This is a genomic window from Pseudomonas sp. KSR10, from assembly GCF_022355455.1.
Lineage (GTDB): Bacteria > Pseudomonadota > Gammaproteobacteria > Pseudomonadales > Pseudomonadaceae > Stutzerimonas > Stutzerimonas stutzeri_E.
This window is the reverse complement of the sequence record NZ_JAKOEN010000009.1, coordinates 1-57,671: the sequence shown is the minus strand read 5'-3', so window position 1 is coordinate 57,671 and position 57,671 is coordinate 1. Positions and strand designations below refer to the sequence as shown.

The 57,671-nt window shown below is 62.7% G+C and carries 45 protein-coding genes and 2 tRNA genes (1 of these 47 running past the window's edge); 32 read left to right on the top strand and 15 right to left on the bottom strand.

What is annotated here, in order from left to right:
* A protein-coding gene (locus tag MCB86_RS03280) for a GGDEF domain-containing protein (protein ID WP_239609764.1) crosses the window boundary here: on the bottom strand, window positions 1-211 show its 5' end (the start). 704 nt of this gene lie to the left of the window's left edge; the window shows 211 of its 915 coding nt (coding positions 1-211); its start codon is at window positions 209-211; the stop codon falls past the left edge of the window.
* Window positions 212-1,176: 965 nt separating this feature from the next.
* Here MCB86_RS03280 and MCB86_RS03275 point away from each other — a divergent pair.
* The 7 genes from MCB86_RS03275 to MCB86_RS03245 all read left to right on the top strand — a co-directional run bounded on the left by MCB86_RS03275 (window position 1,177) and on the right by MCB86_RS03245 (window position 10,925).
* Window positions 1,177-3,657, top strand: a complete 2,481-nt coding sequence (locus MCB86_RS03275; RefSeq protein WP_239609762.1) for a TonB-dependent receptor — start codon at window positions 1,177-1,179, stop codon at window positions 3,655-3,657.
* Between the two features lie 85 nt (window positions 3,658-3,742).
* Entirely contained in the window at window positions 3,743-5,674 is a 1,932-nt protein-coding gene (locus tag MCB86_RS03270) for a phytase (RefSeq protein ID WP_239609759.1), read from the top strand.
* A 93-nt stretch (window positions 5,675-5,767) separates the two neighbouring features.
* A complete protein-coding gene (gene tolQ / locus MCB86_RS03265; RefSeq protein WP_239609757.1) occupies window positions 5,768-6,475 on the top strand; it encodes a protein TolQ in 708 nt (235 codons plus the stop codon).
* A gap of 12 nt (window positions 6,476-6,487) precedes the next feature.
* Complete coding sequence (gene tolR, locus MCB86_RS03260; protein ID WP_045163696.1) at window positions 6,488-6,949, top strand: protein TolR; 462 nt, start codon at window positions 6,488-6,490, stop codon at window positions 6,947-6,949.
* Between the two features lie 11 nt (window positions 6,950-6,960).
* Window positions 6,961-7,794 (top strand): TonB family protein, encoded by an 834-nt coding sequence (locus tag MCB86_RS03255; RefSeq protein WP_239609755.1) that lies wholly within the window; start codon window positions 6,961-6,963, stop codon window positions 7,792-7,794.
* 34 nt (window positions 7,795-7,828) lie between these two features.
* Window positions 7,829-9,790 (top strand): PhoX family phosphatase, encoded by a 1,962-nt coding sequence (locus MCB86_RS03250; protein ID WP_239609753.1) that lies wholly within the window; start codon window positions 7,829-7,831, stop codon window positions 9,788-9,790.
* Window positions 9,791-9,938: 148 nt separating this feature from the next.
* On the top strand, window positions 9,939-10,925 hold the full coding sequence (locus MCB86_RS03245; protein ID WP_155397671.1) for a lipid A deacylase LpxR family protein: 987 nt from the start codon (window positions 9,939-9,941) through the stop codon (window positions 10,923-10,925).
* Between the two features lie 107 nt (window positions 10,926-11,032).
* Here the strand turns inward: MCB86_RS03245 and MCB86_RS03240 are convergent, their stop codons facing one another.
* Genes MCB86_RS03240 through MCB86_RS03230 form a run of 3 tightly spaced genes read right to left on the bottom strand, consistent with a single transcriptional unit; the run spans window position 11,033 to window position 14,176 of the window.
* A complete protein-coding gene (locus MCB86_RS03240) occupies window positions 11,033-11,377 on the bottom strand; it encodes a YdbL family protein (protein ID WP_239609751.1) in 345 nt (114 codons plus the stop codon).
* Window positions 11,378-11,385: 8 nt separating this feature from the next.
* Entirely contained in the window at window positions 11,386-11,577 is a 192-nt protein-coding gene (locus MCB86_RS03235) for a YnbE family lipoprotein (protein ID WP_239609749.1), read from the bottom strand.
* A 37-nt stretch (window positions 11,578-11,614) separates the two neighbouring features.
* Entirely contained in the window at window positions 11,615-14,176 is a 2,562-nt protein-coding gene (locus MCB86_RS03230; RefSeq protein WP_239609747.1) for a YdbH domain-containing protein, read from the bottom strand.
* 547 nt (window positions 14,177-14,723) lie between these two features.
* Between MCB86_RS03230 and MCB86_RS03225 the strand changes: the two genes are divergently transcribed.
* Together MCB86_RS03225 and rmuC are read left to right on the top strand one after the other, a co-directional pair.
* The gene (locus MCB86_RS03225) at window positions 14,724-15,077 is read left to right on the top strand and encodes an SEL1-like repeat protein (RefSeq protein ID WP_045163690.1); all 354 of its coding nucleotides are present in this window, start codon (window positions 14,724-14,726) and stop codon (window positions 15,075-15,077) included.
* Between the two features lie 79 nt (window positions 15,078-15,156).
* Window positions 15,157-16,629 (top strand): DNA recombination protein RmuC, encoded by a 1,473-nt coding sequence (gene rmuC, locus MCB86_RS03220; RefSeq protein ID WP_239609744.1) that lies wholly within the window; start codon window positions 15,157-15,159, stop codon window positions 16,627-16,629.
* Between the two features lie 15 nt (window positions 16,630-16,644).
* On the opposite strand, the gene MCB86_RS03215 is transcribed toward rmuC, so the two are convergent.
* Both MCB86_RS03215 and MCB86_RS03210 read right to left on the bottom strand, forming a co-directional pair.
* Window positions 16,645-17,895, bottom strand: a complete 1,251-nt coding sequence (locus tag MCB86_RS03215) for an MgtC/SapB family protein (RefSeq protein WP_045163688.1) — start codon at window positions 17,893-17,895, stop codon at window positions 16,645-16,647.
* 82 nt (window positions 17,896-17,977) lie between these two features.
* A complete protein-coding gene (locus MCB86_RS03210; protein WP_239609742.1) occupies window positions 17,978-21,460 on the bottom strand; it encodes a PAS domain-containing hybrid sensor histidine kinase/response regulator in 3,483 nt (1,160 codons plus the stop codon).
* 516 nt (window positions 21,461-21,976) lie between these two features.
* On the opposite strand from MCB86_RS03210, the gene MCB86_RS03205 reads away from it, so the two are divergent.
* The 4 genes from MCB86_RS03205 to MCB86_RS03190 all read left to right on the top strand — a co-directional run bounded on the left by MCB86_RS03205 (window position 21,977) and on the right by MCB86_RS03190 (window position 25,818).
* Window positions 21,977-22,546, top strand: coding sequence for a GNAT family protein (locus tag MCB86_RS03205; protein ID WP_045163686.1), 570 nt, complete (start codon window positions 21,977-21,979; stop codon window positions 22,544-22,546).
* 260 nt (window positions 22,547-22,806) lie between these two features.
* A complete protein-coding gene (locus MCB86_RS03200) occupies window positions 22,807-23,535 on the top strand; it encodes an AzlC family ABC transporter permease (protein WP_045163685.1) in 729 nt (242 codons plus the stop codon).
* Entirely contained in the window at window positions 23,517-23,843 is a 327-nt protein-coding gene (locus MCB86_RS03195; protein ID WP_045163684.1) for an AzlD domain-containing protein, read from the top strand. Before MCB86_RS03200 ends, MCB86_RS03195 begins: the two co-directional genes overlap by 19 nt.
* Window positions 23,844-23,940: 97 nt before the next feature.
* Window positions 23,941-25,818 carry an MFS transporter gene (locus tag MCB86_RS03190; protein ID WP_045163683.1) on the top strand — a complete coding sequence of 626 codons (1,878 nt, stop codon included), beginning with the start codon at window positions 23,941-23,943 and terminating at the stop codon, window positions 25,816-25,818.
* A 21-nt stretch (window positions 25,819-25,839) separates the two neighbouring features.
* Here the strand turns inward: MCB86_RS03190 and MCB86_RS03185 are convergent, their stop codons facing one another.
* Both MCB86_RS03185 and MCB86_RS03180 read right to left on the bottom strand, forming a co-directional pair.
* A complete protein-coding gene (locus tag MCB86_RS03185) occupies window positions 25,840-26,763 on the bottom strand; it encodes a MalM family protein (protein ID WP_239609740.1) in 924 nt (307 codons plus the stop codon).
* Between the two features lie 144 nt (window positions 26,764-26,907).
* Window positions 26,908-28,197 carry a maltoporin gene (locus MCB86_RS03180; protein WP_045163681.1) on the bottom strand — a complete coding sequence of 430 codons (1,290 nt, stop codon included), beginning with the start codon at window positions 28,195-28,197 and terminating at the stop codon, window positions 26,908-26,910.
* A 394-nt stretch (window positions 28,198-28,591) separates the two neighbouring features.
* Between MCB86_RS03180 and MCB86_RS03175 the strand changes: the two genes are divergently transcribed.
* The 8 genes from MCB86_RS03175 to pcaC all read left to right on the top strand — a co-directional run bounded on the left by MCB86_RS03175 (window position 28,592) and on the right by pcaC (window position 36,827).
* A complete protein-coding gene (locus MCB86_RS03175; RefSeq protein WP_045163680.1) occupies window positions 28,592-30,274 on the top strand; it encodes a glucan 1,4-alpha-maltotetraohydrolase domain-containing protein in 1,683 nt (560 codons plus the stop codon).
* 197 nt (window positions 30,275-30,471) lie between these two features.
* Window positions 30,472-31,389, top strand: coding sequence for a pca operon transcription factor PcaQ (gene pcaQ / locus MCB86_RS03170; protein ID WP_045163679.1), 918 nt, complete (start codon window positions 30,472-30,474; stop codon window positions 31,387-31,389).
* 112 nt (window positions 31,390-31,501) lie between these two features.
* Complete coding sequence (gene pcaH, locus MCB86_RS03165) at window positions 31,502-32,221, top strand: protocatechuate 3,4-dioxygenase subunit beta (protein ID WP_045163678.1); 720 nt, start codon at window positions 31,502-31,504, stop codon at window positions 32,219-32,221.
* A gap of 13 nt (window positions 32,222-32,234) precedes the next feature.
* Complete coding sequence (gene pcaG / locus MCB86_RS03160) at window positions 32,235-32,840, top strand: protocatechuate 3,4-dioxygenase subunit alpha (protein ID WP_239609738.1); 606 nt, start codon at window positions 32,235-32,237, stop codon at window positions 32,838-32,840.
* Window positions 32,830-33,936: a cell division protein ZapE gene (zapE, locus tag MCB86_RS03155; RefSeq protein WP_239609736.1), complete on the top strand. Its 1,107-nt coding sequence runs from the start codon at window positions 32,830-32,832 to the stop codon at window positions 33,934-33,936. The genes pcaG and zapE overlap by 11 nt, the downstream gene beginning before the upstream one ends.
* A complete protein-coding gene (locus MCB86_RS03150) occupies window positions 33,937-34,866 on the top strand; it encodes an AEC family transporter (RefSeq protein WP_045163675.1) in 930 nt (309 codons plus the stop codon).
* Window positions 34,867-35,010: 144 nt separating this feature from the next.
* The gene (locus MCB86_RS03145) at window positions 35,011-36,366 is read left to right on the top strand and encodes a 3-carboxy-cis,cis-muconate cycloisomerase (protein WP_275589401.1); all 1,356 of its coding nucleotides are present in this window, start codon (window positions 35,011-35,013) and stop codon (window positions 36,364-36,366) included.
* Between the two features lie 62 nt (window positions 36,367-36,428).
* Window positions 36,429-36,827 carry a 4-carboxymuconolactone decarboxylase gene (gene pcaC, locus MCB86_RS03140; protein WP_239609734.1) on the top strand — a complete coding sequence of 133 codons (399 nt, stop codon included), beginning with the start codon at window positions 36,429-36,431 and terminating at the stop codon, window positions 36,825-36,827.
* Window positions 36,828-37,026: 199 nt separating this feature from the next.
* Here the strand turns inward: pcaC and MCB86_RS03135 are convergent, their stop codons facing one another.
* Both MCB86_RS03135 and MCB86_RS03130 read right to left on the bottom strand, forming a co-directional pair.
* The gene (locus MCB86_RS03135; RefSeq protein WP_239609733.1) at window positions 37,027-38,094 is read right to left on the bottom strand and encodes a hypothetical protein; all 1,068 of its coding nucleotides are present in this window, start codon (window positions 38,092-38,094) and stop codon (window positions 37,027-37,029) included.
* Window positions 38,095-38,119: 25 nt separating this feature from the next.
* Window positions 38,120-40,186, bottom strand: coding sequence for an alpha-amylase (locus MCB86_RS03130; RefSeq protein ID WP_239609731.1), 2,067 nt, complete (start codon window positions 40,184-40,186; stop codon window positions 38,120-38,122).
* A gap of 258 nt (window positions 40,187-40,444) precedes the next feature.
* Here MCB86_RS03130 and malE point away from each other — a divergent pair, with 258 nt between their 5' ends.
* The 5 genes from malE to MCB86_RS03105 all read left to right on the top strand — a co-directional run bounded on the left by malE (window position 40,445) and on the right by MCB86_RS03105 (window position 47,575).
* On the top strand, window positions 40,445-41,632 hold the full coding sequence (malE, locus tag MCB86_RS03125; protein WP_239609729.1) for a maltose/maltodextrin ABC transporter substrate-binding protein MalE: 1,188 nt from the start codon (window positions 40,445-40,447) through the stop codon (window positions 41,630-41,632).
* Between the two features lie 67 nt (window positions 41,633-41,699).
* Window positions 41,700-43,265 carry a maltose ABC transporter permease MalF gene (gene malF, locus MCB86_RS03120; protein WP_239609727.1) on the top strand — a complete coding sequence of 522 codons (1,566 nt, stop codon included), beginning with the start codon at window positions 41,700-41,702 and terminating at the stop codon, window positions 43,263-43,265.
* 11 nt (window positions 43,266-43,276) lie between these two features.
* Window positions 43,277-44,167 (top strand): maltose ABC transporter permease MalG, encoded by an 891-nt coding sequence (gene malG, locus MCB86_RS03115; protein WP_239609725.1) that lies wholly within the window; start codon window positions 43,277-43,279, stop codon window positions 44,165-44,167.
* A 36-nt stretch (window positions 44,168-44,203) separates the two neighbouring features.
* Complete coding sequence (gene malT, locus MCB86_RS03110) at window positions 44,204-46,948, top strand: HTH-type transcriptional regulator MalT (RefSeq protein ID WP_239609723.1); 2,745 nt, start codon at window positions 44,204-44,206, stop codon at window positions 46,946-46,948.
* Window positions 46,949-47,026: 78 nt separating this feature from the next.
* Window positions 47,027-47,575, top strand: a complete 549-nt coding sequence (locus tag MCB86_RS03105) for a sugar O-acetyltransferase (protein WP_239609721.1) — start codon at window positions 47,027-47,029, stop codon at window positions 47,573-47,575.
* Between the two features lie 46 nt (window positions 47,576-47,621).
* Here MCB86_RS03105 and MCB86_RS03100 read toward each other — a convergent pair whose 3' ends face one another.
* Window positions 47,622-48,902 (bottom strand): hypothetical protein, encoded by a 1,281-nt coding sequence (locus MCB86_RS03100; RefSeq protein WP_239609719.1) that lies wholly within the window; start codon window positions 48,900-48,902, stop codon window positions 47,622-47,624.
* Between the two features lie 362 nt (window positions 48,903-49,264).
* On the opposite strand from MCB86_RS03100, the gene MCB86_RS03095 reads away from it, so the two are divergent.
* The gene (locus MCB86_RS03095) at window positions 49,265-50,884 is read left to right on the top strand and encodes an alpha-glucosidase (RefSeq protein WP_239609717.1); all 1,620 of its coding nucleotides are present in this window, start codon (window positions 49,265-49,267) and stop codon (window positions 50,882-50,884) included.
* Window positions 50,885-50,988: 104 nt separating this feature from the next.
* Entirely contained in the window at window positions 50,989-52,104 is a 1,116-nt protein-coding gene (gene malK, locus MCB86_RS03090; RefSeq protein WP_045163654.1) for a maltose/maltodextrin ABC transporter ATP-binding protein MalK, read from the top strand.
* Between the two features lie 43 nt (window positions 52,105-52,147).
* Here malK and sugE read toward each other — a convergent pair whose 3' ends face one another.
* The 3 genes from sugE to rdgC all read right to left on the bottom strand — a co-directional run bounded on the left by sugE (window position 52,148) and on the right by rdgC (window position 54,521).
* A complete protein-coding gene (gene sugE / locus MCB86_RS03085; protein ID WP_045163653.1) occupies window positions 52,148-52,462 on the bottom strand; it encodes a quaternary ammonium compound efflux SMR transporter SugE in 315 nt (104 codons plus the stop codon).
* A gap of 133 nt (window positions 52,463-52,595) precedes the next feature.
* On the bottom strand, window positions 52,596-53,540 hold the full coding sequence (locus tag MCB86_RS03080; protein WP_239609715.1) for a bile acid:sodium symporter family protein: 945 nt from the start codon (window positions 53,538-53,540) through the stop codon (window positions 52,596-52,598).
* 60 nt (window positions 53,541-53,600) lie between these two features.
* Entirely contained in the window at window positions 53,601-54,521 is a 921-nt protein-coding gene (gene rdgC / locus MCB86_RS03075; RefSeq protein WP_239609713.1) for a recombination-associated protein RdgC, read from the bottom strand.
* Between the two features lie 215 nt (window positions 54,522-54,736).
* On the opposite strand from rdgC, the gene MCB86_RS03070 reads away from it, so the two are divergent.
* From MCB86_RS03070 to MCB86_RS03060, 3 genes are all read left to right on the top strand, one after another.
* Window positions 54,737-54,812: transfer RNA gene (locus MCB86_RS03070), tRNA-Val, on the top strand.
* A 13-nt stretch (window positions 54,813-54,825) separates the two neighbouring features.
* Window positions 54,826-54,902 (top strand) — tRNA-Asp (locus tag MCB86_RS03065).
* 237 nt (window positions 54,903-55,139) lie between these two features.
* Window positions 55,140-55,907, top strand: coding sequence for an FKBP-type peptidyl-prolyl cis-trans isomerase (locus MCB86_RS03060; RefSeq protein ID WP_080890657.1), 768 nt, complete (start codon window positions 55,140-55,142; stop codon window positions 55,905-55,907).
* A gap of 101 nt (window positions 55,908-56,008) precedes the next feature.
* Here MCB86_RS03060 and MCB86_RS03055 read toward each other — a convergent pair whose 3' ends face one another.
* Window positions 56,009-56,626 (bottom strand): LysE family transporter, encoded by a 618-nt coding sequence (locus tag MCB86_RS03055; protein WP_239609712.1) that lies wholly within the window; start codon window positions 56,624-56,626, stop codon window positions 56,009-56,011.
* 62 nt (window positions 56,627-56,688) lie between these two features.
* On the opposite strand from MCB86_RS03055, the gene MCB86_RS03050 reads away from it, so the two are divergent.
* On the top strand, window positions 56,689-57,612 hold the full coding sequence (locus tag MCB86_RS03050) for a LysR family transcriptional regulator (RefSeq protein WP_239609709.1): 924 nt from the start codon (window positions 56,689-56,691) through the stop codon (window positions 57,610-57,612).
* The last annotated feature ends 59 nt before the right edge of the window (window positions 57,613-57,671 follow it).

The window sequence follows — 57,671 nt, the reverse complement described above, 5'->3', positions numbered from 1 at the left end:
GAGTCACGCGCCCGGCCGGGCGGCTGTGCAGCAGCATCATCAGCCAGGCGAGGGCCAGCACGGCCGAGCCGCCTTCGCCGGCGACGTCCATCCAGTTGATCTCGGCCCAGGTTTTGATTTCACCTGTGGCGAGGTAGATCTGCAGACCGACGTTGGCCGCGAAGGCGAGGCCGATCAAGGTGAAGGTGTGGAGTTTCAGCAGGGATTTCATCGGGTCTCCGTGGCGAGGACGCGCCGGTGCGTGAGGGCACGGAAACAGATGAATGTGACGGTTGGATGAATGGGGTGGGGGTTGAATTGGCTCAGGGCTTTTTAGGGATAGGTTTAAAGGCGGCGCTGCTTAGGTTCAGCGTTAGGCTTATTGGCGAGTTGGTTGAGAGCTTGGTTTCGCCCTGCTGGGCGAGTCACTTTTTCTTGTGTGGCCAAGAAAAAGTAACCAAAAAGAAGGCCACCCCTGCATCCGGACTGGGCGTCCCCGGTTTGCTTCGCAAAACTTCCCTCCCTCCGGCGCTGCTCCGGGGGTCGTCGCGAAGGGACATCCATGTCCCATCACTCCTCGCTCGGCATCCATGCCTCGCGTCCCCCTGCGCAGCACCTACGTTCTGCCTCCTGAAGGGGAATCGAGTCCGAGTTGTCTGAAAGTTTGGGCACAGCGAAACAAGAACGCTTTGCTTGTTTCTTAACAAATGATCTACCTGACGACGCCGAACGCCCCTTTCAGGAGGCCGAATGGAGTCCGCGCAGAGGGGAGCGAGCGGCATGGATGCCGCGAGAGGCGTAAAGGGCCATGGATGGCCCTTGTACGCCGGCCCCCGGAGCGCGGGTGGAATGAGGGCAGTCGAGCGAAGCGAGACCCGGATGCAGGGCAAGACCTTTTGGTTCCTTTGGGCGGGGCCGGCCATCCGGCAACTGCCAAAAGGGACTCGCTCAGCAGGGCGAAACCAGCATTTCAGATCACGCTGTAACGGGCAGCGGCACGAACCGCCCCTCCACACATGCCTCCCCCCGCGCCCCACCAAAACAGGTCATATCAGCTCAATTCCCACCCAAAACCACCCCAATCAGCGCCCGCTGGCGCTCCAGCACCACCCTCTGTCACAGAACCGCCATATCCCAACCCTACCGTCCGCTGCAGTTCCGGGATGGACCCGGTAATCAGCGTTCGGGGGATTATTCATGAGCACATACCGCAGCGGCATCCGCCATGCAGGATTCCGCATCAGCCTGCTGGCCCTGGCCGTGAGTGCCGGTTCGGCCTGGGCCGAGGAGCCGCTTGTCATGGAGCACGTCGAGGTGATCGGCCAGGCCGTCAGCATCGACGAGGCATTGAGGGAACAGCGCAGCTCCGACAGCGTGAAAAGCGTGGTCCATGCCGATGGCATCGGCCAGCTGCCGGACGACAACGCCGCTGAAGCCTTGCAGCGCATCCCTGGCCTGTCTGTGGAGCGCGATCAGGGTGAAGGCCGCTTCGTCAGCGTGCGCGGCATCGCGCCGGACCTCAACAGCGTCACCATCAACGGCACCCTGGTGCCCTCACCGGAAAGTGGCCGGCGCGCGGTGGCGCTGGATGTGCTGCCGTCCGAACTGGTGCAGTCGCTTTCGGTGGTCAAGACCCTCACACCAGACATGGACGCCAACTCCCTGGGCGGCACCATCGAGGTGGAAAGCCTGTCCGCCTTCGACCACGACGGCCTGTTTTACAGCCTCAGCACCGAAGCCAGCTACGACGAGAACGTCGGCAAGACCAGCCCGAAATTCTCCGGTGCCATCAGCAACCGCTTCAGCCTGGGCGATGGCGTAGATAACTTCGGCGTGGCCGCGGCACTGAGCTGGCAGGACCGCGACTTCGGTTCGGACAACGTGGAAACCGGTGGCGCCTGGGATTTCGAAGACGGCGCCCGGCTGGGAGAATTCGAGCAGCGTGACTACGAGATCACCCGCGAGCGCACCGGATTTGGCCTGAACTTCGATTACCAGCCGGACGACCTCAGCAGCTACTACCTGCGCACGTTGTACAGCCGCTTCAAGGACACCGAGACTCGCAACGCAGCCGGCGTCGAATTCGAAGATGCGCAACTGGCCGGTGAACTGGGCGATGCCGAGGGTTGGCGTGAGCTGAAGTCACGCGAGGAAACCCAGACCATTCAGTCCTACGTATTCGGAGGCGAACGCATGATGGGCCTCTGGACCCTCAGCGGTCAGGTCGGCTACAGCGAGGCCCGCGAGCGCAACCCGGGCGGCATTTCCAGCGCGACCTTCGAAGGTGACTTCACCGACGTCGGTTTCTCGAGCACGGGCAAGCCACGGCTGACCGTCGATCCGTCCTTCTATGATCCAGCCAGCTTCGAACTCGACGAAGTGGAGTGGGAGAAGACCGACGCCCGCGACAAAGAGAAGAACGTCCGCCTGGATCTGGCCCGCGATTACGACATCCAGGGCTACGCCTCCCAGCTCAAGTTCGGTGGCAAGCTCAGCCGACGCGACAAGACCAATGACGCCGAGATCTGGGCCTACGACGATTTCGACGACCTGACCCTGGCCGACTTTCAGAGCGGTAAGGTCGACTATGCCCTAGGCCGCTTCGGCCCGGGAATCAGTGCCGGCGGGCTGGAAGGCTTGATCGGCGGGCTGGACGCGAGCGAGTTCTACGATGACGAGGAGTCGCGCATCGGCGACTTCGACATGAGCGAAGACATCAACGCTGCGTATTTCATGAACACCGTGGACCTGGAAAAGTGGCGCATCATCGCCGGGCTGCGCTATGAGGGCACCGAGTTCAGCGCCAAGGGCACCGGCCTGCGCGACGGTGAGTTCGAAGCCGTATCCAGCGACAACCGTTACGACCACTGGCTGCCGGGTTTGCATGCGCGCTATGAGCTGACGCCCGATACCTTTGTCCGGGCGGCCTGGACCAATACCGTGGTGCGTCCGACGTTCGAGCAGCTGGCGCCTGGCTTCGTCATCGATGGCGAAGATGCGGAGTTCGGCAACCCGGACCTCAAGCCGCTGGAATCGATGAACTACGACCTGGGCATCGAGCACTACATGGGCCGCGCGGGCGCCGTGTCGGCTTACCTCTTCTACAAGGACATCGACAACTTCATCTACAACACCGATCTGGCCGGCACGGGCCAATGGACCGGATTCGACGAAGCGCTGAGCTTCGAGAACGGCAGCAGCGCCAAGCTCTACGGTGTCGAGTTGGCTTATTCGCAGAAGCTCGATTGGCTACCGGCACCCTGGAATGGCGTGCTGCTGGGCGCCAACGCCACCTTCAGCAAATCCGACGCGGACATCGAAGGGCAGGGCAGTCGTCGCAGCATCGACCTGCCGAACCACTCCGATACCGTCGGCAATTTGATGGTCGGCTGGGAAAACGACGTGTTCAACATGCGTCTGGCCGCCAACTACAAATCCGAGTACCTGGCCGAAGTGGCCGGCATCGACGACGAAGCCCACGACCTCTACGCCGACGATCAGCTGTTCCTGGACTTCAAGGCCGGCTATTTCATCACGCCGAACCTGCAGGTGACGCTCGAGGCGTTGAACCTCACGGACGAGTCCTACTTCGTCTACACCGGGCGCAGCAACTTCAACGCCCAGTACGAGGAATACGGTCCGACCTACAAGCTCGGCCTGACCCTGACGCACTTCTGACCCTTTTCGACTTATTCGCCGCCCCGTCTCCGCTCTGTTCCCCTTTCAGAACGGTGGCGGCCAGCGGCTGCTGATTGGAAAAACCATGTACATGACTTTGCATAAACCCATGTTGCTGAGCCTCTGCATTGCGCTCGCGGCCTGTCAGTCCGGAGCGGGCGTCGAGTCTGGCAAGCAGACGGCGCCGAGCCTGAGCATCGCGGCTTCAACTCCGCTGGAAGCGCAGAGCGCGCAGCTGATTTCAGAAACAGGCGCCTGGCAGGACGCTTCTCGACTGGTGGTTCGGCCGGACTCGCGCGGCCTGCAGATACTCGACGCCAAGGGCGCGGTAATCAGCGATTTCAAAGGCCGCTTCGAAGGCCTGGATCATCGTGTCGGTGCGCAGGGCATGTTGATCGCAACCCTCGATCGCAAGCGGCAACAGGCCGTGTTGCTAGGGCTTGACCGTCAGCATCGCTGGAGCCTGCCGCTGTACATTCCGCGAACGGACTTCGCCATCGAGGGGCTGTGCTTGTTCCGCGACGCGGCGCGTAACAGCTTCCTCTTTCTGGTCGGTGAAGAAGGTATCGGCGAGCAATGGCTGGTCGCCGCCGACATGCGCCCACTCTCGACGCCGCAGCGCGTACGCGGCCTGAGCCTGCCGCCGGAAAGCGGCTACTGCCAGGTGGATGATCAAACCGGCGAGCTGATCGTCAACGAAGAAGGCGTGGGACTCTGGCGTTACGCGGCGGATGCTGAAGCACCGCTCGTACGCCAACCCGTGGATATGGTTCAGCCGTTCGGTGGGATCGCTGAGGCCGCTGCCGGCATGGCACTGGTGCCGGGCGGATTGCTTGCGCTGGATCCCGAAGCCAGCGCGCTGCACCTCTATGGGCGAGACGCCGACAGCTGGCGCAGCCATTCGGTACTGCCGCTCGAAGGCTTCGACGAGCCCGAGCAGATCAGCGCCCGATTGACCAAGCGTGGCATCGAGCTGCTGCTGAGCGATGAGCGTGGCGCCCATGTGGCTATGTTGGATTGGCAGCCTCCAGTGCCTACCGCGACGCCTGTCATTCCGATGTTGCCGGCTCAGGTCCAGACCGACCCGGTGCCGCACCTGGGGGATGCAGCCGATGACCCGGCGATCTGGGTCAACGCCAAGGACCGGACCAGAAGCCGTGTGCTGGGTACCGACAAGAAGGGCGGGCTCGGCGTGTACGACCTGAACGGCAAGCAGCTCCAGTACCTGCCCGTCGGGCGGTTGAACAACGTGGACGTGCGCACTGGCTTTGTTCTTGGCGGCAAGCAGGTTGACCTCGCAGTAGCCAGCAACCGCGATCAAAACAGCCTGCACCTGTTCGCCATCGATCCCATGAGCGGGCAGGTGAGCGACATCGGCCAGATCGCCACGCCGATCACCGATATCTACGGCCTGTGCATGTTCAAGGACCGCCAGAGCGCCATCCACGCGATCGCCAACGACAAGGACGGCACCTTTCTGCAGTACCGCCTGGATGGTTCCAGCGGCTCGCCGCGCGGGGAGCTGGTGCGGCAGTTCAAGGTTGCCAGTCAACCCGAGGGATGCGTGGCCGATGACCGCACCCAGCGGCTCTTCGTCGGTGAGGAGGACGAGGCAGTCTGGACACTGGATGCCCGTGGCGATGCCCCGGCGAAGCTGGAAAAGGTCATCGGAGTCGGCGGCCCGCTGCATGACGACGTAGAGGGGCTGGCGCTCTACCAGGGTGCGAAGGCCGATTACCTGGTGATCTCGAGCCAGGGTAACGACAGCTATCTGGTACTGGATGCCGCCGCGCCTTACGCCGTTCGTGGCGCGTTCCGCGTCGGTTTGAATGCCGAGCGCGGTATCGATGGCGCGTCGGAAACCGATGGGCTGGAAGTCACCTCCGCCAACCTTGGCGGTATCTGGAGCCGCGGCATGCTGGTGGTGCAGGACGGTCGCAAGCGCATGCCCGAAGGTGCACAGAACTACAAATACCTGCCATGGGCAGCGGTTGCCGACGCGCTAGGGCTGGACTGACCTCGGTCGCATGAATGCATCAGGCGACGCCCGCAACGTTGCCTGAAAGTAATAAACGAGTGCCGTCCCCCGGGGCGGCCGGAGGAAATATAGATGCAAAGTGAACACATGTCGGTCTGGGGTCTGGTCAGCGAGGCCAGCCTGGTGGTGCAACTGGTGATGGTGATTCTGGTGCTGGCCTCGATTGCCAGTTGGTACCTCATCATCCAGCGAGGCGCGGCCTTGCGCCGCAGCGAACGCCTTTTGAAAACCTTTCTGCAGCGCTTTCGTAGCGGCGCGGAACTGACGCAGTTGTATCGCGAGGGCAATGATCAGCCGCTGCCCCGGGAGGCGGCCCTGCAGCACATCTTTCTCGCCGGCTATCAGGAATTCAGCCAGCTGCAACGCCAGCCGGGCATTGCGCCGGATGCGGTGATCGAGGGGGTCGAGCGCAGCCTGTATGTCGCGATTTCCGAGCAAGAAGAGCGTTTGGAAGGTGGCTTGCAGTTCCTCGCCACGGTCGGCTCGGTCAGCCCTTATATCGGCCTGTTCGGCACTGTGTGGGGGATCATGAACTCCTTCCTGGGCCTGTCCATGGTGCAGCAGGCGACGCTCTCCACGGTTGCTCCGGGCATTGCCGAAGCGCTGATCGCCACGGCCATCGGCCTGTTCGCGGCAATTCCGGCGGTGATGGCCTACAACCGTTTCTCTGCCCGCGGCCAGACCTTGAGCGCCCGCTATTACAGCTTTGCCAATGAGCTACAGGCACGCCTGCATCGTCGCTTGCATGCCGGTTCGCCCAGCGTCGCCGCTGCCGCCTGAAGGAGCTTCGCCATGCTGGTCAAACCGCAGCGTAAACACGGCCCCAAAGCCGAAATGAATGTGGTGCCTTACATCGACGTGATGCTGGTGCTGCTGGTGATCTTCATGGTGACCGCGCCGATGTTGGTGCAGGGCGTGAAGATCGAGCTGCCCAAGGTGGCGGCCGAGGCGATGCCCACCGAGAACGAGCGGCAGATCCTGACCCTCTCGGTTAAGGCCGACGGAGGCTTCTACTGGCACCTTGGCACCGAACTGAATGCTGAAGATCAGACCGACAGCGCTATCGACCTTGAGGATATGCGCGAGAAAGTCGCAGCAATCATCGCCGAGCGCGGCGACACCCAGGTCTACGTGCGTGCCGATGATGCTGCTGACTATGGCCGCGTAGTGGCCGGAATCGCCGAGCTGCAGCGCGGCGGGGTGATGAATCTCGGTCTGATTACCGAGGCGCCGTCCGGGCAGCTGGCGCCATGAGCAGTTTGAGCATGCCCCTGCCCAGCTTTCCGCTAGCCCGGCCGCAATGGCGCAGCCATGTCGGCGCCGCCGTGGCGACCGTCGCGCTACACGCAGCGGTGTTCGGTCTGTTGCTGCACGGCTGGACGCCGGAGCTGAACGCGCCGAGTCAGACGCAGGTGCTCAAGACCCAGCTGATCAGCTTGCCAACCCCCACGCCGGTTACTGAAGCCGTGGTCGAGCCCGAACCGACACCAGCCCCGGAACCGCTGGTGGAAAAATCCATCGAAGAACCGCAGGTCGACCCGCAGATCGAACAGCAGCGCCTGGAACAGGCCGAGCTGGCGTACAAGCGCGCCGAACGGGAACGGCTGGCGGAAGAGGCGCGCATCACAGAGCAGCAACGCGTTAAAGAGCAGCAGCGCAAAGAGCAGCTGGCGCGCGAACGGCAGGAACGGATCGAGGTCGAGCGGCAGCAGCGCGAAGCCGAGCGTCGCGAGCAACTGGCCCGAGAGGAACAACAGCGCCAACAGGCGGCACGTGCCGAAGCGTCGGCCGCAGCCGAGCGGGCGCGACAGGAGGCCGCTGCAGCGGCGAGCCGCCAGTATTTGCCCATTGCCAAAGACGCACCTGACTACCCATCGCGAGCGTTGGACAAAGGCATCGAAGGCACCTGCACCGTCAGTTACTCGGTCAACCCGCAGGGACGGATCGAGAACCCAAAAGCGCTGGACGACTGTCACCCACTGTTTATCCGGGCGTCGATTACGGCTGCCAAAAGCTTTCGCTACCAACCTCGGATCGTCGACGGTCGCGCCGTGACCGTTCCCGAGGTCAAGAACACCTTTCACTACCGCATCCAGTGATGTGGCTGGACCCACTTTGCAGAATGAGCCATCAATGAACCAGGATTTCCAGAGTTTCCACGCCAATCTTTCTGCCCTGGACGACCAGACGATCAACCCGAGCGCCAACGTCTCGTTGGATCAGCTTGTCGATCGTAGCCGGCGTAACCTGCTCAAGGGCGGGATGGGCCTTGCCGCGTTGGGCTTTCTCGGCGGCAGCCTGGGCGCCTGTCGCAGCGCCGTGCAATCTGAGTCGCTGATCGGTTTCAAGGGCATCCCGACGCAGCTCGACCCGGCCTTCGACAGCGTGCAGGTAGCGCCGGGCTACAGTGCTCGGACGTTCTTTTCCTGGGGTGATGCCGTCATGGCCGACGCCCCGGAGTGGAACCCGGACGCCAACGACGATTGGCAGGCTCAGCTCAAGCAGGCCGGCGACAACCATGACGGCATGCATTTCTTTCCGTTCCCGGAGAACCCCGACAGCCACGGCCTGTTGGTAATGAACCACGAATACGTCAACCCGCCGCTGCACCCCAACGGCATGACATTCGTCGACGGCAAGCGCCCGCTGGATGAGGTGCGCAAGGAGCAGGCGGCCCACGGCGTCAGCGTTATCGAAGTGAAAAAAGACACGCAGGGTCAATGGCAGCGGGTCATGCCATCGCGCTACAACCGCCGCATCTCGGCAATGACGCCCATGGCCGTAAGCGGCCCCCTGGCCGGCAACGACGCGCTGAAAACCGCTTCCGACCCCAGCGGGCGCGAAATCATCGGCACACTGAATAACTGTTCCAGCGGCTTCACGCCTTGGGGCACCTATCTGGTGTGCGAGGAGAACTGGCACAACTACTTCGTCAACCATGACGCCGAGGACATGGCCAGGCGCGTATCACACAAGCGCTATGGCATCGAGGGCAAGGGCCTGAGCAAACTCTACGGCTGGGAAACCGCCGACCTGCGTTTCAATGCCACACCGGACCCGTCGCAACCCCACGGTGGCCATGTGAATGAGCCGAACCGCTTTGGTTGGGTGGTCGAGGTCGATCCGTTCGATCCGCAGAGCAAGCCGGTCAAGCGCACCGCGTTCGGCCGTTATTGCCGCGAGTGCTCGGTGCTTTCCCTGGGCGAGGACGGGCGTATGGCCTTCTATTCAGGCGACGACACCAAGGGCGAGTACGTCTACAAATTCGTCCCCGCCGGGCGTTACGTACCCGGCGCCGATCAGGCCAACCGCAGGCTGCTCGACAGCGGCACGCTTTACGTGGCGAGGTTCAATGCTGACGGCAGCGGTGACTGGCTGGCGCTGGTTCACGGTCAGAACGGGCTCACGGCGGAGAATGGCTTCGCCGATCAGGCCGAGGTGCTGCTCAACGCGCGCGCCGCTGGCGACCAGGCGGGGGCGACGCCCATGGACCGCCCCGAATGGGTGGCGGTGCATCCTCGCAGTCGTGAGGTCTATGTAACTCTCACCAACAATGACGGGCGCGGCGTGACGCAGCCCACCGACAGGGCCAATCCACGACCGCACAACCTGCATGGTCAGATTCTGCGCTGGAGCGAGGAGGGCGCCAACCCCACCGCGACCACGTTCACCTGGGAAGTCTTTCTGCTGGCCGGCGAACAACCTGGAGCCAGGAGCTCAGATGGCCAGCCAGTGCCGGCCAACCTCACAGGGACCATAAATGGGGATATCTTTTCCTCGCCGGATGGGCTGGCGTTCGACGATGCCGGCCGGTTGTGGATCGAAACCGACTACGGTGATGAAGAAGCCGCGATGCAGGCCATGGGTACCAACCAGTTGCTCTGCGCCGACCCGAGGACGCGCGAGGTGCGGCGGTTTCTCGTTGGCCCGCGCGGGTGCGAGATCACCGGCATCACCTGGAGCCCGGACTACCGCGCCATGTGGATCAACGTGCAGCACCCCGAGCTGAGTTTCCCGGCCAGTGACGGCAAGACGCGCCCGCGCGCTTCCACGATCCTGATCACCAAGGACGATGGTGGTGTGATAGGCAGTTGACCGGCAGCGGTCGATTCGGTGGGCTAGGCTCTGTGCAAGGGCCAGCCTACTGATACTTGGTCTATGGCGCATCTGTGAACGTTTGGCGGCACGCTGTGCTCTAAAACATGCATACATTCCCTATTGCATGTAACCAAGGAGCTGGGCCATGGCAATCCCGCGCTTGCACGCTCGCGTTTCCCTCGCCGTACTCGTCGCTTGTGTTCCGGTAGTCAGTCAGGCTGACCTGTATTCCCTGAAAATCGAAAACGATGTGATTGCTACCGGCAGTGATGGGCACTACACCAACGGCTTCGAACTGATGCGCTCGTTCGAACCCGATGCCGATCACTGGTCGCGCCAGTTTGCCGATGTGCTGCCGGGCTGGCGTGCCGCCGAGGTGGACAGCGTCGCTTACCGGCTGGGGCATCAGATCTACACACCGAACGATATCGAGCGGACTGAACTGATCGAGGACGACCGTCCCTATGCCGGGCTGCTGTTCGCCGGGATGTCGATCTTTTCTGGTCATCAGTATGAAGGCTGGCGCAGTGCCAGCGGTTTGCATCTGGACGTGGGAATCGTCGGGCCTGCCGCCGGCGGCAAGAAGATCCAGCGCCGGGTCCATGAAGTCACCGACAGCGACGAGCCCAAGGGCTGGGACAACCAGCTGCGTAACGAGCCCTTCGTCAATCTGGCCTACCAGCACCGTTGGTGGTTGCAGCAACGCTTTGCCGGACTGGAATTCGAATACGGGCCGAGCGCGGGCTTCTCGTTGGGCAATTTGTATACCTACGGCTCTGCCGGGCTGGGGCTGCGCATCGGCCAGGGATTGGCGCGTAGTTTCAGCATCCCGGCAGTGGCGCCAGCGCAGAGCGGCAGCATGTTCTTCACGCGCGGTGGCGGGTTCGCCTGGAACATCTTCGCTAACGTCGAAGGCCGATACATGGCGCAGAACATGTTGCTCGAAGGCAACACCTTCAAGAGCAGCCATTCGGTGGACCCGAACGAATGGGTGGGCGATGCCAAGGCCGGCATCGCGCTGACCTGGAACACCTGGCAGTTGGCGTTTGCCAGCGTCTGGCGCACCCGTGAATTCCATGGCCAAGACGAACACGATCAGTTCGGTTCGTTGACGGTTTCGACCTGGTTCTGACTGTCGTTCAGAGGTGGATCACGCTTCGGCGGTCCACCGAGCCAAGGGCGGATGATGCAAGAAGCGACATCCACCCTTCGGCTGATATCTGCGTGCTGCTGAGCGCTCTACTTCTTCACCCAGGTGCCGTTGAGCTGGATCACTTGCCCCGATGGGGTTTTTTCGATGGCTTTCTTGCCGGCGATGGCTTCGACGTCGCTGACGCTGATGCCGTTCTTCTGCGCCAGGCGATGGTACTCGGCACGCCGGGCCTGGTTGATCTGGCTGGCGATCTCTTCGGCCTGACCGCCGCCCTGTACCACACCCAGATAGCCGTCGGGCTTCTCGCCGAGCTGGCCGCTGGCCTTGGCCTGGCCGAGGGCCGACATGGCTTCGTTGAGGGTCATGGCGGCGGCGGGCAGCGCCAGGCACAGCGCCATGAGCAGGGTTCCGAGTTTCAGATAGGTTTTCATAAGCGTCCTCAGAACAGACCACTGTCTTCGTTGATGATCGAGTCGAGCTGCTTGTCGACCTTGATGTAGATCTCGTGCTCGATTTTCACGTTGAGGTTGATATTGATCGGCTCGTTGGGCACGGCCAGTTCCACGCGCGGGGTACAGGCGCTAGTCAGCAGGGCCAGCGCCAGAATGCTGAAGGGATGATGCAACCGCATAACGGTCTCTCCTGGTCGATATCGTCGCTACAGTGCCTCATCTAAGGCGTTGCTGCACGCGTCGTTGAATGGTTTCGCTGACTCGATCAGACAATTGCAGGCTGGTCAGCAAGGCCGGGATGTTTTCTTCGAGATTGATCGAGAAGTTGATCGGGCGACCGCCTTCCAAGGCCGGATTGCGTCCTTGTAGCCTGAGGCCCAGGTCGAGCTTGCCGTCGGCGGCGTAGTGCACATCACTGGCGAGCAGGTCGTAGTGAAAGTCATCCAACGCTTCGGTTACCAGGCGCATGGCTGGATTGGCCTGACCCAATGCCTGGATTTTCGCTGAACGGAACTGCAAGGCGCCGCCCGGCTCTCGCGCCTTCAGCGATCCCTGCTCGATGCTGATCCCGGCCGCGCTGCGTTGCACCTGCAGCTCGCCGTCGATCACCCCGGTACCCGATAACCCTTCGGTGGGGTAGGCCTCGAGCAACAACGGGAGCTGCAGTCCGCGCAGATGAGCGTTCAGTCGTTGGGTGCTGGCCGCCAGATCGGCGTCTCCTGGGTCTAGCCAGAGTCGACCACCCAGCAGGCGCACTTCTGCGGTTTCCCAGCTGAGGCGGCCCTGGTCGAGACGGTCGATGTCACCCGTGTAGTGGCCGTTGAACAGCAACGGGCCGAAGGTGAAACCGGGGTTGGCCTGTCGCAGCGTCAGTTCCGCTATCTCCAGGCGCAGCTGGTTTTTGCGCAGGGTGGCTGACAGGTTCGCGTCCAGCCCGCTTAGCTCGGTGCGGTCGTAGATGCCGCCGAGTCCCTTCGCGCTGAGCGTCGCGGTCACCTCGGGAGCGCCGTTCGCCGGTAGGGCGAGCTGCCCCTGGCCCTGCAGCCGTCCGGTGCTCAGCTCCAGCAATTTTGGCCAGTCGGCGAGGGTGGCGGACACGGGATTGCCCGCACGCAGAAACACTTCGGGGAGGCTCGCGCTCAGGCGGGTCGTGCCGCTGGACCAGTTGTGATCGAGCTTAAGGGGCAAGGTGAGCCCGGCGTCGTTTTGCAGTGGCCCATCGAGTACGATCCGTTCGCGACCGGTGTCGAGCTTTCCGCTCCAGCGCCAGCCCTGTGGTCGCAGGGCTGAGTGCCTGAGTTCGGCAATCGTCACCGCGGCTTGACCATTCACCTGAAGCCCCTGTAACTGGCGATCGGCGAAGTTCGCCTCGATACCCAGACCGGACAGGTCCAGTCGCAGCGTATTGGCCAGCAGATCGGTACCGCTGCTCAAGCGGGCCAACGTGATCCACGAATCCTTGTCGAGCCGGATGGTGGCGGCTTCCGCGGAGGCGCGGCCATGCAGTCGAAGGTCAGCGGCGAGGCCTTTCAGATTAGTCCCTGGAAACGAGAGTTCAGGGCTTTGCAGGCGAAGACCGATCTGTTCCAACGACAACGCGTAGGGCGCGCTGGTCTCGAGGAGCAACCGACCGTCGAGCGTAAGCGGTGTGGGTCCGCTGGCAGCGAGGTGCACCTGCAACGGCAGCTGCGATACCGATTGTCCGTTGGCTGTCGGCGTGATTTTCAGCGTGGCGGCGTCGGGTCGTAGCTGCGCCGGGAGTTCGGAGAGCAGCGTCGCCGCCGGTCGCAGTTGCAGGTCGGTGATCAGCTCGGTGGGGATCCAGGCGCCGCGGTCAACTTTGGCGGTCACGTCCAGCTGCCCTTGCAACTGGCCAATGCCCACCACTGGCCAGGGCGCTGGCAGATTGGCCGAGAGACGGAACTCGCCGTCCAGCGTGTCCCATCCTCCTGCCAGATCGCTGCTATCCACATGCAGCGCCCAGCCGGCGCCGACGCGCATTTGCTCGGGTAACTCTGGAAGCGTCGGAGGCTCGTAATCCAGCCAGTCGCCGAGCCATTCCAGTAGCCAGGGTGCTTCCGGCAGTTCGCTCATCGCCAGGGCTCCGCGCCAAAACGTTGTGTGTTCGTCCGACGTCAGTTGGTTTTGCATGGAAAGGCGCTGTTCACCATCCAGCAGCAGCTGCAGATCTACGTGGGCTTCGTCGTTCTGATCGTAAGCATTCAGCGCCGCCGCTAAACGGTGGGAGTGGTGCGTGAATTGAAGATTTAGCGTGGCCGGCAACGGCTCCTGGCCGGCATGCTGCCAGCTTATTTCCCCTTGTTCTCGACAGATGCCGCTGGCGCAGGGCAAAGCCAGGACGAGCGAAGCAATATGTCCGTTACGGGGCACCCAGGCCGCCCATCGCTCCAGTTGCTGGCGATCGGGCAAGGCCAGCGGCTCCACGCTGTCGTCCGTGACGGTTGCCGGCTGCCATTGAACGTCGAGGCGATCGATGTCCAGCGATCGAAGGCGTAGCGGCCATCCGCTTTCTATACCGAGCCGCAAGGTGTCGGCTGTCACTGCGAGCCGTTCGTCGTCTGCCGGGTGCCGAACCAGGACAAGTTGTCGCACTTCAAGGTGGTCGGCAGTCAAGCGTACCCCGCTGACATCGAACGTAACGATGCCGAACTCGCGCTTGAGTTGCTGCCAGCGCAAGCCACCGTAGACGCCGATGCCCAGGACGAGCAGGGCCAGGCCTGCGAGCGCCAAGATCAGGACTTTCCGCCGCTTTGCCATACCTCTTCCCATTGCCATCGACGGCTAAGCATAAGCGCGTCGACCCGCGCTTGCGACTGGCGCGCCGACGACACGCCGTCGCGGATAAAGTTCCTGGTTTTGCAGGGTTGGCGTGCCCTGAGGCGCTTGAGATGGGGTTCTAGCACTAGCTGCGCCAAACTTGTGCACATTCGTCGGAGCGCCTTGTCAAGCGCTTATGACAAACTGTCGCAAACCGCGTCGCGTCATAGATCGATAATAACTACCTGAAAAATAAAGAAATTTTTCATTGGTGAAAAAAAAGCCAGTTTAACCGCAGCCCGCTAACCATAGGCGTTAGCGAAATTTGTTACCGGCTTGTCCACTGAGTTATCCACAGGTTCTGTGGATTAATTTTTTATGTGAGTCAGTTCGCTTTTTTTTGTTTTTTGCAAGACTTTAACTCTGTGAAAAAAGGAGTAGAGTGCGCGCCCTTGTTCCCCCGAAGCTCTCGGTGACCATGAGAACGCGTCCTCTTGCTTCGACTACGGTCGACAGCACTTCAACTTCTCCGCGCCTGCCATTGCGCATGGCGCTGTGGCTGCTGGACAGCCAGCGTCTAGGACAGACCAAGAGTGTCAAACGTATCGCCGGCCGGATGCTTAAGCAGCCAGCGCTCGAAGGCGTGGTCGAGGCACAGAGCCGCCTTGGACGGTTGCTTTGTACCGACTGCGACAGCCAGCGCGATCGGCGCATCGGGTTCGAGCTGCTGCGTCAGGCCGCCCGCGCGGGCGACTGCCAGGCGCAACTGGAACTGGGACAGCTGTATTGCCAGCCCCAGTACCGGGAGCTGGGCAAGGCCAGGCACTGGTTGGAGCAGGCCGCTGCGCAGGGCTCTGCCGAGGCCTCCCGTGTCCTGCAGCGCTTGCCTGCCAAGCGCTAGAGCGGCCTGAATAAAGCGTTTGGCCTGACCGACATGCGTCAGCTGGCTATACTGCCCGGCAATTCAGCCGGAGCCCTCCATGCCGCTCGACCCCATCTATCTGCTCGCCGGGCTTGGTTCCCTCTGTGTGCTGCTGACTGCCGTTGCGGTCATCCTTTCGCAGCGCCTTTCCAAGCGCCAAGCCGAACTGGCCTTGCTCGACGAGCGGCTCAGCCAGGCGACATTGGCGCAGGAGGGCTTGAACGCGCAGTTGGAAACCAGCCGTCTTGCCCATGCCGATCTCAGCGAGTCTCGCTCCGCGCTACAGGCCGAGCTGGCTGCGCTGCGCCGCGAGACCGAGTGGCTCCAGGCTCAGCGCCTGGAAAACCGCGACGCTCTCAGCGACCTCGAGGCCGAGCGCGACGCGCAGCAATCCGAGCTGCGCGCACTGAGCGCCGCTCACGCTGCGGTCACGGCCGAACTCAATGAACAGCAAAAGACCCACGAGCAGCGCCTGGAAGATCTTCAGGGCGCTCGGGACGAGCTGCGTGCGCAATTTGCCGAATTGGCCGGAAAGATTTTCGAGGAGCGCGAGCAGCGCTTTGCCGAGGCCAGTCATGAGCGACTCGGACAATTGCTCGACCCGCTGAAGGAGCGCATCCAGTCGTTCGAGAAGCGCGTCGAGGAAAGCTACCAACATGAGGCGCGCGAGCGTTTTTCGTTGGCCAAGGAGCTGGAGCGGCTGCAGCAGCTCAATCAACGTCTGGGCGACGAGGCCACCAACCTGACGCGCGCCTTGCAAGGGCAAAAGACCCAAGGCAACTGGGGCGAGCTTATCCTCGAGCGGGTACTGGAGCATGCCGGGCTCGAGAAGGGCCGCGAATACCATACCCAGGTCAGCCTCAGGAGCACCGACGGCGAGCGCTTCCAGCCTGACGTGTTGATCCAGCTACCTGGCGACAAGCAGGTGGTGGTGGATGCCAAGGTCAGTCTTACCGCTTATCAAGCGCTAACCTGCGCGGAGGACGATGCAGGTCGCGCGCTGGCGCTCAAACAGCATGTTCTGTCGCTGCGCAATCATCTGAAAGGCTTGTCGCTGAAGGACTATCAGCGTCTCGATGGGTTGCAGAGCCTGGATTTCGTGTTGCTGTTCGTCCCGATCGAAGCGGCTTTTGCCGCGGCGCTGCAGGCCGATCCGGAGCTGTTTCAAGAAGCGTACGGCAAGCACATCGTGATCGTCAGTCCGACCACCTTGCTCGCCACCTTGCGGGTGATCGACAGCCTCTGGCGGCAGGAGCGGCAAAGCCAGAACGCCCGGGAAATCGCCGAACGGGCCGGAGCGCTGTACGACAAGTTCGCTGCATTCATCCAGGATCTGGACGAGATCGGCAATCGCCTGCAGCAGCTGGACAAGGCCTATATCGGCGCGCGCAACAAGCTCACCGACGGCCGCGGCAATCTGGTCGGCCGCGCCGAACAGTTGAAACTCCTGGGTGCCCGCGCCAGCAAGCGCTTGCCAGCCGACTGGCTGGAGCGTGCCGGGGCCGAGACGCCGCTGGAGGCTGAAGAGTAGCGACCACGCTTCGCCTCATGCCAGCCACAGCACTGCGAGCCCGACGAGCAGGCCGCCGAACATGAACGGCCACGTCAGCATTGCCATAGCGCGCCCGCCGATGAGAAGGATCAGGCCGGCCTTGACCAGACTATTGCTGAATGCGGCGAGAAAGATGCCGCGGACCGCGACAAGCTCGCTCAAATCGGTGCGCGCGCTGTTGGACAGCGACAGGGTGATGGCATCCACATCGGTCAGGCCGGACAGCAGCGAGACCAGGTAGATGCCGGTATCGCCCAGCAGCCGCCGTGCGCCCTCTACAAGAAACAGAATGATCACCAACAAGCCGGCGAAGCGCAGTGCCGGGCCCAACTCGAAAGGATTCTTCAGTGGGGGCTCGGCCGCGTTCTCCGGCTGTTGCGCCGCGCGCAGGTAGTAGAAAAGGGCTCCAGCGGCATAGATCAAACCGGTCGTCAGCATGGGGGCGAGCAGCGACGGCAGCAGCTCGCGGTTGATCAGTCCGACCTCCAGCAACACCCGCGGAAACATCAGCGCTGAGGTCGCCAGCAGGCCGGCGGCCAAGGCGGGACGCAGCTTTTCGGCGTCCAGGCGGGCAAGGGTGATGGTCATCGCTGTCGAAGAAACGATGCCGCCGAGCAGCGCGGTGACCAGCAGCCCGTGGCGGGTCCCCAACAGACGGATGGAGACATAGGCGGCGAAGCCTATGCCGGCGATCAGTACCACCATCCACCAAGTGGTATAGGGGTTGAAGGCTTGCCAAGGGCCGTAGCCCTCGTTGGGCAGTGCCGGCAGCAAAACCACCGAGATGAATAGCAGCTTCAGTGCGCCGCTCAATTCGGCTTCGTTGAGACTGCGCAACGCACCATGCAGGCGGGCTTTCAGGCTCAACAGCAGCGCCACGACGACGGCAAGGGACGCGGCCAGCAAGCGGCTTTCGACGACAGCCAGACTGCCAAGCAGGAACGTCAGCAGCAACGCGACTTCGGTGGTCATGCCGTAATCGGCGTTGGAACGGGATCCGACCAGATATCCGGTGATGGTCAGCAGGGCCAGCGCGGCGAACACGGCGACCCAGACGATTGCGCCGAAATGGCTTGCGCTCAGTGCCGCGAGCCCACCGAACAGCCCGCTGAGGCCGAAGGTGCGGATGCCAGCCAGTTCCACCATGTCCGCGTCATTGCCGCGACCGCTCCAGCTGCGCTCGGTACCGATCAGCAGGCCAGCGCCCAAAGCGGTCGCCAGGTTTAACAGCAATTCGATGGCCATGAGGGCAATACGCCAGCAGCTTCGGACCACTTCAGTTTAGCTGTCGCACCGCAGCGCAGACTTGCTCTGGCGCAAGCCTGCTTCAATGCAGCGGTACGTGGCGGCTCATCAGCGCACGCAAGGCCGCCGGCTTGACCGGTTTGGCCAGAAAATCCAGCCCCGTCGCGTGGATGGCGGCAATCAGCTCGGGCCGCCCGTCGGCGCTGATCACCACACCTGGCACCGGTTCACCGAGACGCGTGCGCAGCCAGGCCATCAGCTGCGAACCGGTTTCGCCATGGTCCAGGTGGTAGTCGACCAGCACCAGCTGCGGCCGCACGTCTTCGTTCAGCAGCGCCTCGCATTCGGCCCGGTTGCTGGCGGTCCAGACCTGGCAGCCCCAGCGCGACAGCAGACTGTGCATGCCGACCAGAATGCTGTCTTCGTTGTCGATGCACAGCACCTGGACGCCGGTTAGCGCGGTCTGTTGCGCTTCGCCGTTGCCGTTGCCGCTGCCACTGGCGTTGATCGGTCGGACCGCCTGACTGGCGATAGGCACCGTCACGCTGAACACGCTGCCCTTTCCTGGCCAGGAGCGAACCGACAGCGGATGGTTGAGTACCTGGCAGAAGCCGTCGGCGATCGCGAGACCCAGTCCAAGGCCTTTCTCGGCTCGGGTCTGATGGCTGTCCAGGCGTTTGAACTCCTCGAAGATCACCTGCAACTTGTCTTCGGCAATACCGGGGCCCCGGTCCCAGACCTCAAGGCGCAAGAAGGCACCCTGACGGCGCGCGCCCAGAACCACGCGGCCTTTGGCGTAGCGGAAGGCGTTGGTCAGGAAATTCTGCAGCACACGGCGCAGCAGGCGGATGTCGCTGTCGACGCGCAGCCGGCTGCCATGCACCTTGAAGTCGACGCCCTGTTCAGCGGCCAGCATGGTGAACTCGGTGCGCAGCGTGTCGAACAGGGTCTCCAACGGGAAGGGGCTGCGATCGGGAGTGATACGCCCGTTCTCCAGACGTGAAATGTCCAGCAGATCGGAGATCAGGTCCTCGGCCGAGCGCAGCGAACTGTCCAGATGACGGACCAGATCCCGCGCCTCGCTCGGCAGGGCGTCATGCTGGTGCGACAAGGCGGCGGAGAACAGCCTGGCGGCGTTCAACGGTTGCATCAGATCATGACTGACCGCCGCCAGAAAGCGCGTCTTCGACTGGTTGGCAGCCTCTGCGGTGCTCTTGGCTGCGGTCAATGCCTTGTTCAGCTTCGACAATTCCTGGGTCCGTTCGCTGACGCGCTGCTCCAGGCCTTCGTTGGCGTCCTTGAGGGCGCGTTCGGCCTCGCGGAAGGCGGTGATGTCGCTGAAGCTCATGACGAAGCCGCCACCAGGCATTGGGTTGCCGATCAATTCGACCACGCGACCGTTGGGGAGCGTCCGTTCGGAGGTGTGTGCACGGCCCTGGCGCATCCAGTACAGCCGCTTGGCCACATGGGTGTCCGGATCACCAGGACCACAGAGGCCGCGCTCGGCGTTGTAGCGGATGATGTCGGCGATCGGTCGACCGATGTAGACCAACCCGTCCGGGTACTCGAACAGATCCAGATAGCGGTGGTTCCACGCCACCAGCTGCAGCGACTGATCGACCACGCTGATGCCCTGGGTGATGTTTTCGATCGCGCCCTGCAGCAATGCACGGTTGAACTGCAGCACTTCGGATGCTTCGCCGACGATGCGCACCACGTCGTCGACCTGCATGTCACGACCTTCCAGGGCGGCCTTGACCACCGCACGGGTCGAAGAGGCGCCCAGGACACCGGCGAGCAGGCGCTCGGTGTGGGCAATCCATTGGCCGTCGGCTTGCTGCTTAGGCGAATAATCATGCCCGTGACGCCGGGCGAAGCGCTGGAAGCTGAGCGCCGCGCGCTCGGCGCCGACGAAGCGCGAGGCCAGCGACAGCAGATCCTCGACCTGCACGGCGAGCAGCCGGCGGGCGTTGGGTGTGGCGTGTATCTCCTGGCCGATGAAACGACTGGCTTGCCAATGCTCGGCGACGCGGGTTTGCGACAGGATCGAGACCCAGAAGAACAGCGTCGCGTTACCCACCAACGACAGCGTTACACCGAGCGTCAGCGCGCTGGTGTTGAACGGCAGTTCGGTGGTGTACATCCACTGCAGGCCGGGGAACATCTCCAGCGGCCAGCCGAGCAGCGGCAGGATCAGCGTATAGACCCAGATCAGCGCGCCAGCGGCGAGGCCGGCAAACACACCACGCCGGTTGGCCTGCTTCCAGTACAGCGCGCCGACCATGGCCGGGGCCAACTGGGTCAGCGCGGCAAAGGCGATTTGGCCGATGGTCGCCAGGCTGGCGCTGGAGCCGAGCAGGCGGTAGCTCACATAAGCCAGCAGCAGGATGGCGACGATACTGATGCGGCGCACCGAGAGCATCCAGTGGCGGAACACCTCGAACGGTTGTTCGGCCTCCTTGCGGCGCAGCAGCCAGGGCAGCAGCATGTCGTTGGAGACCATGGTCGACAGGGCTACGCTGGCAACGATGACCATGCCAGTGGCCGCCGAGGCGCCGCCAATGAAGGCCAGCATCGCCAGGGCCGGATGGGCTTCGGCCAAGGGCAGGCTGATCACGAAAGAGTCGGGCGTGATACCGCTCGGCAGCAGCATCTGCCCGGCCAGTGCGATCGGGATGACGAATACGGCGGCCAGCACCAGATACAGCGGGAACACCCAGCGCGCCAGCCGGAAGTCGCGCGGCTCGATGTTCTCCACCACGGTCACGTGGAACTGCCGCGGCAGGCAGACAATAGCCATCAGCGCCACGGTGGTCTGCACCAGCATTGCGGGCCAGTTCACCGTTTCTTCCCAGTAGCCCTTCAGCTCCGTGGAAGCGTAGGCCTGGTTGAAAAGGTCGCCGAAGCCGTCATACAGGCCGAACGTGACGAAGACGCCCACCGCAATAAAGGCGAGCAGCTTGACCAGCGACTCGAAGGCAATCGCCAGAACCATGCCGCGGTGATGCTCGGTGACATCCAGGTTGCGCGTGCCGAACAGCACGGTGAACAACGCAAGCACGATGGAGACGATCAGGGCAGTGTCCCGCGTGCCGGAGCCGGCGACCGCCTCGCCGTGATTGCCGATCAGCAGGTTCACGCCCAGCACGATGCCCTTGAGCTGCAGCGCGATGTAGGGCAACACGCCCACCAGACAGATCAAAGTGATGATCACCGCCAGCAACTGTGATTTGCCATAGCGGGCGGCAATGAAGTCAGCAATCGAGGTGATGTTCTCCTGCTTGCTGATCATGATGGTCTTCTGAATCACCTGGGGTGCCAGCATCATCAGCAGAATCGGCCCGAGGTAGATCGGCAGGAAGGACCAGAGCTGCTCGGCGGCCTGGCCGACGGAGCCGAAGAAGGTCCAGCTGGTGCAATAGACCGCCAGCGACAGGCTGTAGACCCAGGCGCGCGCGCGCGGCGACATCGGCGCGCTGTTGCGATCGCCATAGAAGGCGATGGCAAACAGTACGGCCATATAAGCAAAGGCGACCAGCGCGATCAGCCCACCAGACAACGACATTAGAACTCCATGCGACAGATAAAATGCGGCTTCGGCTTTGGCCATTGCTGCGCAATGGCTGGGCGCGCCGGGCCAGGCAGCTCACATAAGCCGGTATCGACTCATCGTGCCGTTGACGCCGACCGGAGTCAGCCGATGCGGTGCGACCGGGATACCGCACGGATGGCTGTTCAGGCTCGGTGGGTTTCCGATAATCCGATAACCGGCGGCTGGCTGCCGCCTATTGATAGATGAATCTGCAAAGTTTCGCAGTAAAAGAGCTGTGCGTGTTACGGCTGCGACCATGGTCGCATGAGGTGGGTCGTCGCGGCCGGTATCGGTGAAAATGCCGTGCTAGACAACCGGCTGGCGGAGCTGAGCGTTCATGCCGAATGGCGGATTCGCTGCCGATCGTATGAACGGTTGAGGTCAGGCTCGCTCGGATCGGCCATTAGCAGCAGGCGGGACAGGCGCCGGGCCCTTCCCGCCTGTGCAACGATCACAACAGCGTCCGTGCCCCTATCAGGAGAATATTCGATGTTCACGCCGCGTCCGGTGACTTTGCACAGAGGCGCCTTGCGTCTGGAGCCACTTGCAGAAGCCGACATCCCGGCCTTGGTGGAGCTGGCCGAGCGCAACCGCGACGAGCTGATCTACCTCAGCGGGCCCCTGCGCCCGGACTGGTATCGCTTTGCGCTCAACGAGCAACGCGATGGTCGCGCGGTGGTTTTTACCTTGCGCATGGCTGATCGCATCGTCGGGACCACGCGCTTCGCCGATTTCAATCCCGCGCTACCGGCCGCTGAGCTCGGCTGGACCTGGTTGGACCAGGCCGAGCACGGCAGCGGCCTGAACAGCTCGATCAAGTATCTGTTGCTCAAGCACGCCTTTGAGGAATGGCAACTGGTGCGCCTGCAACTGAAGACAGCTGCCAGCAATCTGCGCTCGCAACGTGCCATCGAAAAACTCGGCGCCCAGCGCGAAGGACTGCTGCGCAATCATCGCCGCCTCGCGGACGGGCGGCTGGACGACACCGTCCTCTACAGCATCACCGACCGTGAGTGGCCGACGGTCAAAGACGCATTGGAGGCGCGAGCGAGCGCATGACTATCGGGCTGCACCGGGTGCGTGAGCGCGGCTCTGCGCGCAGCTGTAACGATTCGGGCGTCGGGGCGGTGCGGCTTCGACGAGCGCCGCCTCTGCACAGGCGGGCCCCGTCGCCGTCGGGGCCAACATAAGGTAATGTCTGTCGTTTTCACGGGCGGATCGTCCTCAGTCATCAGCTCGTCTTCATCTTCCCCTACGCTGCGACCGCAATGGCGGTGCGTAGCGTTTCATCGTTTGCGGTGCATAGCTAAGGAGCCCCGATGTCCCGCTTGCAGGAGTTCTTGCACGGTTGCCGCGATATCTTTCCACTGATCGTCGGTGCGATCCCGTTTGGCATCATCTTCGGCACGCTCTCGATCGGCGCCGGGCTGTCCACCTGGCAGACCATCGGCATGTCGGCGCTGGTGTTCGCCGGCTCCGCTCAATTCATTGCCGTCACTTTAATCACCGGCGGAGTTGGCGCCGCCGTGGTGTTGCTAACGACCTTCGTGGTCAACCTGCGCCACGCGCTCTACAGCGCGGCATTGCAACCGTTCGTGCGGCATCTTTCGAATCGCTGGCGGGTGCCGCTGGCCTTCTGGCTGACGGATGAGGCCTTCGCCGTCATCCAGCATCGCTATGCGCGCGATGACGCCTCGCCGTACAAACACTGGTTCTTCCTCGGGGCAGCATTGACCATGTACCTGAGCTGGCAGCTAGCGACACTGGCGGGCATCGCCTTCGGCCAGGCGGTACCGGACGTGGCCAGCTGGGGGCTGGATTTCGCCATGATCGCGACCTTCGTCGGCATCGCCGTGCCGATGATGCGCACCCGCCCGCAAGTGGCGTCGGCGCTGGTGGCCGGTGCCGTGGCATTGTTGACCTGGGGGTTGCCCTACAAGCTCGGCCTGATCGCCGCGGCGCTGGCTGGAATCGTCGTTGGCGTCTGGCTCGAACAGCGGGACGAGCGTCGGCGAGAGGAGGCGAACCCATGCAAACCTGGCTGCTGATTCTGGGCATGCTGGCGATCACCTTCGTGATTCGTTACAGCTTTTTTGCCTGGCCCGACTTGCGCTTTCCCCGGCTGGTGGAGCAGGGGTTGCATTACGTGCCGGTAGCCGTGCTGACCGCCATCGTGGTGCCGGGCATGCTGATGCCTGCCGGCGAATGGGCGCTGAACTGGAATAACGCCTATCTGCTCGCGGGCTTGCTGTCGATCGCGGTTGCGGCGCTCACGCGCAATCTGCTGGCAACCATTGCCGGCGGTTTGCTGTGCTTCTTCCTGTTGCGCTGGGGACTTGGGCAGTTGCCGTTGTGATCGGGCGCCCAGGTTGCCGTGCTGGCAGCGGCCTGATATTCCCTGGCGCCGTTCGCCATGCTCCAATCGATGACGTCTTTTCCACGGAACCGGATCGATGACCGCTCCACATTCGCAGTTCACCCTTTTCGGCAAGCGGCGTTTCCTGCCGTTCTTCCTGACTCAATTGTCGGGCGCCTTCAACGACAACCTGTTCAAGCAAGCGTTGATCCTGGCGATCCTTTACAAGATCGGCTCGAATGCCGATGCCAGTCTGCTGATCAATCTGTGCGCGCTGTTGTTCATCCTGCCGTTCTTTCTGTTCTCCGCGTTTGGCGGGCAGTTGGGCGAGAAATATCCCAAAGAGCGGCTGATCCGTGCGATCAAGGCCGGCGAGATCTTCATCATGCTTGCCGGTGGGGCGGGAATGTTGTTGGGCAACCTGCCACTGCTGCTGGCCGTGCTGTTCTGCATGGGCACCCAGTCGGCGCTGTTCGGTCCGGTCAAATATTCGGTACTGCCCAAGCTGCTCGAGGACCATGAGCTGGTCGGCGGCAACGCACTGGTGGAAATGGGCACCTTCCTGGCGATTCTCGCCGGGACCATCACTGCCGGAGTGATGATGGCCAGCGAGGGCTATGCCCAGCTGATTGCTGCCAGCGTGGTGCTGGTGGCCGTCGCCGGCTATGTCGCCAGCCGCGGAGTGCCCGCGACGGGCGCCTCGTTACCCTCCCTGCAGATGGACTGGAACCTGTTTCGCCAGACCGGTGCGATCTTGCGCATGGGGTTGGGGCAGCGCCTCTCGGTGTCGCGCTCGCTGATCGGTAACTCGTGGTTCTGGTTTCTCGGTGCGACCTACCTGACCCAGATTCCGGCTTATTCGAAAGATCTGCTGCATGGCGATGAAACCGTCGTCACGCTGATTCTGACCGTCTTTTCGGTGGGTATCGCCCTCGGCTCGCTGCTCTGCGAACGCCTCTCCGGGCACAAGGTGGAAATCGGGCTGGTGCCGTTCGGCTCCTTCGGCCTGACGCTGTTCGGCCTATTGTTGTGGTGGCATTCCGGTGGCTTCCCGCAGGGCGAGATGCCGCATGACTGGTTGGGATTGCTGGGGTTCGGTCAGGCCTGGTGGATCCTCGGGTCGGTGCTGGGGATTGGTGTGTTCGGTGGGTTCTACATCGTGCCGCTGTATGCCTTGATTCAGTCACGCACTGCCGAGCAGGAGCGGGCGCGGGTGGTTGCGGCGAACAATATTCTCAATGCGCTATTCATGGTCACGTCGGCCTTGGTGGCCATCCTGCTGCTGAGCGTCGCCGGGCTGTCGATTCCCCAGCTGTTCCTCGTCGTATCGCTGATGAACGTGGCCGTCGGCGCCTATATCTTCAGTATCGTGCCGGAATTCAGCATGCGCTTTCTGGTATGGCTGCTCGGTCACTCGATGTACCGGGTGCGTCAGCAGGGGCTCGACGCGATTCCCGAGGAAGGCCCGGCGGTGCTGGTCTGTAACCATGTGTCCTTCGTCGATGCACTGCTGATCGCCGGAGCCGTACGTCGGCCCGTGCGTTTCGTCATGTACTACCAGATCTTCCGTATCCCGGTGCTGAATTTCATCTTCCGTACCGCGGGTGCGGTGCCTATCGCGGCTCGGCACGAGGATGAAACCATCTACACCGAGGCCTTCGAGCGCATCAGCCAATACCTGCGCAATGGCGAACTGGTTTGCATCTTTCCGGAAGGCAAGCTCACCAGCGATGGCGAGATCAACGAGTTCAAGGCTGGGGTCGAGCGCATTCTCGAGGCGAATCCGGTGCCGGTGGTGCCCATGGCACTGCGCGGATTATGGGGAAGTTTTTTCAGTCGCGATCCGAACAAAGGCTTCTTCCGCCGGATCTGGTCGCGAATCGACCTGATCGCCAGCGCGCCTGTCGCTGCGAGCGAGGCCACTCGCCAGCAGCTACAGGCGCAGGTCAGTCTGCTGCGTGGCGATCGGCGCTGAATGCTGGTCGCCACGCTGCTTTTACTTGATCTCGATGCGCTCGAGTAGATAGGCCTTGGCCTGCGAATCGCCGATTCGCGCGGCCTCGTCGGCCAGTCGCAGCGCACGCTCGAGGTCCTTGCTGGCCAGCGCCGCATCGATTCCCTGGCGATAGTAGGCTTGAGTTTCCGGCAGCACCGCGGGGGCGGGTACGGAAGGCAGATCGTTACCCATTTCGCGACCGGTGCTATACGCGGGTACGTAGGTGTTGGCCTGCTGCCCCGCGGCCTTGTCTTCGATCAGCACCATCTTGATCACACCGGTGGGTGAATGCTGCGCAACCGGGTCGGGCAGACTCGGCGGCTCGTTGCCCAGCGCCTTGGCATAGGCCTTGGCGGGGTGCTCCAGGGTGGTCTGGCCCGAGAGTTGGTCTTCGCTGGTGTAAAGCACCAGGTAATACTCGTTGCCGGGGTTATCCAGGTAAGTGCGATCGACACGCAGGCGCGCATCCAGGCTGTCGCCCTTCAGGCCGGCGGCGGGAGCATAGATGAAGTCGTCTGCGTCGAGGATGCGCGTGGGGCGCAAGCGGCTGTCGAGCAGCATGGCGCGGGGGGCCAGCACGGTCTTGCCGGCCTGGCTGTAGAGGCGAATCTCGAAAGACTTGCTGTCCTTGGGTAGGGCGAAGGCCCGGAAGAAGCTCTTGCCGCTGTCGAAGCGGTAGGCCGGGGCAGTGGCATCCAGCGTCACGTCACCGCTGAAGGTCACGGGAATCGGCTGGAACGGAAAGTCAGCGATCGCGTCGCAGCAGATCGATGCATCTGCCAATGCCTGACGCGCGCTGGTTACCGATTGCTCCAGCGGCGCGGGCGTATGCGCCAGGGCATCGACCCGACGCAGGGGATCACTGCCGCAGCCGGCGGTCAGCAGCACGGCGAGGCCAAGCAGGGGAAGTCTCAGATTGCTCATAAGGGCAACTCCAGTCGCCAATCGAAAAAGACCCCGACCAGCCACGGTCGGGGTAAAAACACCGCCGGAACGGTGGGAGCGGAAGTCGAGCAGTGCAGTCGACGGGCGCAGCGGAGGATTACCGCGCCACGCCGGTCTCAGGCGCTACCACCAGGCCTCGGCCTGCACGCCGAAGGTCAGGCCGTCGTCGTCGCCGGCGTCGATGGATTCGCTGGCAGCCTGGTAGCGGCCACCGTCCCACTGGGCGTAGGTGGCGAATACGCGAATCTGTGGGCGTGCCCAGAAGCTGCGACCGGCTGACCACTGCTGAGCAAGGGTGAGCTTCTTCAGATCGCGGCTGCGCTCGCCGTCGGCCTGCGGGTCGACGCGGTCGTAGCCGAACTCCAGCGCGGTGCTCATGGTGTCGGTCCACTTGTAGACCGGGCGCACGCCGAAGGAGAGCCATTTCTGGCCGGAATCGTTGTCGAAATCGCGATCTTCATAGATCTGCACGTACATCATCTCGATGTTGTCGGTGATGCCGACGACGCCCTGGTTGACCAGGCGGAGCATGTCCCCATCGCTGTTGCCGGTGCTGTTGCGACCGCTGCTGCCAATGATCCCGTCGGTGCCGTATTGCAGCGCCAGCTTGTTGTAGCCGCCGAACCAGTTGGCCTGGGTGTGTTCGAGGGTGACCAGGTGACCTTTCTGATCGGTGTAGCCCGGGTCGCTTTCCTGCTCGTCGGTGAGGTTGGCCTTCCCGTAGTCGTAGCCGATCTCGAGCTTTCCGTTGGGGTTGACGTCGATCTCGGCCAGACGGAAGTCGAGGGTATCGTTGGCGATGTTGGTCCCGGTACCCGAACCCTGGTAGGTCCAATCACCGTCGGTGTTGCGGATCCAGGCGATGCTGGCCTTGGCGAAGCCCAGGTCGATATCCTCGATGCCGGCGCCCGGACCGGATACGTCCCAGTAGTAGTAATCGTTGATGTGCACGTCGTGGCGCTTGTAGTAGCGCTTTCCCGCCCAGATGTCGGCGCCCGGTAGGCTCGCGATCAGGTTGTGGCCGACCACGTTGAACTGACGGATCGCGACGTCCCCGCCTTCATCGAAGGGGTTGTTGGCATCGCCATTGGTGTCGGTGCGGGTCGCTTCCCAGTCGTTAGCCTGGCGTGAGTTGTAGGCGATCATGCTGTCGACATAGAAGCTCTGTTCGCCTTCCTTCCAGACCTCCTGACCCAGGCCGATTTCGGCATAGGTTTCGCACTCGTTGCCGAGGCGATATTTGGCCGGTGCGCCCGCAGCCTGAAAGCAGGCCTGATCGCCGCCACCGGCGGTGGCGCCGACGCCGGAGCGCATATAGCCATGAAAATCCACCGCATGGCTCGGCATGGCCGCCATCAGGGCCGCGCAGAGCAGGGTGGGTTGCAGAAGACGTACGGATTGTTGCCGGTTCATCGCGAAAGTCCTTTGTTCTTTTTGTTGGTCTGGTACCGCCGGCGAAGGACTGCCAGCCGCAGCGCCAACATCGCCCCGGTCGTTTGCCGGATCGGGCTGGCGGTGAACGAAAGCCTGCGGATCGCCGACGTTCGCAGCATCCTCCCGACCGTTTTTTTTCGAGGCGGAGCGGCAGGGCGTAGCGGGGGAGGAGGGAGATGGGCATGCATCGCCGGGCGCACTACGCCTGGCCACTAAGCCCGGGAAAAAACCGGCAGGGAGGTATGGCAGGGCCGTCTGGGGCGGCAGTCTGGCCCGGTAGGTGGTGTCCGCAGCGCCATCTGCGCCCTGTCATCCGGGGAGCTCATTCCCGCAGTCGGGTGCTCACAACAATTACAAAAGTGGAGCCACTTCGATGAAACACGTTCTGTCTTCCGCCCGCCTTACCCTGGCGGTTTCTTCCCTGCTGCTGACCCTGGGCAGCCCTCAGGCGGCCGATATCGCGGGCAAGAGCCCGGCAGGGGTCCGTTACCACGGAGGCGATGAAATCATCCTCCAGGGTTTCCACTGGAATGTCGTCCGCGAATCGCCCAACAATTGGTACAACACCCTGCGCAGCATGGCGCCGACGATCGCTGCCGACGGCTTCAGCTCGATCTGGATGCCGGTGCCCTGGCGTGATTTTTCCAGCTGGAGCGACGGCGCCTCTTTCGGCGGTGGCGAAGGTTACTTCTGGCATGATTTCAACAAGAACGGCCGTTATGGCAGCGACGCCCAGCTCAAGCAGGCCGCCGCCGCACTCAATACCGCTCAGGTGAAAGTGTTGTATGACGTGGTGCCCAACCACATGAACCGGGGCTACCCGGACAAGGAAATCAATCTGCCGGCCGGCCAGGGCTTCTGGCGCAACGACTGCGCCGACCCGGGCAACTACCCCAACGATTGCGACGATGGCGATCGCTTCATTGGCGGCGATGCCGATCTAAACACCGCCAATCCGCAGGTCTACGGGATGTTTCGCGACGAGTTCGCCAACCTGCGCAGCCACTACGGTGCCGGCGGCTTTCGTTTCGATTTCGTCCGCGGTTACGCCGGTGAACGGGTTGATAGCTGGATGGGTGCCGCCCACGACAACGCCTTCTGCGTCGGTGAGTTGTGGAAGGCGCCGGCCGAGTATCCGAGTTGGGATTGGCGCAACACGGCCAGCTGGCAGCAGGTGATCAAGGACTGGTCCGATCGGGCCAAGTGTCCGGTGTTCGATTTCGCCCTCAAGGAACGCATGCAGAACGGCTCGATCGCCGATTGGAAGAACGGCTTGAATGGCAACCCGGACCCGCGCTGGCGCGAGGTGGCGGTCACCTTCGTCGACAACCACGACACCGGCTATTCGCCTGGGCAGAACGGTGGGCAACACCACTGGGCACTGCGCGATAACCTGGTGCGGCAAGCCTACGCCTATATTCTTTCCAGCCCCGGCACGCCAGTGGTGTATTGGTCACATATGTACGACTGGGGCTACGGCGATCTGATTCGTCAGTTGATTCAGATCCGCCGCTCCGCAGGTGTGCGGGCTGATTCGGCGATCGAGTTCCACAATGGTTATTCCGGCCTGGTGGCGACTGTTCACGGGACCGCGCAAACGCTGGTGATCGCGCTCGGATCTAACCTGGACAACCCCGCTCAGGTCAGCGCTGGTAGCTTCAACCAGGCGCTGAATCAGGACGACGGTCAGCTGCGTATCTGGACCACTGGCAATACCGGCGGCGACGATGGCGACACTGGAGGTGGCGAGGACGGCAACCTGGTCAGCGTCAATTTTCGCTGTGACAACGGTATCACCCAACCTGGCGACAGCGTGTATGCCGTCGGCAGCCTGACTCAGCTTGGTAGCTGGGCCCCGGCCAACGCGGTGCGACTGACCGATGTCAGCGATTATCCGACCTGGAAGGGCAGCATCGCTCTACCGGCCCAGCAGGCACTGGAATGGAAGTGCATCGTGCGCAGCGAAACCAATGCGACCGAGGTGAAGCGCTGGCAGCCGGGCAGCAACAACACGACCACGACCGCGGCGGGGGGCATCACTAGCGGCAGCTTCTGATCGGCAGGCCGTTGAGAAACCACCTGCGTCGCCGACGCTGCGTTGAAAACAAGCTCGGCTGCCTTGTCTAGATTTTCAACGGCCTGTTAGCTCACGCGTCAGGTTGCAGCCGACGGCCGGTTTTGCCCTGGCACTCGGCCGGGCTTTGTGGACAATGGCCTTCGGTAGTTTCCGTCGCGAACCAAAGGCCGATCACAGTGAACCTCGACAGCCGCATCAAGTTTCGTCATCTGTTGTGCTTCATCGAGGTATCCCGACAAGGCAGCCTGGCGCGTGCGGCCGAGGTCATGTCGGTCAGCCAGCCGGCAATCTCCAAGACGCTAAAAGAATTGGAAGAGCTGCTCGAGGCGAGCCTGTTCGACCGCAGCAAGCAGGGCGTGACCCTTACAGCGGCCGGGCAGGCTTTTTTGCGCTACGCGGGTCCGAGCGTGCAGGCGTTGCGCGAGGGCGTGCGCAGCCTGCGTGCCGGTGAGCATGAGGCCGGTGCGGTACGTCTGGGCGCGTTATCGACCGTGGAAAGCTCGCTGCTGCCGGACGTGGTGCGGCGCCTTCACGATCAGCACGCGGCGCTGGTGGTGAGCGTGATCACCGGCCCCAGCGCGTATCTGCTAGGCCAGCTGCGCGGCGGTGAGCTGGATCTGGTGGTCGGGCGCATGACCGATGCCCCGCAAATCGAGGGACTCAGCTTCGAGCATCTCTATAGCGAATCCATGACCCTGGTGGTTCGCCCGGGGCACGCGTTGCTCGACGGTGATCGCAGTCGTCTGGGCGAGTTTCCGGTGGTCCTGCCGCAGAGCGGCACCACCATTCGACGACATGCCGATGGCCTGTTCATCCAGCTCGGCATCAGCCCGCCGCCGCGGCGGCTCGAAACGCTATCCGTATCACTCAGCAGGCATTACGTGCGGGTCAGCGACGCGGTTTGGGTGGCGCCGCTCGATGCGGTGCGCGAAGACCTGTCGACGGGGCAGCTTCAGGAGCTGGATCTCGGCCTGAAGGAGCCGGGGGGCTCGGTCGGCATCTGCACCAACCCGACCTTGCCGGCCAGCTTGGCGATGCAATGGTGCCGTGAGGCACTGAGGGAGGCCGCGGCGGGTTTGCGCGCCCATCCATAACCGTACGGTTATGGATGAGGGCCAGCTTTTCAGTGTTCGGCTGCGGCAGCCTGCCGCACACTGAGGCTTGCCTGCTCGAAACGCCTTCCAATTCCAAGAAAAGGAGATAGCCATGTCCGATCTGGACACCAGCCTGTTCGTCGCGCGAGACCGCAACTGGCATCCCAAGGCGCTGACGCCCGACTACAAGACGTCGGTGGCGCGCTCCCCGCAACAGGCGCTGATCACCCTGGCTCCTTCGATTTCCGAGACCACCGGACCGGATTTCTCGCACCTGAAATTCGGCAAACACGACAACGACCTGCTGCTCAACTTCGATAACGGCGGGCTGCCGATCGGCGAGCGCATCATTGTCTCCGGGCGGATCATGGACCAATACGGCAAACCGATTCCGCACACCCTGGTGGAAATGTGGCAGGCCAACGCCGGTGGCCGCTACCGCCATAAGAACGACCGTTACATCGCCCCGCTGGATCCCAACTTCGGCGGCGTTGGTCGTGCGCTGAGCGACAGCGAAGGCAACTACGTCTTCCGCACCATCAAGCCGGGCCCTTATCCATGGCGCAATGGCCCGAACGAATGGCGCCCGGCGCATATCCATGTCTCCATCAGCGGCCCGTCGATCTCCACCCGGCTGATCACGCAGCTGTATTTCGAAGGCGACCCGCTGATTCCGCTGTGCCCGATCGTCAAGACCATCGGTGATCCGGAGGCAGTGCAGAGCCTGATCGCCAAGCTCGACATGGGCATGGCCAATCCGATGGACTGCCTGGCCTACCGCTTCGATATCGTGCTGCGTGGCCAGCGCAAAACCCATTTCGAAAACCGCTGAGAAGGAGACGATCATGCCCGTAGCACTTTTACCGGAAACCCCTTCCCAGACGGCCGGCCCCTACGTTCATATCGGGCTGGCGTTGGCTGCCGCCGGCAACCCGGTTCGCGAGCTGGAAATCTGGAACGAGATGGCTAAGCCGGACGCCTCCGGTGAGCACATTCTGCTGATCGGGCAGGTGTTCGACGGCATGGGCCAGCTGGTACGTGACTCGTTTCTGGAGTTCTGGCAGGCCGATCACGCTGGCGTGTATCACACTTGCTTCGACCCGGCGCAGCCGTTCAACAGCTTTGGCCGCACGGCCACGATGTTCGAGGACGGCGAGTGGTCGGTGCAAACGGTGAAACCCGGCCCGGTGATGAATCGAGACGGTGTGATGATGGCACCGCATGTGAACCTGTCCGTGTTCGCCCGTGGCATCAACATCCATTTGCACACGCGCATTTACTTCGACGACGAAGCCGAGGCCAATGCGCAGGACCCGGTGCTCAATTCCATCGAATGGGTCCAGCGGCGCGAAACGCTGGTCGCGCGGCGCTGCGAAGTCGATGGGAAGCTGGCCTACCGCTTCGACGTCCGTCTGCAGGTCGAGGGGGAAACCGTTTTCTTTGACTTCTGATTCGCTGCCCGTTCTCGGCGAGCCGCCTGCGCAGCCTGTTGCGGCGCAGGTTCGCCAAGGCTTTCAGGCGTCGCTTGCGACGCGCGGCTACCGCCCCGATGCGGCCCAGCAAGCGGCCATCGAGCGTCTCGCTCGCTGGCTGGATGCCTGGCTGGGCGGTCGTGGCTGGCTGCGCGCCCCAAAAGCCGGCGTCTATCTGTGGGGCGGAGTCGGCCGCGGCAAGAGTTTCGTCATGGATGCGTTCTTCGCTGCGGCACCGCTGGAGGCCAAGCGGCGGGTGCATTTCCATGCCTTTCTGCATGAAGTGCAATTGCGTCTGAAGCAGATCAGCGGCCAGCGCGATCCGCTGGAGATCGTTGCCCGAGAAATCGCCGAGCGCACGCGCTTGCTCTGTTTCGACGAATTTCACGTACACGACATCGGCGATGCGATGTTGCTGGGGCGCTTGCTCAAGCATCTGGTGGAGCAGGGGGTTGGGCTGGTCGCGACCTCCAATTACCCGCCTGGCGGCCTATGCCCGAACCCGCTCTATCGGGATCGCTTCAAACCCGCCATCGAATTGATCGAGCGGCGCTTCGATGTCTACAACCTGGAGGGCGGCGAAGATTATCGGCTGCGGGTCGAGAGCGATTATGTCTGGGGCGAATATGCGCCGATGCCGCATGGCGATCTGGCCGAATGGATTGCCACGCAGTTGCCGCTGTCCGTGGCAGCCGAGCGCGAGGTGATCGTCGAGGTCAATCACCGCCCGCTGCGCCTGCGTGCTCGCGAGGGGGCTCAGGCCTGGCTGGACTTCGACGAACTCTGCCGGCTGCCGCGTTCCTGTGCGGATTTCCTGCGGTTGACCCGTCAGTTCGAGCGGCTGGCCCTGACCGGCGTGACGGCGCTCGACGGCGAAGGCATCGACGTCCAGCAGCGCTTCCTCAATCTGATCGACATCCTGTATGACAGTGGCGTAGCGCTGTTGCTTGTCGCCGAGGCGAGCCCTGAGCACTTGCTCAGTGTCGGTGGGCATGTGGACTTCGCGCGTACTCGCAGCCGGTTGCGGCAGCTCAGATCCCTTGAGGGGGTTCTTTTCGACAGGATGAGCGACTGAATGCTCTCGATCCTTGGTATCACCGCGCCGATCTTCATCCTTATCGCGATCGGTTTTTTCTCCTGCCGCTCGGGCTTGGTCAGTCGCGACCAGACGGCTGGCATGGGGCGTTTCGTCATCACCTTCGCGCTGCCGGCGCTGGTGATCAAGGCGCTGTTGGCCCGGCCACTGGCCCAGGTGGTCGACTGGAATTACCTGATTGGCTACGGTCTTGGCTCGCTGTTGGTGTTTGGCCTGGGTTACGCCTTCGCCCGGTGGGTGCGCAAGGACAGCCTCAGCGCTAGCGCGCTGGTCGGCTTGGGCATGTCGGTATCCAACAGCGGCTTCGTCGGTTATCCCATCGTCGCCATGGCGATTGGTTCGCCGGCCGCCGTGGCGCTGGCGCTGGGGATGATGGTCGAGAATCTGCTGATGATTCCCCTGGCGCTCACCCTGGCCGAGCTGGGGCGGCAGAGCGCGAGCGGTCTGTGGCCCGCGTTGCGTGGCACGCTGGCAAGCCTGGTTCGCCATCCGATTCTGATAGCCATCACGCTGGCGCTGCTGCTGGCGGTGTTCGAGTTGCGTCCGCCCGCGGTGCTGATGCGGGTGATCGACATGCTGGCGCTGGCCTCCGCGCCCGTGGCGCTGTTCGTGATCGGTGCCAGTCTCTACGGTATGAAAGTCAGCGGCTTGGGAATGGACGTGGGGCAGATGGCGATTGGCAAGCTGATCGTCCATCCGCTGATTATCCTGCTGTGTTTCGCCGTGATCCCTGTGTCCGATCCGGTGCTGGCATCGGCCGGTGTGCTGATGGCTTCGGCGCCGATGATGAGCATCTACCCGATCCTCGGGGCGCGTTACGGATTGGAAGGGCGCTGTGCTGCGGCGCTGGTGGCGGCGACCATCGTTTCGTTCTTGAGCATCAGTTTTTTCGTGTGGGCGATGACCTGACGAGCGCAACGAAAACCGTTCGATAACCGCGCCGTGGCTCGTTTATCGATTCCGCCCTGTTGAGGGCGCGCGTTAACCTGATCGACCAGCAGTGGTGTGCGAAACGCCAATGTTGAAACCCTTACCAGAGCAGGAGCACAGGTTTTGAATCGGCCCAGCAATCAACTCTTCGATGCCTATTTCACCGGTGCCGAGATGCGCGCGGTGTTTTCCGACGACGGCCGGCTGCAGGGCATGCTCGATTTCGAGGCCGCACTGGCCCGGGCCGAAGCGCGTTGCGGGGTTATCCCGCAAACAGCGGTCGGCCCCATCGCAGCGGCTTGCAAGGCCGAACTCTACGATCCGGATGCCTTGGCGCAGGCGATCGCCATTGCTGGCAATTCGGCCATCCCGCTGGTCAAGGCGCTGGGCAAGCGCATCGCCCAGGACGACGCCGAGGCGGAGAAGCACCTGCACCTCGGCGCCACCAGCCAGGATGTGATGGACACCGGTCTGGTCTTGCAACTGCGTCAGGCCATCGGCTTGCTGGAGCGGGATCTCGCGAGTCTGGGCGCGACGCTGGCGCAGCAGGCTGAGCGCCACGCCGATACGCCCATAGCCGGTCGTACCTGGCTGCAGCATGCAACGCCGGTGACCCTGGGGATGAAGATCGCCGGTTGGCTGGGCGCCGTGACGCGCCATCGTCAACGGCTGCAACTGATCAAACCAAGGTTGCTCAGCCTGCAGTTCGGCGGTGCCTCCGGTTCGCTGGCGGCGCTGGGTGAGCAGGCCTGGCCGGTATCTCAGGCCCTAGCGGACGAGCTGCAACTGACCCTGCCTGAACAGCCCTGGCATACCCAGCGCGATCGGTTGGTGGAGTTCGCCGCGCTGTTGGGCATGATCGCAGGCAGTCTCGGCAAGCTCGGGCGTGATCTGTCACTGCTGATGCAGACCGATGTCGGTGAGGTGTTCGAGCCGTCCGCGCTAGGCAAAGGTGGTTCCTCGACCATGCCGCACAAGCGCAATCCGGTTGGCAGTGCGGTGATGATCAGCGCAGCCACGCGCGCGCCCGGCCTGGTCGCCACCTTGCTCAGCGCCATGCCGCAGGAGCATGAGCGCAGCCTGGGCCTCTGGCATGCCGAATGGGAAACCTTGCCTGAGTTGTGCTGCCTGGTGTCCGGGTCGCTGCAGCAGGCGCTGATCACGCTGGCCGAACTGGAAGTCGACAGCGAGCGTATGCGGGGCAATCTCGAACAGACTCGAGGGCTGCTGCTCGCCGAAGCCGTGAGCATTGCCTTGGCGCAGCGTATCGGCCGCGATGCCGCGCATCATCTGGTCGAACAGTGCTGCAAGCGCGCCGTGGCTGAAGGTCGTCACCTGCGCGGGGTACTGAGTGAAACCGCGGCGGTGCGTAACGAGCTGAACGACGCCGAGCTCGATCGTCTGCTCGATCCTGCTTTTTATCTGGGGCAGGCGCGGCGCTGGGTCGAGCGCGCCGTGGCCGAGCACCGGGCGATCTGACGCTGCCTTTTACGGCTGCACGAATGCGGTCCTGATCAATCACCAATCCGGAAATGCACACGATGGATGAGAAAGAACGTTACGAAGCCGGCATGCAGGTGCGCCGCGCGGTGCTGGGAGATGCGCATGTCGATCGCAGCCTGAAAAACATCACACCGTTCAACGAAGAGTTCCAGGAAATGATTACCCGTCATGCCTGGGGCGATATCTGGACGCGCCCCGGCTTGCCGCGGCATACCCGCAGCCTGGTGACCATCGCCATGCTGATCGGAATGAATCGCGAGGGGGAGCTGAAGTTGCACCTGCGGGCTGCGAAGAACAACGGCGTGACCCGCGATGAGATCAAGGAAGTGCTGCTGCAAAGCGCTATCTACTGCGGCATCCCCGCCGCCAACGCGACCTTCCATCTCGCCGAGGAAGTCTACGACGAGCTGGGCGTGGAGTCGTTGCAGGAAGGATAGTCGATCTGACGCAAGCCACGGCGTGCCGAGAGGCGACCGTGGTTGCGCCGTCGCCTATTCGAAGTCGGTGGCGCCTGCGGCATGCCGCGCTGCAGCCCGAGGTTGATGCCACCGGAGCATGTGTGCCATATCAAAGACGAACCAGGCTTCCTCCTTTGCATTTCTGAAGCTGGGCGGTGATCGAACGATTTGAGTCATGTCACGCGACCTGCCACTGCGTCGCCAGGCGCCGAGCTTCGTGCAGCTCAGTCAGCAGAGGCTCGGCGGGCCCCGCCGCCGTCAGGCGTTGCAGGTCTCGGTGGCGCTCGCGGACGGCCTGTTCCAGCCAGCCGATGCGCGCCAGGGTGGAGGGCGTGCAGGTCTGGCCGCCGAGGTCGTCGTGCAGGTCGAGCCAGTGGGAACGCCAGGCTTCCTGCAGATACAGCGCTTCTGTATCGCTTGATATCCCTTGCCGCCAGCCGGTGATAATGCCGTCCAGCCAGTCGAGCACCGTCGATGTGGCGCCACGGGTCGCGAGCTCCGAACGCAGGCGTTGATAGGCGTCGATAGCGATGCGCTTTTCCAGCGAGAAAGCGTTGAGCGCGTGCTGCTCGCCTTGTTGCTCCAACCCCAGCAGGTGGGCGAAGTACTGACGCGTCTCGAATCGCTCGGCGGCGTGGAACTGTGGCATAGCGGTGCCGTTGCTATTGAACTGGCGCAGCGGGTCGAAGCGGTACATGTAGCCGAAGTCGAACAGCCGCACCTGGCCATCGTCCAGGGTATTGCCGGGGCACAGGTCCCACTCGAAGAGCCCGCCAAGCAGCAACGCCACCAGCGTGTCGAAAAGCTGCGTGAGCTGGCGCTCGTCCCAGGCCTGGACCGGGACGCCGTCGATCCAGGGCGACAGCAGCACGCCCTGGCGAAAACTGGCGTAGCGGGTCTCGACGATCGCGCTCAGGCGCTCGCCGAGCAGCGGGTCGCGCTGGAGCTGACGCAGGTCGGCGCGCCGCTGTATCTCGTTGAGAAAGCTGGTCTGACCGTCGGTGTTCTGTACTTTGCATCGGCTGCGGGCGCGTTTGAGCGTCCAGTCTTGGCCGCTGGCATGGATGCGATAGACGTGGGCGGTGAGGCCGGCGCTGAAGCGCTCTCGAACATAGGGCTCGTCGCCCCGCGTGGCGGCCAACTGCTCGAGTGGCAGCGGGCAATCGGCGGGCGTGCCGATTTCTATCTCGGCCCCGCTGGCGACGAAATCGAGCTGGGCAGCATGGCGGTGTTGTTCAGGTGTCATGAGAATTCCTCTGCGGCTATACGGCTCAACGAGCCTGCACCACGATGATCTTGTCCTCGCCGTGCTGGCGGACAAATGCATAAGGCGACTCGGACAGTTGCCGATGACTGCCGGCGCCGACCGCGGGGTGGCGCGCACGGAACTGGCCGAGACGCTGCCAGTGCTCGATCAACGCGGCGATCTCCGGTCTGGCGTGATCGCCCCAGTTCATGTCCGAACGCGTGCCCTGAAAAGGGTCGGAGCCGGTAGGGCCGAAGGCGCGTGCGCTCTCGTCGCCGTAGTAGATCTGCACCGCGCCGGGGCTCAGCAGAAGCGCGCTGGCGAGACCGCGTTGGCGCGGCAAATCGCCGTCGTGTTGTGCGCTGAACAGCGAGGTGTCATGGGATGAGGCGTAGCTCATGAAGTTGTGCCCGGGGTGGTTGGCCAGCAACTCGGCGTAATGGCTGTAGCCCTTGTCGGCACGACGCAGGCAATCGCTGGCCGCGCTGGCGATTTCCTGTTGAAAGGCGAAATTGATCAGTGCGTCGAATCCGTTGGCTTGATAGTCGCTCGTCTCCGGGCCATGGCCGAAGACTTCGCCGACCATCCAGAACGGCTCGCCGGCCAGCGGATCGTTCGGGTTGGCCGCTGACCAGTCGCGGCGGGCTTGATCGGCCTGTTGACGCAGCTGTGCCCAGGCCGCCGGTTCGACATGCATGACGGTGTCGGCACGAAAGCCATCGACGCCGAACTCGCGCACCCAGTTGGTCAGCCATTCATTGAGATAGTCACGTACGCGATAGCCGTCACGCTCGACGGCGCGGGTTGACTGCTTGTGGCGTAGAAATTCCGGCAGGCCGACCGGGGTGTCGCGCTCGGTGCGAAAGTCCGGCAGGAATGCCAGCGAGCCCTTGAGTGGATCCACCAGCACGCTCGGCGGTGCGGGGTAGTCGGCGATACCGGCGCGTACCCAGTCCTTGCCCCACCAGCGGGCCCAGGCGGGGTGATCGTAGTCGATCAGGTTGTGGTAGGCGTGCACGTTTTCGTACGGCTCCGGCTGCCAGTCGCTCCAGCGTTCAGGCAGGTATTGCTCCATGCCTTGGCGCAAGGCGCCGAACCCGTAGTCTTGCATATCGGCCAGGGTCGAATAGCCGGCGTGGTTGAGCACCACATCGAACAACACGCGAATCCCTCGCGCATGGGCGCTGGCGATGAGCTCGCGCAGGTCGTCCTCGTTGCCCATGTTGGCGTCCAGCTGGGTGTAGTCCAGCGCGTAATAGCCGTGGTAGGCGTAGTGACGGAAGTCGCCTTTCTCGCCGCCACCGACCCAGCCGTGAATCTGCTCGTACGGCGCGCTGATCCACAGGGCGTCGATGCCCAGTTCGGCGAGGTAGTCGAGCTTACCCGTCAGGCCTTTGAGATCGCCGCCGTGAAAGGTGCCGATTTCCTCTGCGCCGTCCGGCTCGCGGCCATAGCTGCGGTCATTGTGCGGGTCGCCATTGGCGAAACGGTCGGTCAGCGCGAAATAGACGGTCGCGTTGCGCCAATCGCGCTGCTGCTCTGAACGCGACTCGGCGGCTTCGATGAGCAGCAAGCCGTCGCTGCCGGGCGCCGGTGTCAGCTCGACCTTGCCGTTCTGCACGGTGGCGGTGCTGCCGCTATAGGCATCGCGCAAGCGCTGGCCGTTGTCGAATACACCGGCAACCGGAACCTGTACGGCTTCGCCCGCCCATGGCCGGCAGGCCTGCTCGACGGGCTCGCCCGTCTGGCGGATCGGCAGCAGCCGCAGGCTGGCATCCTCGCCGGTCTTTATCAGCAGGCGATAGCGCCCCGGTTCCGTCACCTCAAAATCGAAGCGGCTGCCGGCGTTCAGGTCATGGCGCTGGAACGGTTTGAGCGATTGGGTCAGGGCCTCGTCGGGGCCTAGCTGAAGGCTGCCTTTCGACAGGTCCAGCTCCGTCGCGAAACGATCCTCGGCGAGCGATTCCCAGGTCGGCTGCAACGGCTGACCATTGAGTCGGATGGCGACTTGCGGTTCTGCTCGCACGGCAGGCGAGAGCAGACTGCAACAAAGGGCTAGGATGAATGGACTAAGGGGCGGAAGAGGGCGCATGTCCGGCTCCGGCTAGGCGAGAATGTTTCCGTATTCAAGCGGGTTTCGATGGCCTTGTGCAGGCTGAGAAAGGCCGTTTGATGCGGCGGGTAGCCGTCGTTCGGAGGCGAAACTACGCCCCGCTTCTACGCCCCTCATCCTCCCCCGGAGGAGGATGTTTTAGCGCTCCTGCAGGGCGAGTATGGAGGCACTGCGAGACCGCCAGGCGGCACGCAGAACGTGTGGATAAAAAATAAGAAGCCACGAGGGAATACCCAAATGAATAAAAAGCTGTTTGCAGCGGCCGCCATCGGTCTCTCCGCAACCCTGAGTCTGCCGCTGTCCGTCCAGGCCGCTATCGAAGAAGGCAAGCTGGTCGTCTGGATAAACGGTGACAAGGGCTATAAAGGCCTGGCTGAGGTTGGCAACAAATTCACCGAGGAAACCGGCATCACCGTCGAAGTCGCTCATCCGGATGCGGCGACCGACAAGTTCCAGCAGGCGGCGGCCACCGGCAACGGTCCGGACATTTTCATCTGGGCGCACGACCGGCTTGGCGAGTGGGCGCAGAGCGGGCTGCTGTCTCCCATCACGCCGAGCGCCAAGACCAAGGGCGAGATCGCCGACTTTGCCTGGGACGCGGTGAGCTACCAGGGCAAGCTGTGGGGATACCCCATGGCGGTGGAAGCGCCCGCGCTGATCTACAACAAGGCCCTCGTTTCGACCCCGCCAAAGACCTTCGATGAGGTCTTCGCCCTCAATAAAACGCTCGCCGCCGATGGCAAACGCGCGATTCTCTGGGATTACAACAACACCTACTTCACCTGGGCCCTGCTGGCGGCCAATGGTGGTTACGTCTTTGCCGACGGTGACTCGGGTTATGACGTCAGCAAAACCGGCGTCAACAACGAGGGTGCCAAGCAGGGCGCAACCGTACTCAAGCGGCTGATCGATGAAGGCGTCATGCCCAAGGGTGCCGACTACAGTGCCGCCGAAGCTGCATTCAACAAGGGCGAATCGGCGATGTTCATCAGCGGGCCCTGGGCCTGGTCGAACATCAAGAAGAGCGGCATCGACTTCGGCGTGGCGCCGATCCCGGCGGTGGGCGACGGTCCGAGCAAGCCGTTCTCTGGCGTGATGGCGGCGACCCTCAACGCCGCCAGTCCGAACCAGGCGCTGGCGGTTGAGTTCCTGGAAAACTACCTGCTCAAGGTCGAAGGGCTGAAGACCGTGAATGCCGACGTGCCGCTGGGGGCGGTGGTGAACAAGGAATTCATGGCCGAGCTGTCCGACGATCCTATGATCAAGGCGACCTTCGAGAGTGCGCAGCAAGGCCGTCCGATGCCGAACATTCCGCAGATGGGTGTGTTCTGGTCGGCCATGGAGCCCGCCCTGACCAATATCACCTCCGGTCGCCAAACCGTGGATGCCGCCCTGGATGACGCCGCCAAACGCATCGTCAAGTAACGACAACCCGCAGCCGCCGCTGGAGACGCCTGCGTCTTCGGCTGCGCGCCCTGAGGCTCAGATTCCGATGTCCGCTGTGAATGTTCCCGCCGAGATGCCCGGCCGTGCCGTACCGAAACTGCCGATTCCCAAGCTGCCGGCCGCGATGCGTTGGGGCCTGTGGCTGTTGTGCAACGCCTTCGCCCTGTACCTGATCGTCGCCTTGTACGCCCAGGGGCAGACCGTGTTCGCCCTGCTCGGGTTGGTACTCGCGGGTATCGCCAGTTTCGTCTTCATCAGTCGCCGCGCCTATGCTCATCGCTACATCTTTCCGGCGGTTGCCGGGATGCTGGTGTTCGTCATTTTCCCGCTGCTGTACACGGTGGGGATCGGCTTCACCAACTACAGCGGCACCAACCTGTTGAGCTTCGAGCAGGCGCAGCGTTATCACCTCAACCAGACTTACCTGGCAGGTGAGCGCTTCGGCTTCAGCCTGCATCAGAACGATGAGGGCCAGAGGCGCTTGCGCGTCGATCGTGGCGAGCAAGGCGTTTGGATTTCCGCTCCGCTGGAGGGTGAGCCGATCGAGGGCGAGCCGCTGGGCATGATCCGCGAAGCGGACGTCGACGACCTGGGCGAGGCCCTGCCGCTGCGTGACGTGATTCGCCAGCGCAAGCAATTGGAACAATGGGTCATGCGGGGCCATGAGGGGCAGCTGCTGCGTCTTTACGGGCTGCGCGAGGTAGCCGCGGTGGAGCCGCTGTATCGGCTTCAGGACGACGGCTCGTTGGTCAACAACCAGACGGGCGACCGCCTGACCGCCAACGATGAGATCGGCTTCTACGTCGATGCCGACGGGCGGGCGGTGGCACCCGGTTACACCGTTTACGCTGGCTGGAGCAACTTCGCCAAGGTGTTGACCGATCCGAAGATTCGCGGCCCATTCCTGCAGATCTTCGTTTGGACGGTGTGCTTCGCCGCGCTGACGGTGATCTTCACGCTCGCCGTCGGGCTCGTGCTGGCCAGCCTGCTGCAGTGGGATATGGTGCGCGGCAAAGCCTTCTACCGGCTGATGCTGATCCTGCCGTACGCGGTGCCGGCGTTCATCTCGATCCTGGTGTTCAAAGGTCTGTTCAACCAGAGCTTCGGCGAGATCAACCTGATGCTCGACAGCCTGTTCGGAATGCGCCCGGACTGGTTCAGCGACCCGACCCTGGCGCGCAGCATGATCCTGATGGTCAACACCTGGCTCGGTTATCCCTACATGCTGCTGTTGTGCATGGGGCTGCTGCAGGCGATTCCGCGTGACCTCTATGAGGCTTCGGCAATGGATGGCGCGACGCCGCTGGATAATCTCCTGAAAATTACTCTGCCGTTGCTGATCAAGCCGCTGGCACCACTGCTGATCGCAAGCTTTGCGTTCAACTTCAACAATTTCGTGTTGATTACCCTGTTGACCCGCGGCGGCCCGGACATTCTCGGCACCACCACGCCGGCGGGAACCACCGACCTGCTGGTCAGTTACACCTATCGCATCGCGTTCCAGGATTCGGGGCAGAACTTCGCCCTGGCCGCCGCCATCGCCACGTTGATCTTCATCGTCGTCGGCGCCATGGCCTGGCTGAATCTGAAACTCTCTAAAGTGAAGGTCTGAGGGGCACGCACATGGCCATGGTTCAACCGAAATCCGTCAAATACCGCGTCTGGCTCACTCATGCCGGGCTGCTCGCCTTCGTCGCACTGATCGTGTTCCCACTGCTGATGGTGGTGTCGATTTCCTTCCGAGAGGGCAACTTCGCCACCGGCAGCTTGCTGCCGGATAACCCGACGCTGGAGCACTGGTCGCTGGCGCTGGGCATTCCCTACGTCCACGAAAACGGCGAAATCAGCAACCCGCCGTTCCCGGTGCTGACCTGGCTATGGAACTCGATGAAGATTGCGCTGATCAGCTCGCTGTTGATCCTCATGCTATCGACCACCAGCGCCTACGCCTTCGCCCGTCTTCGCTTCGGTGGCAAGGGGCCAATCCTCAAGGGCATGCTGATCTTCCAGATGTTCCCCCCGGTGCTGACGCTGGTCGCGATCTATGCGCTGTTCGACCAGCTCGGCAAGCACGTCGTCTGGCTCGGGGTGAACACCCATGGGGCGGTGATCATCGCCTCGCTGGGCGGCATGGCGCTGCATATCTGGACCATCAAGGGTTATTTCGAGAGCATCGACGGCTCGCTGGAAGAGGCGGCAATCGTCGATGGCGCCACCACCTGGCAGGCCTTCGTGCATATTCTGCTGCCGATGAGCGTGCCGATCCTGGCGGTGGTGTTCATCCTCGCCTTCATCACCAGCATCACCGAGTATCCGATTGCCTCGGTGCTGCTGATGGACGTCGACAAGCTCACGCTGTCGGTCGGGGCGCAGCAGTACCTGTATGACCAGAACTACCTCTGGGGCGATTTCGCCGCGGCGGCGGTGCTGTCCGGACTGCCGATCACAGCGGTGTTCCTCTATTGCCAGAAGTGGATCGTCGGCGGGCTGACCGCCGGGGGCGTTAAAGGTTAAGGACGGCCCGAACGGGTGCGCCATGGAGAGCCAGACATGAATGCTGCAATGCCAGCACCGCTGCCACTGATACCCGCGAAGATGAGCATGCCGCCGTTGCCGCGCGGTCTACTGGCGCGGCCGCGTCTGGACGAATGGTTGCAGCGCCTTGGCGAGGTGCGGCTGGCGGTGCTGCATGCGCCCAGTGGTTTCGGCAAGACGACCCTGGCCTGTCAGTGGGCACGGGCCTTCGACGGTCAGGTCGCCTGGCTGCAGCTGCACCCAAGCGACAACGATCCGCTGCAGCTCGGCCGCTACTTGTTGCATGTGCTCGATGCGCGGTTGGAACACGGCTGTCCGCGCAGTCTGTTGCTGGCCGGGCAAGGCCGGGAGGCCTTCGATACCCTGCTCACGCACCTGCTGGCCGAGTTGCCCGGTGAACATGAGCCGGTGCTGTTGGTGCTGGATGACTTCGAGACCCTGTACAACGCGGAAGTGATCGCCGCACTGCGATTTTTTCTGCGCAACATGCCGAGCTGGATGACGCTGCTGGTGTGCAGCCGAGGCCTGCCGGAGCTGGGCGTCGCCGATTTGCGGGTCAAACATCAGTTGCTCACTGTCGATACCCAGCATCTGGCCTTCGAGACTGACGAGGTGCAGGCGCTGCTGGATCTGGGACTGCCGGTGTCGATCAACCGCGAGCAGGTCGAGCGCCTCAATCGGCGTATCGGCGGCTGGCCCTGCGCATTGCAGCTGGTATTGCAGGAAGTGCAGACCGGACGCGGCATGGACCTGTTTCTGGAGAACCTGCAGCTCGGCCATCCCTATGTTCGGGATTACATGCGCGAGCAGGTGATCGCCAATCTGGGCGCAACCACGCTGGATTTTCTCCAGGCGACCTGCCTGCTCGAACGGTTCAATGCCCCCCTGGCCGATCACCTGACCCAGGGCAGCAATGCCCGTGACATGCTGGAGCAGTTGGAGCGCGGCGGGCTCTTTTTGCAGCCCTTGGACAGCCTGCGCCAGTGGTATGCCTACCATCCGCTGTTCGCCACCTTCATGCAGGGCGAGCTGCGCACCCGTCAGCCGCAGCGGCTCTCCGAACTGCATCTGCGCGCCTCCGAAGCGCTGGTGGCCGAAAGCCTGCCGGAAGAGGCGGCGCGCCACGCGGTGCTGGCCGGCTGTCCGACGCGGGTCGGCGAGGTGCTGGAGCGTCATGGCCGGCAGTTTTACCGTCAGGGCCGCCTCGGCTTACTGCAGCAATGTCTGGAAACCCTGCCGGAAGCGGTTATCGCCGGCTCGCCGCTGCTGACCCTGTTGCAGGCCTGGGTGTCGCAGAACTCCTATCAGTTCGATCAGGTCGAGCGCTGGTTCAAGGCCGGCGAGCTGGCCCTGCAACACAGCTGTTCTGACGAAGACTGGGCACGCATCGTCGGCGAATTCAACGCCGTGCGCGCTCAGGTGGCGATGAATCGCGGCGACGAGCAGCAGGCGATCGTCCTGGCCCGCGAAGCCCTGGTGCGTGAGCCGCTGATCATGCGTACCTCCAAGGTGGCGGCGCTGTCCGGCCTGGCCGAGGCGCATTTCGTCCAGGGCCTGCTGCCTCAGGCGCAGAAGCAGTACGAGGAGGCCGAGCGTCGCGCGCGGGAAATTCGCGCCTCGCACTTGGTGGTCTGGAACCTAGGGCAGCTGTCGGAAATCGCCATTGCCCAAGGCTACCTGCAGAAGGCCTATTCGCTGCAGGAGCGGGCTATTCAGTACGTCGAGCAGGCCGATCTCCAGGCCACGCCCATCATGGAGTTCATCTATCGGGTGCGCGGCCAAGTGTTGCTCGAGTGGCATCATCTGGATGCCGCCGAGCAGTGCGCGCTGCAGGGCATTCAGATTCTGGAGGATGTCGGCGATCGTTGGCTGCTGCAATGCTATGCGCTACTCGCTGGCATCGCCCACGCACGGGGCCAGCAGAGCGCCTGCGCCGATTACATCGGCAAGATGCAGAGCATGCTGGCTGACGATAACTACCACGTCGACTGGCTCGCCAATGCCCATGCGGTAATGCTCAGCTACTGGGATTCGACCCAGGACAAGACCGCAATCCAGCAATGGCTGCTCACCGCGCCGGCTCTCGAGCGCGGCCTCAATCACTTCGCCCAGTACAACGCTCGCAACCACGCGCGTGCCTACCTGTCGCTGAAACAGACGGAAAAGGCGCTGCCGATTCTTCGGCAGTTGCAGGTCGATGCCGAGCAGCATGGTTTGGTCATGGATCTGAACCGTAACCACATCCTGCTCGCACAGCTGCACTGGCTGCGCGAAGAACGCCAACAGGCGCTGGATCATCTGCAGCTGGCGTTGACCCTGGCCAGCAGTACGGGCGCCATTGGCAGTTTCCTGCGCACCGGCAAGTTGCTGATCGCCATGCTAAAGGCCCTGCAACACGAGCGCCGGCTCGACGAGCTGGAAGCGCAGCGCGCCGATCGGCTGATTCAGCTGGCGCAGCAGCAGCGCGATTTCAGTCGGGCCATCCGCATCACCCTGGACGAGGCGGTTATTCAGGACATCATCAACCGTCCGGACGTACCGGAGCTGATCCGCCATTCCCCGCTGACCCGGCGCGAGTGGCAGGTGCTCAGCCTGATCCACACCGGGCAATCCAACGAGCAGATCGCCGAACATCTGAACGTCGCGCCGACCACCATCAAGACGCACATTCGCAGCCTGTACCAGAAGCTCAACATCACTCATCGCAACGAGGCCGTGCAATTGGCGCGCGGCCTCTTGAGCAAGATCCAGGGCGAATAGCGGGCGCGATTGCATGAGCGATTACGCCTCCGACCAGTCCAAGCTCGGAGGCGTTTTTTCATCCCAGTGGAGCCCGACATGTCGATGACCGAAAAACAGAAGATGCTCGCCGGCGAACTTTACCGACCAGGCGACCCCGAGCTGCAGACCGATCACGCCTTGGCCAAGGCCTGGATGGTGCGCTACAACGCAGCGCTCGCCGAGACGCCGGCGGTGCGTCGAGCCTTGCTGAGGGAGTTGTTGGGGAGCGTGGGCGAAGGCGCCGTGGTGCGGCCGCCGTTTCATTGCGATTACGGCTACAACATCCATCTCGGCGACGACGTGTTCTTAAACTTCAACTGCGTGATTCTGGATGTCGTCGAGGTACGCATCGGCAGCGGCACGCAGATCGGTCCGGCCGTGCAGATCTATGCAGCGGACCATCCACGCGGCGCGGAAGAACGCCGCAGCGGTCTGGAATTCGGTCGCCCGGTGGTGATCGGCAAGAATGTCTGGATTGGCGGTGGTGCGATCATCCTGCCGGGCGTGACCATCGGCGATGATGCAGTGATCGGTGCGGGCAGTGTCGTGACACGAGATGTGGCGGCGGGGGCGACGGCGGTAGGTAACCCGGCCCGTATCCGCTGAAGGATGAGGGGATGGCAGCCGGCGCTGAGCCGGCTGCCTGTACCGCTTACTGCTGAGTTACGGTGGCCACGTTGCCCGAGCCCATCTGCGACACCATTGCCGAGTCGCCCATGCCGCTCTGCATCAGCATTGCCTGGTTACCTACGCCGCCTTGAATGACGGTCGCCAGATTGTCCTGGCCATCTTGCGTCAGGCTGACTTCGTTGTCCGATCCGTAGATTTGCTGAATGTCAGCCACGTTGAGGTCGCCGCCCTGTACCACGTCCACACGGTTGTTGTCGCCGTAGCTGGCACCGGTCAGCTCGTTGCCATTTCCGGTTTGGGTCACGGTGAGCAGGTTGCCGGTGCCGTCCTGGGCGAAGTCAATCAGGTGATCGGTGCCTTGCTGAGTGACATAGGCTTCGTTGTACTCGCCGTTCTGCTGTAACGAGGCGGTCTGGAAACTGCCGTCCAGTTGATCGACGGTGATGAAGTTGCTGTCGCCAGTCTGTTCGGTGCTGGCGCTGTTGCTTTCGCCGGCCTGAAAGATGTCGGCGCTGTTGGAGGTGCCGTCCTGGTAGATCGATGCGGTCTGCAGGCTGCCGCTCTGGTCGATGTACGCCTCGTTCATCAGGCCCATCGATTGAATGCTGGCGTTGTGATCCGTGCCTTCCTGCGTAACGGATGCGACCTGCGAATCACCCTGTTGGTCGATCTCGGCGCTGGAATCGGAGACGTTCATTTGATAGACGGTCGCGTCGTTGCCATTGCCGTTCTGGCTGACCAGGCCGTCGTTGCGTGCGCCGCCTTCCTGCCATACCAGCGAGACGTTGTCGTTACCCACCTGGCGCTGCTCGGCAAGGCTCGATTCGGTGTTGCTTTGAATAGCCTCGGCGAAGTTGTCGGTGCCGTCCTGCTCGGTGATGGCGGTGCTCAGGTCGGCCGCGGTCTGCTCGGTGATCGCGGTGTTGTAGCTACCGTCCTGATACTGACGGGCGCTGACACCAAAGGAGTCGCTCTGGACGATGCTGGCATCATGGTTGTCGCCTTGCTGCAACTGGATCGCTTCGCTCTGCTCGGTCGAATTCTGCACGACGTCCGCGCGGTTCAGATCGCCGGTCTGGGTCTGCACGGCATCCGATGAGATGGCCTGGTTCTGAGTGACCATGGCATCGTTGCTGGTGCCTATCTGTGATTGATAGGACAGGTTGTCCTGGCCACCCGTCTGAGTGACTTCAACAATGTTGTCGGCACCGGACTGGCTCTGTTCTGCACTGTTGTCGTCGGCGTAGGCCTGGGTGGCGAGGATCGCGATAATGGCGGCTGCGAGGGGCTTGCACTTGAACATTGTCATCTCTCCATGGATGTGTGGATGCGTGTCGCTCCTGGCTGGCGCGGCGGCGCGGGGAGTTGCTGGCGCGGCTGCTACTGCAGGGTCAGTCCCGGAACTGCATCGATCCTAGAAGTTGCTCGTGACAAATAAGTGTCGACTCGCTTGCTGGTTGACGGTTTTATGGCGATCCGCATGAGTGTGCCAATCGCGACGCTGCGGCGTCGGGCCCAGCCTTGGGTAGATGCACTACGCCCCCTGATCGGTCCGTCTCTACGCCCGCTTCATACGCCTCGCTAATGCAGGGGCGGGAGGATGTTGCGACGGGTTGCCGCACCTAAAGTGGCGGCGTGTTCCCCCAAACATCGAAGGTTGGTTGTATGAATCGCAACGACTGGTGGCGCGGCGGCGTCATTTATCAGGTTTACCCGCGCAGCTTCTATGACAGCAACGGCGACGGGGTTGGCGATCTGCTCGGTGTAGTCGAGAAGATCGACTACATCGCCAGCCTCAATGTCGACGCCATCTGGCTATCGCCGTTCTTCACCTCGCCGATGAAGGACTTCGGTTATGACGTGTCCGACTATCGCGGTGTGGATCCGCTGTTCGGCACGCTGGAGGATTTCAAACGGGTCATCGAGGTCGCCCATGCGCGTGGCATTCGCATCCTCATCGATCAGGTCCTCAATCATTCATCCGATCAGCACGCCTGGTTCATGGAAAGCCGCTCCAGCCGCGACAACGCCAAGGCCGACTGGTACGTCTGGGCTGACCCGAAGGATGATGGCACCGTGCCCAACAACTGGCTCTCGGTGTTCGGTGGTCCGGCCTGGACCTGGGATAGTCGCCGCAAGCAGTACTACCTGCACAACTTTCTTTCCAGCCAGCCGGACCTCAACTTTCATTGCGAAGCGGTGCAGCAGCAGCTGCTCGACGACATGGAGTTCTGGCTGAAACTGGGCGTCGACGGCTTTCGCCTGGACGCGGCGAACTTCTATTTTCACGACCGCGAGCTGCGCGACAATCCGCCAAACCACGACATTCGCGAAGGCAGCATCGGCGTGCGCGCCGACAACCCCTACGCGTTCCAGAAGCACATCTACGACAAAACCCAGCCGGAAAACCTCGACTTCCTGCGGCGTATTCGCCAGCTGCTCGAGCGCTATCCGGGCAGCGCCACGGTGGCCGAGATCGGCTGCGATCACTCGCTGCGGACCATGGCCGCCTACACCGGCGGCAGCGACACGCTGCATATGGCCTATTCCTTCGACCTGCTCACCGAGCAGTGCAGCCCAGGCTTCCTGCGGCACACCATCGATTGTGTGGAGCGCGAGCTGGTCGATGGCTGGCCCTGCTGGTCGATCGGTAACCACGATGTGGTGCGCGTGATGAGTCGCTGGGCGCTGGCCAACCAGCCGGATCATGCGCGCGGGCGGATGTTCATGGCGATGCTGTTGAGCATGCGCGGTAGCGTGTGCCTTTATCAGGGCGAGGAGTTGGGCCTGGACGAAGCCGAGCTGCAGTTCGAGCAACTGGTGGACCCTTACGGCATCCGCTTCTGGCCGGAGTTCAAAGGCCGCGACGGCTGCCGTACGCCGATGCCTTGGCATGATCAGGACCCGCACGGTGGTTTCAGCCGGGAGCAACCCTGGTTGCCGCTGGCCGACAAGCACCTGCCCCTGTCGGTGGCCGCTCAGGAGCCGGAGCCGAGCTCGATGCTCAACATCTATCGCCGCTTCCTCGCCTGGCGCCAGGATCAGCGTCTGTTGATCGAAGGCAGCATGCGCACCGTTTACCACGACGACGCGTTGCTGGTGTACGAACGCCGCCTGGGTGACGAGGTCTGGGTGTGTCTGTTCAACATGGGTGACAGTGGACGGCACTTTGACCTGTCGGCTCCGGTCGAAGGGCTCGACGTGCCCTCGGCATCGGCAGTCTTCGACGGCCACGGCGTACACTTGCCTGCGCACGGATTCGGATTTGCCCGCCGGCTCGGCTGAGCTGTCCGGATCGAGACGAGGCTAAGGTTTCGTTTTGTCCGGCTGCCGCCCGCTTCGCTCGCTGCGATGCATCGCAGCGACTGTTTTGAAGGAGAACAACAATAATGGCCAGCGTAACCCTGCGGAATATCTGCAAGAGCTACGACGAGGTGCCCATCACCTGCGGTATCAATCTGGATATCGCTGATGGTGAGTTCGTGGTGTTCGTCGGCCCGTCCGGCTGCGGCAAGTCGACCCTGCTGCGGCTGATTGCTGGCCTCGAGGACATCACTGACGGCGAGCTGCAGATCGACGGCGAACGGGTCAACGAACTGCCGCCGATGGATCGCTCAGTGGGGATGGTGTTTCAGTCCTACGCGCTTTATCCGCATATGAGTGTCGCGGAAAACATGGCGTTCGGCCTGAAACTGGCGAAGATCGACAAAGGCGAGATTCGTCGCCGAGTGGACTCGGTGGCGAAGATCCTGCAGCTCGACCAAATGCTCGACCGCAAGCCCAAGGATCTCTCCGGTGGGCAGCGCCAGCGCGTGGCGATCGGCCGGACCATGGTGCGCGAACCCAAGGTGTTTCTCTTCGACGAGCCATTGTCGAACCTCGATGCCTTTCTCCGCGTGCAGATGCGCATCGAAATCTCGCGCCTGCATCAGCGCCTCAAGGCGACCATGATCTACGTGACCCATGATCAGGTCGAGGCCATGACTCTGGCCGACAAGATCGTCGTGCTCAATGCTGGGCGCATCGCCCAGGTCGGGCCGCCGCTGGAGCTGTATCACTACCCGAGCAACCAGTTCGTGGCCGGCTTCATCGGCTCGCCACAAATGAATTTTCTGCCGGTGAGCGTGCTGCGAGCGGACGCCGATTCGGTGGAGGTGACGATGCCGGGTGGCAGCGCGTTGCGATTGCCGGTGGATGGCAGCCAGGTCAGCCCTGGCGATGCCGTGACCCTGGGCATTCGTCCTGAGCATTTCGTCGATGCCGATAGGGCTGACTTCGTCTTCAATGGCGAGATTGCGGTCGCCGAGCGACTCGGTGACCACAACCTCCTGCATCTGAACTTCGAAGGCGTGGACGAAATGGTCGCGGTCGCCAGCGATGGCAATCGTCGTGTTGCGGTGGGCCAGGTCTACGCGACAGGCCTGTTGGCCGACAAGTGCCACCTGTTCCGCGCAGATGGTCAGGCCTGTGCTCGGCGTTATCGAGAGCCGGCCCTGTTTGGCTGACGGCACCACGGCAGCTGGCGCTCGACCGGCTGCCGCGGCGACTTTAGTGGCTGAGCTTCAGACCAAGCAAACCGATGCAGATCAGCAGCACACTGCCCAGACGAAACAGGCTCATCGATTCGCCGAACAATATGATTCCGGCGATCACAGTCCCCACGGCACCTACCCCGGTCCAGACGGCGTAGGCGGTGCCCAGCGGCAACTCCTTCATGGCCAGCCCTAGCAGGCCAAGGCTGGCAGCCATCGCAGCAACGGTAAGCAGGGTGGGAAGCGGGCGACTGAAGCCATCGGTGAACTTCAGTCCGACGGCCCAGCCGATTTCGAACAGGCCGGCAAAAAACAGGATGATCCAGGACATGCGCACCTCGATAGGACGGTAAATTGGGTGGGGCCGTCCCCGGTGAGTTGATGCCGCCTGAGGTCGTCCTCAGCAGGCGCTATTTTGCACAACGAGACAGTCCGGGCAAGAGGCCCGGACCGGTAGACGCGTATCAGGACGCGTCGGAGCCTTTATCCTTCATCCGCCGATAGACCGTCGCCAGCAGCGCACCGGACAGATTGTGCCAGACGCTGAACAACGCGCTTGGCACGGCCGCCAACGGCGAGAAATGCGCACTGGCCAGGGCTGCGCCGAGCCCCGAGTTCTGCATGCCGACTTCGATCGACAGTGTTTTGCGCTGCGCCAGCGGTAGGCCGAACAGGCGCCCGACGAGGTAGCCGATGCCGAGCCCCAGGCTGTTATGCAATATCACCACGGCCATGATCAGCAAGCCGGATTCGGCGATCTTTGCCTGGCTGGCCGCGACCACGGCGGCCACGATGATCACGATGCTCACCACCGAAACCAGCGGCAGGATATCGACCACCTGATGCACCCGATTGCCCAGCAGGCGGCGGGCGATCAGGCCGAGGGCGATCGGCACCAGCACGATCTGTACGATGGACATGAACAGGGCGCCGAAATTGACCGGTAGCCAGGCCGAAGCCAGCAGCCAGATCAATGCGGGCGTGACCAGCGGGGCGAGCAGGGTGGTGACGGCGGTGATCGCCACCGAGAGCGCGACGTCACCCCGCGAGAACCAGGCGATCACGTTGGACGCGGTACCGCCCGGGCAACAGCCCACCAGGATCACGCCAACCGCAATTTCCGCCGGCAACCCCAGCAGTTGGCAGAGTAGCCAGGCGAGGGCGGGCATGATCAGAAATTGCGCCCCGACACCCAATGCCACCCACAGCGGTCGACGCGCAACCTCGGCGAAATCAGCCGTTTTAAGCGTCAGACCCATGCCGAACATGATCAGCCCCAGCAGCGGGACGATCCAGGCGGTGGCGGGAAGGAACCAGCTGGGCTGGAGGAAGGCGAGAATGGCGAACAGCAGGACCCAGAGGGCGAAGGTGTTGCCGACAAAGCGGCTGAGGGCGGCGAGGGCACGCATCGGGCTTACCTTGTAGTTATGGAGGGGGTGCCGTCAGCCGGGGCTGACGGCCAGGGCAGTTTAGATGCCCTGTGGGATCTCCTCACCACCCAGGGCTTCGAATAGCGCGGGCAGGAACTCCTTGAAGGTCAGCATCATCAGCAGGAAGCTGGCGTCCTGCTGGCCGAGGTCGTCGTCGCCGCCGTCCTGCTCGGCCTGGTCCTGCAGCAGCTCTTCGAAACGCAGGCGCTTGATCACCAGCTTGTCGTCGAGCACGAAGGACAGCTTGTCCTGCCAGCCCAGCGACAGCTGAGTGACCTGCTTGCCGACTTCCAGATGCTGCTGGATCTCGTCGCTGGTCAGGTCCTGGCGCTTGCAGCGCACCACACCGCCATCTTCATGGGTATCGCGCAGCTCGCACTCGTCGAGGACGAAGAAGTCATCTGCCGCTTTCTGCGTCTTGACCCAGTCGGTCATCGTGGCCGATGGAGCGATTTTCACCGTCAGCGGACGCACTGGCAGCGAGTCGATGGCTTCACGCAGCGTCGACAGCAAGTCTTCGGCGCGCTTGGGACTGGACGAGTCGACCAGGATCAGCCCCTGTTCGGGCGCGATGGCGGCGAAGGTGCCGGACTTACGGATGAAGGCGCGGGGCAGGAAGGCCTGAATGATGTCGTCCTTGAGCTGGTCACGTTCTTTCTTGTAGACCTTACGCATCTGCTCGTTTTCGATCTCGTCGACCTTTTCCTTCAGAGCGTCCTTGACCACGCTGCCGGGCAGAATGCGCTCTTCCTTGCGCGTGGAAATCAGCAGAAAGCCCTGGCTGGCATGCACCAGCGGGGCATCTTCGCCCTTGCCGAAAGGCGCAACGAATCCGTAGGTGCTCAGTTCCTGACTGGCGCAGGGGCGGGCGGGCTTGGCGGCCAATGCGGCTTCAAGTGTCTCGACATCGAAAGGCACGTTCTGGGTGAGACGGTAGACGAGCAGATTGCGAAACCACATGGCGATTTGAAACTCCGGTAAAAGCAAAGGGCGCATTATTCCCGTCCCGGCAAGCCAGGCCAACCCTGCCGAGCCGCAATGCCGATGGAAACCGCAAAAACGGCCAATAAACAGAGGGGTTCCTAAGTCTTTGTAAGTTCTTCAATTTTTTTTTCAAAAGGGGCTTGCCAAGGTCAGGAACCCTCTCTAGAATGCGCCCCACTTCGAGAGCAAACGGGTGATTAGCTCAGCTGGGAGAGCATCTGCCTTACAAGCAGAGGGTCGGCGGTTCGATCCCGTCATCACCCACCACTCGAGGTTTAGCGCAGCGGTAGTTCAGTCGGTTAGAATACCGGCCTGTCACGCCGGGGGTCGCGGGTTCGAGTCCCGTCCGCTGCGCCATATTCGCCATCAAGGACCACTGAACGCCTTGATAGCTCGAAAAAAGCGACCTTAAGGTCGCTTTTTTTTCGCCTTCAATTTGAGTTTCTTCCTGTTTGCACGTTTCGTGCGGCACTTCCGTACTTTGCATTGTCTTTACCTATTACCTCGGTCCGCTCGGTAGCCACTGCTGGGGGTGACTGTTAAGCTCCGGCAATCGATTTGCTTCACCCCTTCAAGCGTATTTAAGGAAACAGAATGAGACATCAACGTTTGGCGTCTGCGATAGCCCTGATTGGCCTGGTCCTGGCGGGCTGTGATTCAGAAACCAGCGTCAAGCTGGATACTCCGGCTCAAAAAGCGTCCTACGGTATCGGACTGAACATGGGCAAGAGCCTGGCTCAGGAAGGCATGGCTGATCTCGATTCGAATGCGGTTGCGCAGGGTATCGACGATGCCATTGGCAAGAAAGAGCAGAAGCTGACCGACGAACAGCTGATGGAGGCCTTCTCCGCTCTGCAGGCGCGCGCCGAAGAGCGCTTGGTCGAGATGAATAAGGAAGCCGCGGCGAAGGGCAAGAAATTCCTCGAAGACAACGCCAAGCGTGACGGCGTGAAGACCACCGAGTCTGGTCTGCAGTATGAGGTGGTCAAGTCGGCTGACGGCCCGCAACCGGGTCCGGACGATGTCGTTACCGTCCACTATGAAGGCAGCCTGACCGATGGCACCGTCTTCGATAGCTCGATCAAGCGCGGCACCCCGATCGATCTGCCGGTCGGCGGTGTGATTCCGGGTTGGGTCGAAGGCCTGCAGCTGATGCACGTCGGCGAGAAATACAAGCTGTACATCCCGAGTGAGCTGGCCTATGGCGAGCAGAGCCCAAGCCCGCTGATCCCCGCCAACTCGGTTCTGGTCTTTGACCTGGAGCTGTTGGGCATCAAGGGCGAAGAAAACGAAGCGGCTCCGGCTGCTGAAGCCGAGCCTGAGGCTGCTGAAGAAGCTGCCGAAGAGCCTGCCAAGCAGTAATCGCTCTGTAGTATCGAAACGCCCCGCTCATGCGGGGCGTTTTTGTTTCTGGCCGACAGCCTTGGTCTCGCACATACCGTCGACGCGGGCGGCGTGCGCGGTCAGTACGTCCCGCGAGCGGCTGCCAGCAGCACCCCGAAAGCGACCAGCAGCCCGCCGCACAAACGGTCTATCCAATGGCGGACGGCCAGAAGACGCTCACGCACGACGCCGGCTGAAAAGCACAGCGCGACCAATCCGAACCAAGCCATGTGCGCCATCGAGATGAAAGCGCCATAGCCGATCTGCACCGCCAGTGACGTATCGGGACGCACCACCTGAATGAACAGGCTGACGATGAACACGGTGGTCTTCGGGTTCAGCGCATTGGTCAGAAAACCGGTGCGCAATGCACCCCAGTCTGACGGTGGTGGTGCGGCGCCGTCGGCCGGTGCGCCACTCGGCTTCGCGCGCAGCATCGTCACGCCGAGATAGATCAGGTAGGCGGCGCCGACCAGCTTGATGGCATTGAATAGCCAAAGCGACTGCTTAATCAGCAGGCCGACACCCAGAAGGGTGTAGGTGACGTGGACCAGCACACCCAGGCCGATACCCAGGGCCGTCAGCACGCCGGCGCGGCGCGACAGCGTCAGGCTGTTGCGTGTGACCATTGCGAAGTCCGGTCCCGGGCTGATCACCGCGAACACCGTGATTGTGACTACGGCTATCAATTCAGTCATCGCGTATCCTGTCGGTAGGCAGAAAAATGGATGCTAACCAGGCGCTTTCCGGATGAATAACGATGTTTTCTGACAGTCATAGTGAGTCAGGCTCACTAGCCGTCGATCGGCGCTTGCCGTCGTTGCTGGCGCTGCGTTGCTTCGAAGCCGCAGCTCGTCTGGAGAATTTCAGTCGCGCGGCCGATGAGTTGCATCTGACCCATGGGGCGGTCAGTCGCGCTGTGCGTCTGCTCGAAGATGAACTGGGCGTGGCGCTGTTCGAGCGGCGTGGCCGTCGCGTGTTTCTGACCGAGGCTGGGCGTACCCTGGCGCGGGCGGTGAGCGGGGGCTTTGACCTGATGCGGCAGGCTGTCGGCGAACTGCGCGCCAGTGGTCGCCAGGCGCGGCGCTGGGTGGTGTCGTGCGAACCCACGTTGTTAATGCGATGGCTGATTCCTCGTTGGCCCGATTTCCAGGCCAGACACCCGGCGATGGAGGTGCATCTGGTTGCTGGCGGCGGGCCGTTCTCCTTCGCGGACGGGATCGATCTGGCGATCCGTCGTGACGATTTCCGCTGGCCTGGCAGTTACCATGCCGAGCCATTGTTCGTAGAGCGGGTTGGCCCGGTCTGTCGCCCGGACAAGGCGGCGATCTGGCTTCGCCTGGAGCATGATGGCGCTGCGTTGCCGGCCGGTGTGCCTTGCCTCCACTCTCGCACACGGCCGTCCGCCTGGCAGGACTGGGCCTTGGCGGCAGGTCGGGGCGTCCCCGAGGCGCCGGGGCAAATCTTCGATCATTTTTACTTCAGTCTGCAGGCGGCAGTAGCCGGCCTGGGCGTGGCTATCGGCCCCTGGCACTTGGTGCGTGACGATCTGGACAGCGGCGTGTTGGTCGCGCCGCTGGGGTTCGTCGAAGACGGCTCGCGCTACTGCCTGCTGTCGCCGCAACCCTTGCTGCCCGGCAGCCCGCAGGCCGATCTGTTGGTCTGGTTGCGCGAGATAGCCTGAGGCGCTGTCGACGCGGCCCCGAAGGGGTGAGGCTTGCCGAATAACCTGGGACGCAGTCC

Excerpts from the sequence above, each read along its gene's own strand:
- tolR (WP_045163696.1), top strand. The coding sequence starts at position 6,488 with ATGCTGGTCAAACCGCAGCGTAAACACGGCCCCAAAGCCGAAATGAAT.
- MCB86_RS03185 (WP_239609740.1), bottom strand. The coding sequence starts at position 26,763 with ATGAGCAATCTGAGACTTCCCCTGCTTGGCCTCGCCGTGCTGCTGACC.
- malE (WP_239609729.1), top strand. The coding sequence starts at position 40,445 with ATGAATAAAAAGCTGTTTGCAGCGGCCGCCATCGGTCTCTCCGCAACC.
- MCB86_RS03215 (WP_045163688.1), bottom strand. The coding sequence starts at position 17,895 with ATGGCCATCGAATTGCTGTTAAACCTGGCGACCGCTTTGGGCGCTGGC.
- MCB86_RS03135 (WP_239609733.1), bottom strand. The coding sequence starts at position 38,094 with ATGACACCTGAACAACACCGCCATGCTGCCCAGCTCGATTTCGTCGCC.
- MCB86_RS03195 (WP_045163684.1), top strand. The coding sequence starts at position 23,517 with ATGCAAACCTGGCTGCTGATTCTGGGCATGCTGGCGATCACCTTCGTG.
- malK (WP_045163654.1), top strand. The coding sequence starts at position 50,989 with ATGGCCAGCGTAACCCTGCGGAATATCTGCAAGAGCTACGACGAGGTG.
- MCB86_RS03205 (WP_045163686.1), top strand. The coding sequence starts at position 21,977 with ATGTTCACGCCGCGTCCGGTGACTTTGCACAGAGGCGCCTTGCGTCTG.
- MCB86_RS03270 (WP_239609759.1), top strand. The coding sequence starts at position 3,743 with ATGTACATGACTTTGCATAAACCCATGTTGCTGAGCCTCTGCATTGCG.
- MCB86_RS03175 (WP_045163680.1), top strand. The coding sequence starts at position 28,592 with ATGAAACACGTTCTGTCTTCCGCCCGCCTTACCCTGGCGGTTTCTTCC.
- malG (WP_239609725.1), top strand. The coding sequence starts at position 43,277 with ATGGCCATGGTTCAACCGAAATCCGTCAAATACCGCGTCTGGCTCACT.
- pcaC (WP_239609734.1), top strand. The coding sequence starts at position 36,429 with ATGGATGAGAAAGAACGTTACGAAGCCGGCATGCAGGTGCGCCGCGCG.
- rdgC (WP_239609713.1), bottom strand. The coding sequence starts at position 54,521 with ATGTGGTTTCGCAATCTGCTCGTCTACCGTCTCACCCAGAACGTGCCT.
- MCB86_RS03055 (WP_239609712.1), bottom strand. The coding sequence starts at position 56,626 with ATGACTGAATTGATAGCCGTAGTCACAATCACGGTGTTCGCGGTGATC.
- MCB86_RS03100 (WP_239609719.1), bottom strand. The coding sequence starts at position 48,902 with ATGTTCAAGTGCAAGCCCCTCGCAGCCGCCATTATCGCGATCCTCGCC.
- MCB86_RS03200 (WP_045163685.1), top strand. The coding sequence starts at position 22,807 with ATGTCCCGCTTGCAGGAGTTCTTGCACGGTTGCCGCGATATCTTTCCA.
- malT (WP_239609723.1), top strand. The coding sequence starts at position 44,204 with ATGAATGCTGCAATGCCAGCACCGCTGCCACTGATACCCGCGAAGATG.
- MCB86_RS03250 (WP_239609753.1), top strand. The coding sequence starts at position 7,829 with ATGAACCAGGATTTCCAGAGTTTCCACGCCAATCTTTCTGCCCTGGAC.
- MCB86_RS03210 (WP_239609742.1), bottom strand. The coding sequence starts at position 21,460 with ATGTCGTTGTCTGGTGGGCTGATCGCGCTGGTCGCCTTTGCTTATATG.
- MCB86_RS03050 (WP_239609709.1), top strand. The coding sequence starts at position 56,689 with ATGTTTTCTGACAGTCATAGTGAGTCAGGCTCACTAGCCGTCGATCGG.
- MCB86_RS03245 (WP_155397671.1), top strand. The coding sequence starts at position 9,939 with ATGGCAATCCCGCGCTTGCACGCTCGCGTTTCCCTCGCCGTACTCGTC.
- tolQ (WP_239609757.1), top strand. The coding sequence starts at position 5,768 with ATGCAAAGTGAACACATGTCGGTCTGGGGTCTGGTCAGCGAGGCCAGC.
- MCB86_RS03130 (WP_239609731.1), bottom strand. The coding sequence starts at position 40,186 with ATGCGCCCTCTTCCGCCCCTTAGTCCATTCATCCTAGCCCTTTGTTGC.
- pcaH (WP_045163678.1), top strand. The coding sequence starts at position 31,502 with ATGTCCGATCTGGACACCAGCCTGTTCGTCGCGCGAGACCGCAACTGG.
- MCB86_RS03255 (WP_239609755.1), top strand. The coding sequence starts at position 6,961 with ATGCCCCTGCCCAGCTTTCCGCTAGCCCGGCCGCAATGGCGCAGCCAT.
- pcaG (WP_239609738.1), top strand. The coding sequence starts at position 32,235 with ATGCCCGTAGCACTTTTACCGGAAACCCCTTCCCAGACGGCCGGCCCC.
- MCB86_RS03275 (WP_239609762.1), top strand. The coding sequence starts at position 1,177 with ATGAGCACATACCGCAGCGGCATCCGCCATGCAGGATTCCGCATCAGC.
- sugE (WP_045163653.1), bottom strand. The coding sequence starts at position 52,462 with ATGTCCTGGATCATCCTGTTTTTTGCCGGCCTGTTCGAAATCGGCTGG.
- MCB86_RS03240 (WP_239609751.1), bottom strand. The coding sequence starts at position 11,377 with ATGAAAACCTATCTGAAACTCGGAACCCTGCTCATGGCGCTGTGCCTG.
- MCB86_RS03105 (WP_239609721.1), top strand. The coding sequence starts at position 47,027 with ATGTCGATGACCGAAAAACAGAAGATGCTCGCCGGCGAACTTTACCGA.
- malF (WP_239609727.1), top strand. The coding sequence starts at position 41,700 with ATGTCCGCTGTGAATGTTCCCGCCGAGATGCCCGGCCGTGCCGTACCG.
- MCB86_RS03235 (WP_239609749.1), bottom strand. The coding sequence starts at position 11,577 with ATGCGGTTGCATCATCCCTTCAGCATTCTGGCGCTGGCCCTGCTGACT.
- MCB86_RS03150 (WP_045163675.1), top strand. The coding sequence starts at position 33,937 with ATGCTCTCGATCCTTGGTATCACCGCGCCGATCTTCATCCTTATCGCG.
- MCB86_RS03180 (WP_045163681.1), bottom strand. The coding sequence starts at position 28,197 with ATGAACCGGCAACAATCCGTACGTCTTCTGCAACCCACCCTGCTCTGC.
- rmuC (WP_239609744.1), top strand. The coding sequence starts at position 15,157 with ATGCCGCTCGACCCCATCTATCTGCTCGCCGGGCTTGGTTCCCTCTGT.
- MCB86_RS03060 (WP_080890657.1), top strand. The coding sequence starts at position 55,140 with ATGAGACATCAACGTTTGGCGTCTGCGATAGCCCTGATTGGCCTGGTC.
- MCB86_RS03230 (WP_239609747.1), bottom strand. The coding sequence starts at position 14,176 with ATGGCAAAGCGGCGGAAAGTCCTGATCTTGGCGCTCGCAGGCCTGGCC.
- MCB86_RS03190 (WP_045163683.1), top strand. The coding sequence starts at position 23,941 with ATGACCGCTCCACATTCGCAGTTCACCCTTTTCGGCAAGCGGCGTTTC.
- MCB86_RS03095 (WP_239609717.1), top strand. The coding sequence starts at position 49,265 with ATGAATCGCAACGACTGGTGGCGCGGCGGCGTCATTTATCAGGTTTAC.
- MCB86_RS03080 (WP_239609715.1), bottom strand. The coding sequence starts at position 53,540 with ATGCGTGCCCTCGCCGCCCTCAGCCGCTTTGTCGGCAACACCTTCGCC.
- MCB86_RS03225 (WP_045163690.1), top strand. The coding sequence starts at position 14,724 with ATGGCGCTGTGGCTGCTGGACAGCCAGCGTCTAGGACAGACCAAGAGT.